The organism is Nocardia seriolae NBRC 15557, from assembly GCF_007990715.1.
Lineage (GTDB): Bacteria > Actinomycetota > Actinomycetes > Mycobacteriales > Mycobacteriaceae > Nocardia > Nocardia seriolae.
Genome location: NZ_BJWY01000052.1, coordinates 1 through 44,969, shown reverse-complemented (window position 1 = coordinate 44,969; position 44,969 = coordinate 1). Strand labels below are relative to the sequence as shown.

The window sequence follows — 44,969 nt, the reverse complement described above, 5'->3', positions numbered from 1 at the left end:
GGACACTAGCGCAATCATTCTGTGATCAGTCGGCGACGGCCGATACCAGCTCGAAATGAGCCGGTACCCCTCGCGCGGAGACCGCCGCAATCGGTGAGAGCGCGAACGAACGGTGATAACTGGGAGATATCCCAGTCCCGTTCTCCCACAATGCACATCACAACCCATGCAGTGCATCGGCGGGCCTCCTCGGGATGCCCGCCGTGGTCAGCGCTGCGCCCGTTCGCTATGCATTTGAAAAAACTGATCGCCCAGCCCAGTAGGGCCGCCGCTGCGCTCGCCCTCGCCGTCACCGCCGTGGTCGCCGCCTCCGGCACCGCCTCCGCCGATGTCATCAGTGGCGTCCCGCCGGAGTTCCAGGCCACCGCCCAGCAGGTCCAGCGGCAGGCCGTCCAGATCGATAACGGTCTGCCCGCCCCGCAGCAGGACCAGGTCCGCCAGTTCGTCGAGGGCCTGCCCGCGCCGTTCAACCAGCTGCTGCCCCCGACGTTCGCCAATGATCTCGACGGTTGGATCAAGAACGCGCTGTACGTGATGAACCAGCACGGCATTCCGGGCAGCTACGACGGCATCTTCCGCAATATCCAGCGCGAGTCCGGCGGTAATCCGCAGGCCATCAACCTGTACGACTCGAACGCCGCCGCGGGCATCCCGTCCAAGGGCCTGCTCCAGGTCATCGACCCGACCTTCCAGGCGTACCACGTCGACGGCACCTCGTGGGACATCTACGACCCGGTCGCGAATATCGCGGCGGCCTGCAATTACGCGGCCCACCGCTACGGTTCGATCGACAATGTCTTCTCGGCTTACTGAGCCGGAATGAATTCGGCCGCCGCGTGATTCACGCGGCGGCCGGACTCTTTCTCAGAACTGGATCTTCAGGTGGTCGGTCACCGGCCGCGCCTGGCAGCCGAGGATGTAGCCGTTGGCGATGTCCTCGGGGTCGAGGATCTCCGCGTTTTCCATCTCGACCTCGCCCTCGAGCACGGTGCACGCGCACGACCCGCATTCGCCCTCGAGGCAGGAGTAGGGCACGTCGATGCCCTTGGACAGCATGATGTCGACCAGCGTCTGGCTGCGCGGCCAGGTCAGTTCGTGGGTCTCGCCGTCCAATTCGACCTCGACGCTGGCAGCGTCCGCGGCCTCCTCATCGGTGATCTCGGTCGGCGCGACGTCGGCGAACGGGTCGCCGGAGAGCGAGTTGAAGACCTCGGCGTGAGTCCGGTTGCGCGCCATGCCGATCTGGCCGAGGGCGTCGTGGACGCGGTCCATGAACGGCTTGGGCCCGCACATGAATGCCTCGTAGCCCGCGTACGGCGAGACCAGGGTGGCCAGCGCGTCGGCTGTGGGCAGGCCCTGCAGGTGCTCGAGCCAGTGGATGACGACCAGCCGCTGCGGGTGCTTGTCGGCGAGCTCGCGCAGTTCGCCCGCGAAGATGACCGAGTCGTGGTCGCGGTTGGCGTACACCACCACGATGCGCCCGTTGCCGCGCGAGAGCGCCGACTTGAGGATGGACATCACCGGGGTGACGCCGCTGCCGGCCGCGAACAGCAGCAGGTCCTCGTCGAGGTTCTTGGGGGTGAAGACGCCCGAGGGCGGCAGCACCTCGAGGGTGTCGCCGGCTTTCACGTTGTCGCACACCCAGTTCGAGGCGTAGCCGTCGGCGGTGCGCTTGACGGTCACCTTGGGCTTGTCGTCGGTGTGCGGCGAGCTGGCCAGCGAGTAGCAGCGGGCGACGGACCCGGTGAGGTCGCTGGGGATGCGCAGGGTCAGGAACTGACCCGGGGAGTACGCGAAGCGCTCGCGCAGGTCCTCGGGCACGTCGAATACCAGCGAGCAGGAGTCGGCCGTCTCGTTGATGACCGCGGAGACCCGCAGCACGGCCGATCGCGAGCTGTGCGGTACGTCGACGGTGGTCATGGTGTCCTCTCGACCGAAACTAGAACGTGTTCTAATTTCACTATACGTGGCTGTCGCGCTGCCGGACAAGCTGAGCCTCCAGGCCCGCGATCAGCACGTCCATCGAGAAGTCGTAGGAGTACTTGCCACGCAGATCGGCGAGGTGCTTGGTGGCGCGCTCCACCGCCTCGGGCAGCACCCGGTCCAGCAGCGCGGTGCGGTCGCGCGGGTTCACCTTGGAGCGGCCGAACAGGTAGGTGTGGATGGTGGCGTACGCGGAGAGCGCATTGCGCTCGTCGAATCCGGCGTCGAAGAGGATTTCCATGACCGCGGCGATCAGATCCAGCTGTTTGCCCAGCATCTGCTCGATGAGCACATCGCCGAGACCGGGATGCTTGCGCAATTTCTCGTCGATCTGGTCGATCAGATCGCGCAACCGCATTTGCCACGTACCGAATTCCGGTGGCGGCTTGCGCACTCCGGTGAGCGCGGCGGTGGCGACCAGATCGAGTAGCTCGCGCTTGTCGGCGACGTAGTAATAGGGCGCCATCGGCGAAACTCCGAGTTCGCGTGAGAGCCGCCGCATGGACAGCTTCTCCACGCCGTCCTGCCGGACCACCCGCAGGGCGGCCTCGACGATCTCGGATTCCGAGAGGGTGTTACCGCCCCCGCCTGTCTGCATGCGCCCGACTCCCATACCGCCTCGACCACTATGGGACGCACTACCGTCCCCGACCTGTTCAACCGCCAATTTTCCTCACGCAGTGTAGAGCGCGCCCAGCAAGAGCAGTCGAGCTACGGTGTGACCCGTACCCGCGGGCGGCCGTTCGGCGGGCAAATTACATACACCCAGCGCGCCGATCATCATTGCTACCGGTTGGCTGACTTAGCATTCGGGAATGCGCCATGATCGCCTTCCCGATGGTTTCGGGGTGCGAATCGATCCCAAGGTGCGCACTTATTCCGGTGGACGGCTCCTGGTCGGCGGCACGCCGACGAGGTTGCTACGGCTCGCGCCGGAAGCTGCGGCCTTGATCGGTGACGGCTACCTCGAGGTGACCGACCCCGCGTCGGCTCGGGTTGCCAGACGTCTTCTGGATTCCGGCGTGGCCAATCCGCGCCCGCGGCTGCTGCCGTCGCTGGAGGACGTCACCGTGATCGTCCCGGTGCACAACAACGCGCCCGAGCTGTCGCGGCTGCTGTCGGCGCTGCGCGGGCACACCGTGATCGTGGTGGACGACGGCTCGGATCGACCGGTGCGGATTCCGGACTCGCGCGGCAGCCGCTGCCGCGTCACCGTGCTGCGCCGCGACCGCCGCCACGGTGTGGCCGCCGCGCGCAATTTCGGATTGCGGGCCGCGGCAACCGAATTCGTGGCCTTCCTGGACCCGGAGGTGGTGCCCCGCACCGGCTGGCTGGAGGTCATGCTCGGGCACTTCAGCGATCCGAAGGTGGCGCTGGTGGCCCCGCGCATCCTGGCCATGGACCCCGATTCCACCCTGCTGGCCCGCTACGAGCACACCCGCGGCTCGGTGCACCGCGGCCGCCGCGAGTCGGCGGTGCACGCGCACGGTCCGGTGCCCTACGTCCCGAGTTCGGCGGTGCTGGTGCGGCGGCTGGCCCTGCTGGCCGAGGGCGGTTTCGACGAGTCCATGCCCGCGGGCGGGGACGTGGACGTGTGCTGGCGGCTGGATCGCGCGGGCTGGCGGCTGCGCTACGAGCCGGCCGCGCGGGTGGCGCACAGCAATCCGGTGTCGCTGCGAAAGTGGTTCGCCCACAAGGTCACCCACGGCACCGGCATCGCGCCGCTGGCCCAGCGGCATCCGGGTCTGGCCGCCCCGCTCTCGCTACCGATCTGGACCGCGGTCTCGGCGCTGTTGCTGGGCACGCTGTCGCGCTGGGGCATCTTCGGCGGCCTGCTGACCATGGCCGCGACCCTGATCCGGCTGCGCCGGGTCTTCGCCGGGCTCGACAATCCGACCCGGGTGGCCGCCATCTATATGACGCGTGGTTTCACCGGCGGCGTGTGGCGGCTGGCGTCGGCCATGTGCCGCCACTATTGGCCGGTGACCCTGCTGGGCATGCTGTGCTCGCGGCGCGTGCGGCATATCGCGATCACCCTGGCCATGGCCGAGGGGTTGGCCGACTGGTTCACCCACCGGGAGCCGGGCAGTCTGGATCCGGTCCGCTATGTGCTGTGCAAACGCCTGGACGATGTGGCCTACGGGGCGGGCCTGTGGTGGGGCGCGGCGCGGGTGCGCAGCGCGGCGGCGCTGAAACCGACTCTGCCGCCGAACTAGTCGAAGAACTCAGCGCGGCGTCAGCCGGACCGGCATGTGCCGGACGCCGGTGTGCTTGTTGCTGCGGGTGTATTCGACCGGGCCGGTGAGCTCGGTGGTCTCGACCCGATCGAGCAGCGCGTCGACGAGGACGCGCATTTCCATGCGGGCCAGGTTGGAGCCCAGGCAGAAGTGCCCGCCGCGGCCGAAGGCCAGATGCGGATTGGGGCGGCGGCCGATATCGAAGCGGTGCGGCTCGGGGAAGACGGCCTCGTCGCGATTGGCGGAGGTCCACCACAGGGTCACCTTGTCCCCGGCCCGAATTCGCTGTTCGCCCAGCTCGGTGTCGCGGGTGGCGGTGCGGCGGTTGTAGGAGGTCGAGGAGGCCCAGCGCAGCATTTCCTCGACTGCCCCGTCCAATCGGGAGCGATCGGCGCGCAGTGATCGCCAGATCTCCGGCCGCTCGATGAGCGCCAGCATCCCGACGGCGATGGAGTTGCGGGTGGTTTCACTGCCCGCCGCGATAAGGAGGCTGAACAACATTGCCTTTTCCATATCGGTGAGCGGCTGTCCGTCGATGGTGGCGTGCGCGGCCAGCGACATCAGATCCTCGGCCGGGTCGGCGGTCTTGGCCGCCAGCAGTCGCGCACCGTAGGCCCGGGTCTCCGCCAATGCCGCCTGGGACCGCGCGGTGGCCTCACCGAGGTCCCGATCGTCGTAGTCCAGCGTCACATTCGCCCAGCCGAACAGCTGGTGGCGATCCTCCTGCGGCACCCCGAGCAACTGCGCGACCGCCTGCAGCGGCAGTTCGGCGGCGAGGTCGATGAGAAAGTCGCAGTCGCCCTTGCCCAGCGCGGCATCGACGATGGTGGCGGCCCGTTGCCGCAGGTCATCCTCGATGAGTTTCAGCGTGCGGGGTGCGACGCTGGGCGTGAGCAGCCGCCGGACCTCCGCGTGGCGCGGGTCGTCCATCATGTTGAGCAGCACCCCGACCGCCCAGTCCACGGGCAGATCCTCGATCAGCGTCCCGCCGCCGCTGCGCTGCCCGCCGCTCTCGGAGGAGTAGGTGTCCGAATCCCCGGCCACGGCAACGATGTCCGCGTACCGGCTGATCACCCAGAACCCTTCTCCGCCCGGGGTGTGCGCGGTGGGCGGATGCCACCACACGGGTTCCTCGGTGCGGAGCCGATCGAAGACCGCGTGCGGAAACCCGTGCGCGAAGCGGTCGAGATCGGTCAGGTCGATGTCCTCCACGGACCCACCCTGGCACAGCGGGTACCGTCTGGGTGGCAGATTCGGTGAACGGTGTAAACGTGAATCACCGTTCGCGGCAAGGGATTCGGGCCGAATACCCGTTACCCTCGGTTACAACTGAACAGGTTCTGTTTAACAAAATGCAGCGTAGCTCACATTTCCGATAGTGACGGTCGGCATGTGACCTGCCGGACAAACGTCCGGCTTCCGCCTTGGGCGCTCAGATGCGCCGGTACTCTTTGGTGCGGAAAGAAAGGCAAATGGTCAGCAATCTCGCAGGTGGAGGGCACCCCCACCACGGCGTCGAACCGGGCAGTCAACTCGGGGCGCTCGAAACGTATGCCGCCCAGGCGCATGGATACCTCAGTGTGGGCGGCGATCAACTGGGGCAACTGCCGGGCCTGCTGCGGCCGATGGTGCTCGAGTCCTGGCTGCGCAGTATTCGCGGCGGCGTGGATCCCATGGACGACGGTGACGGTCGCGGCCTGCGTGGCACGGATCTGGAGCGCTACCGCGACGCGCACGCCATTGCCGCGGTCATGCCGTTGGTGGACAAGCTATTACTGCGCGATGCCACCAGCACGGGCCTGATCGTGGTGGTGGCCGACCAGTTCGGCCGCGTGCTCTCGGTGCACGGCAATGCCGATCGGGTGCAGGCCGCCGCGGAGGCGGGCCTGCGCGAGGGCAACGACCTGAGCGAACGTCGCGTCGGCACCAATGCCGTCGGACTGGTGGTGCGTACCGGCCGCGCGGCCTGGATCCACGGTCCCGAGCACTTCCTGCACCGCATGCACCAGATCACCGGAGCCGCTGCGCCGGTGCACGATCCGGACGGCCGCCTGGTGGGCGTGCTCATGATCGCGGGTGGGGTGCGGGTGGCGCGCCCGGAGATCCTGGCCCTGGTGAAGGCGGCGGCCACGGCCGCGGAGATGGATCTGCTGCTGGCCGCGGTGCGGTCGGGGCAGGACCGGCGCTCGAACGCCGATGCGCCGCAGCCGGAACGGCTCGGGCTCGAGGTGCTCGGCCTGGGGCAGCCGCAGCTGACCGTGGCCGGCGAGCGGGTTCCCCTGTCGCAGCGGCACGCCGAGATCCTGCTACTGCTGGCCGAGCACACCGAGGGCTTGTCGGCCGATCACCTGGCGCTGCTGCTGGACGACGCCGACCTGGACAACGCCACCATCCGCGCCGCCATGTCGCGGCTGCGCTCGGTGGTCGGCTCGAATGTGTTCGGTTCGCGCCCCTATCGTTTGCGCGTCCCGATCGCCACCGATGTGGAAGCGCTGCGCGCCGCACTGGATTCCGGGGACGTGGATGCCGCGGTGCGGCTTTATGCCGGACCGGTATTACCGCGCTCGACCGCGCCGGGCATTATAGACATTCGCGATGAGTTGCGGGTTCGCCTGCGCACCGCCGTCTTACGTTCGGGCGACGCTTCGGTGCTGAGCCGGTGGACCGCCGGTGCCGAAGGGCGCGACGATGCGGCCGCGTGGGCTGCCTACCGCGCCACCGTTGATCGTGAATCTCCGCTGTATGCGCAGATCGAAGCGAAGATCCGGGTGCTGGACCGGCGCCTGGGCGCCGATGTAACGCAGTTGCAACGTTTCGACTCATAGTCTCCACATCCGAAAGTGCGGTCAGTCACACCGCTGCCTTGTCATGTGGTCGTACCCACATTCTTCGCGATCTTCGCGGACGCGTGCCGCCCAACTAGACGCTCGTCCAACTTTTTTTCGGGAAAAAGTTCCTTTTTATTGTGTAAACGCCTAGTGTTCGCATTCATGAACGGCATCCCTGTGATGCAGGTGACAGTTGGAGGAGATCGGCAGCAGGACACCAGCGGATGCGATGACCCGGAGGCGATCGCATCCCGGCCGTCGAGCCAGTAGGCCCGGCCGCTTCGAGCACTAGTTGGATCACGCGCGGTTTCCCGCGCATTCGTCGAATCACCCAGGGCGGTGCGATCTTTCGCGGCCTGGTGCGCCCTCGTACCCCGAGCGCTCCCCAGGTCTATTTCGCGATGCCCGAAACCGTTGGTCGACATAGCAATTCGCCATGACAAGGGAGGCTCTGGTGCAGGGTACGGACTCGAGTGGTCTGCGACCGAATGAAGTTCCGCCGGTGGATATCTCGGTGCCGGTGGATATCTCAGCGCCATTCCCTCTCGGACCCGCCCAGATCGGTGTCTGGTACGCCCAGCTGCTGAACCCCGACGTCCCGCTCAGCATGGCCCAATACGTCGACATCCAAGGCGATTTCGATGTCGATCTGCTATTACGTGTCTCAGCAGATGGCGTGCCGATCTGGCGCACCTCGCAGCTGCGCTTCACCGAGATCGACGGGCAGCCCTTCCAGTACATCGATCCCGCCGGCGGCCACAACACCGAACTGATGGATCTGCGCGGCGAGCCCGATCCCATTGCCGCCGCGCATAACTGGATGCGCGCGCGGGTGGTCACGCCGATGAACCCGCTGACCGACCGGCTCTTCGAGCCGACCCTGATCCGGGTCGCCGAGCAGCGCTGGTTCTGGTTCGTGATCGGCCACCACATCGTCGGCGACGGCTATGCCGCCATGAACACCATGCAGTGGTCGGCGCGCCGCTACACCGCCCTGTCCCGCGGCGAGGAGCCCGAGCAGGTCAAGGTCGGCACCCTGCGTGAACTGGCCGAATCGGAACTGGCCTACCGCGACAGCAGCCGGTTCGCGACCGATCGCGCGCACTGGCTGGAGCGCACCGCGGGCCTGGACGGCGGCAATACCCTCACCGGCCGCACCGCGCCGCCGCGCGCGGACAACACGCGGGTCGGCGGCATGCTGCCCGAGGAACTGCACCGGCGCATCGAAGCCTTTGGCGCACAGCATGATTCGGGTCTGCCCGGCGTGATCATCGCCGCCTTCGCGGCCTACATGGCCCGGCTCACCGGCAAGGACGAGGCGGTGCTGAGCCTGCCGGTGACGGCCCGCACCACCGCGGTCATGCGGCGCTCGACGGGCATGCTGTCCAATATCGTGCCGCTACGGATTCCGGTGCGCGCGAACACCACCTGGGGCGAGCTGCTCACCTCGGCGCGGGTGGAGATCTCCGGCGCGCTACGGCATCAGCGCTACCGGCACGAGGACATTCGCCGCGATCACGCCGAGTTGCAGGGCAGCCCCGCGTCGCGCGCGTTGTTCGGCCCGATGGTGAACGTCATGCTCTTCCACCCCCGCCTGGAGTTCGGGGACGTGCAGGCACGACTGCACGTGCTCTCGACCAGCCCGGTCGAGGATATGAGCCTCAATCTCTTCTACGGTGACAACGAGCGGGTGTTCCTCGATTTCGAGGTGAACCCGAACCTGTACACCGAGGCCGAGACCGCTCGCCACCACGAACGTTTCGTCGACTTCCTGGGCAAGCTGCTGGATCTGGATCCGGCCGCCACGCTCGAGCACGTGGATGTCTGCACCGCGAGCGAACGCGACACGGTGCTGCGGCACTGGAACGACACCCGCCGCCCGATGGATCCGGCGGCCACGCTGGTGTCGATGTTCGAGGCGCAGGCCGCCCGCACGCCGCAGGCCACGGCCCTGCGCTTCGCCGGTACGCCCGATCTCACCTACGCGGCCTTCGCCGAGCGGGTGAATCGCCTTGCCCGCTACCTGATTTCGCGTGGCGTCGGTCCCGAGACCCGGGTGGCCCTGCACCTGCACCTGCGCCGGTCGCCGGAGCTGGTGACCGCCATGTACGCCGTGCAGGCCGCCGGCGCGGCCTACGTGCCGCTGGACCCCGATCATCCGGCCGACCGCATCGCGCACATCCTGCGCACCGCAGTGCCCGCCCTGGTGCTCACGGCTTCCGGGGAGCTTCCCGAGATCGACTCCGCCGTAGTGGATTTGGCGGATATCACCGGCGACGCCCTGGCCGGTTTCGACGCCGCCCCCGTGACCGACGCCGAGCGCCTCACCCCGCTGCACCCCGCGCACCCCGCCTACGTCCTGTTCACCTCGGGCTCCACCGGACTCCCGAAGGGCGTCGTGGTGAGCCACGCGGCCATCATGAACCGCCTGGCCTGGATGCGGCAGAGCTTCGATTTCACCGATTCCGATGTCTTCCTGCAGAAGACGCCCGTCACCTTCGACGTCTCGGTGCCGGAGCTGTTCTTCCCCTTGCAGATCGGCGCGACCCTGGTGCTGGCCCAGCCCGACGGTCACCGCGACCCCGCCTACCTGCGCGCCGCCATCGCCGAATACGGCGTCACCGTAGTGCATTTCGTGCCGTCCATGATGGACGCCTTCGTCGCCGAGCTGGAGAAGGAATCCTCTCCGGTTCGCGGCGCGTCTCGTTCTGGACTGAGCGGAGCGGAGGAGCGAAACGGGGGAGCGGAGGGAGGGAAGAACGAGACCTCCAGCGCCGCGAACCCGCCCGGAGCGGAGCGGAGGGCAATCAAGCTCCGCCAGGTCTTCGCTTCGGGCGAGGCGCTGCTGGGTCCGGTGTCACAGCGCCTGCGCGCGCTGACCGGCGCGCCGCTGCACAACCTGTACGGACCCACCGAAGCCGCGGTGGAGGTCAGCTCGCACGAGGTGACCGACGCCGACACCGCCGCCGTGCCGATCGGCGCGCCGGTGTTCAATACCCGGCTGTACGTGCTCGACGCACGCCTGCGGCCGGTACCCATGGGAATCCCGGGCGAGCTGTATCTGTCGGGGGTACAGCTCGCCCGGGGCTACCTCTCACGGCCGGGCCTGACCGCCGAACGCTTCGTCTCCGACCCCTACGCGGGGGAACCCGGCGCGCTCATGTACCGCACCGGCGATCTCGTGCACTGGAACGAGAACGGTGAGATCGAGTACCTGGGCCGCACCGATTTCCAGGTGAAGGTGCGCGGCCTGCGCATCGAGCTCGGCGAGATCGAGACGGTGCTGGCCGCCGTGGAGGGCGTGACCCGCGCGGTGGTCGTGGTGCGCGACGAGCAGCTGGTCGCCTACGTGATCGAGGCCGCCGAGGTCGACGCGACCCGGCTCAAGGCCGCGGCGGCGCGGGCGCTGCCCGCGTACATGGTGCCGAGTGTCTACATGACGCTGGATGCCCTGCCGCTCAATGCTTCCGGCAAGCTGGATCGGGCCGCGCTGCCCGCGCCGGTGCGGGTAGCGGTGCGGCACGAGGCCCCGGAGACGGTGACCGAGCGGGCCGTGGCCCGGGTCTTCGGCGAGGTGCTGGATGTGGCCGAGGTCGGCCGGCTCGACGACTTCTTCGCCCTGGGCGGCAACAGCCTGATCGCCACCCAGGTGGCCTCGCGCCTGAACGCGGAACTGGGCAGCACCTTGACGGTGCGCGAGATGTTCAGCGCCACCGGCGTGTCCGAGCTGGCCGCGGTGATCGACGCGCGCTTCCTGGACGCGGACGCGGAGTCCCACGGCGCGGTCGCGCTGGTGCGGCGCGAGCGCCCGGAGTCGCTGCCGCTGTCCCCGGCGCAGCAGCGCATCTGGTTCCTGAACCGTTTCGACACCGGCAGCGCCGGATACAACATGCCGTTCGTGGTGCGACTGCGCGGCGCGGCGGACGAGGCCGCCATGCGCGACGCGCTGGCCGACGTGCTGGATCGGCACGAGGTGCTGCGCACCGTATTCCCCTCGACCGCGGCGGGTTTCGCGCGCCAGCAGGTGCTGCCGGTGGCGGCCGCGGCCGAGCCGGTGGCGCACGACACCTGCGATGCCGACGAACTGGACGCGCGGTTGCGCGAGTTCGCGGGCCGCGGTTTCGACCTGGAGCGTGAGATCCCGTTCCGTGCACGACTGTTCACCGTCACCGGTGCCGTCGCCTCGGATTGCGGACTGGGCGGTCCGGTCATGGTGGATGCGGCCGACCTGGACGTGCCCGAGTACGCCATCGCCATCGTGCTGCACCACATCGCCGCCGACGGCCTGTCGCTGCCGATCCTGGCCCGCGACCTGATCCTGGCCTATCTGGCCCGCGTCGAGGGCCAGGCCCCGGCCTGGCAGCCCCTCGCGGTGCAGTACGTCGATTACGCGCTGTGGCAACGCGACCGCCTCGGCGCGGCCGACGCCCCCGACTCGCTGCTGTCGCGGCAGCTGGGCTTCTGGCGGCAGACCCTGGCGGGCGCGCCGGACCTGCTCGCCCTGCCCGCCGACCGCCCGCGCCCCGTGGTCGCCACCGGCCGCGGCGCCAAGCTGGGCGTCGAGCTGCCCGCCGAGTTGCACGCGCGTATTTCGGAAACCGCCCGCGCCGAGGGCATTTCGACCTTCATGCTGATGCACGCTACCCTGGCCGTGCTGCTCTCGCGGCTCTCCGGCGAATCCGACATCGTGATCGGCACCCCCGTCGGCGGCCGCGGCGCGCGCGAACTCGACGACCTGATCGGCATGTTCGTCAACACGCTGCCGCTGCGCACCGAAATCGACGGCGCGCAGAGTTTCCGCGAACTCGCGCACCGGGTTCGCGACACCGATCTCGCCGCCTTCGCGCACGCCGATGTCCCCTTCGAACAGCTCGTCGAGGCCCTGAATCCGCCCCGCTCGCAATCGCGGCATCCGTTGTTCCAAGTGGCGCTGTCCTTCACCGCCGCCGGAGACATCGGCCTCGAACTGCCCGGGTTGCTTGCCACGACGGGTACGCTGGATACCGAGGTGACCAAATTCGACCTGTCGGTCGCGGTCACCGAAAGCTTCGCCGGTGCCGGTCCCGGGGAAGGTCCGGCACCGGCGGGGATCCACGCGGAGTTCGAATTCGCGGTGGATCTCTTCGATCCCGCCTCCATCGAGGCGTTCGCGCACCGTTTCGTGCGCCTGCTCGACGCCGTCACCACCGATCCCGCCGTGCCGGTGGACGCGCTGCCGCTGCTGGATGCGGACGAATACGACGATCTGACAACCCGTTCCGGCGGCGAGTCGCGCGCGACACGCCTGCTGCCGGAGTTACTGGCCGACGCGGTGGCGGCCGGGCCCGAGCGCCCCGCGCTGGTTTCCGGCGAAACCACCCTGAGCTACGGCGAACTCGACGCGCTCACCAACCGCCTGGCGCGCCTGCTCATCGCGCGCGGCATCGGTCCCGAGGATCTGGTGGCCGTCGGCCTGCCGCGGTCGCCGGAGACCGTGGTCGCGGTCTGGGCCGTCGCAAAGACCGGCGCGGGCTGGCTGCCGGTGGATCCGGCGCTGCCCGCCGAGCGCATCTCCTACATGGTCCGTGACTCGGGCGCGGCGCTCGGCCTGACCTCGGTCGCCCTGCGCGACACGCTGCCTGCGGCGCTGCCCTGGCTGGCGCTCGACGAGCCCGGATTCGCCGCTGCCCGGGCCGAATTCGCCGCCGCGCCGATCGACGACGCGGACCGGGTGCGCCCGCTGCACGCCGGGAATGTCGCCTACGCCATCTACACCTCCGGTTCCACCGGCGTGCCCAAGGGCGTCATGGTCTCGCACACCGGCCTGTCCGGCCTGGCGGCCGCGCAGGTGGAGCGCTACAGCGGCGGCCCGCAGGCCCGGGTGCTGCAGGTGACCACCCCGAACTTCGACATCTGGGTCGCGGAGACGCTGCTGGCCTTCGCGCCCGCCGCGACCCTGGTCATCGCCCCGCCCGAGGCGAGCGTGGGCGTGGAGCTCGCGGATGTGATTCGCACGCAGCGGGTCACGCACGTCGTCATGACCCCCTCGGCGTTCGGCACCCTCGATCCCGACCAGGTGCCGGGTCTGCGTCACATCGCCCTCGGCGGCGAGGCGCTGCCGGGCGAACTGATGCGGCGCTGGGCCGAGGCGGGCCGTCCGCTGGTCGACGCCTACGGCCCCACCGAGACCACCGTGGTGGTGAATGCCAGTGCGCCGCTGTCGGCCACCGATCCGGTGACCATCGGCGCGCCGTTCGCCGGGGTGCGGGAATGGGTGCTCGACGCCCGCCTGCGGCCGGTGCCGGTCGGCATGATCGGCGAAATGTACGTGGCGGGTTCGCAGCTGGCGCGCGGCTACCGCGGCCGCGCGGCCCTGACCGCCGATCGTTTCGTGGCCTGCCCGTGGGCTCCCGGTGAACGCATGTACCGCACCGGCGATCTGGTGCGCTGGACCCCCGCGGGCACCATCGACTATCTGGGCCGCAACGACTCCCAGGTCAAGGTGCGCGGCTACCGGATCGAGCTGGGCGAGATCGAGGCCGCCACGGCGGCGCACCCGCTGGTGCGTCAGGCCGCGGTGGTGGTGCACACCGATCCGGTGCGCGGCGATCAGCTCGTCGCGTACGTGGTGCCCGAGGACGCGGGCCTGGACCTGGCCGAGCTGAAGGCCGGGCTGGCGAATCGGCTGTCCGCGTACATGATTCCGGCCGCCTTCATGGTGCTCGACGCCATGCCGATGACCATGAACGGCAAGCTGGATCATCGCGCGCTGCCCGAGCCGGTCTTCGCCGCCCGCGAATTCCGGGCCCCGCGCACCCCGATCGAGCAGCTGGTCGCGTCGACCTTCGCCGAGGTGCTGGGCCTGACCCCGGCCGCGCTGGCGGTCGAGACCGTGCCCGCGCGCCCGGTGGCGCTCACCTCCGAGGTCGTGCTCCCGTCGGTCGGCGCGGATGACGACTTCTTCGAGCTGGGCGGCAACTCGCTGATCGCCACCCAGGTGGTGGCCCGCCTCGGCGCGGCCCTGGACACCCAGGTGCCGGTGCGCCTGGTCTTCGAGGCGTCCAGCGTGGCCGGACTGGCCGCGCGGCTGGCCGAGCTGGCCGGATCCGGTTCCCGCGCACCGCTGGTGGCGGGGGAGCGGCCCGAGGTGCTGCCGCTGTCCTACGCCCAGCAGCGCATGTGGTTCCTCAACCGCTTCGACAACAGCTCCATCGCGGACAACCTGGTCGCGGCCATCCGGCTGGACGGCCCGCTGGACGCGGACGCCCTCGCGGCGGCGGTGACCGATGTGGTCGCGCGCCACGAGACGCTGCGCACGGTGTACCCGGCGACCGACGGCGTGGGCCGCCAGCTGGTGCTGCCGGTCACCGACGCCGGTGTCGCGCTAGCGGTCGAGCAGGTGAGCCCGGATACCTTGCAAGCCAAGATCTTCGAGCTGGCCGTGCTGCCGTTCGCAGTGGACGAGCGGGTGCCCGCGCGCCTGACCCTGCTGCGGGTCGCTCCCGACGCCCACGTGCTGGTGCTGGCCGTGCACCACATCGCCGCCGACGGCTGGTCGATCGCACCGCTGACCCGGGATCTCATGCTGGCCTATGCTTCCCGCCGCGGCGGCGAGGCCCCGGCCTGGACGCCGCTGCCGGTCCAGTACGCCGATTACGCCCTGTGGCAGCGCGAGCTGCTCGGCTCCGAGGATGATCCGGAATCGCTGCTGGCGGACCAGATTCGCTTCTGGCGCGCCGAATTGTCCGGGCAACCGGAGACTTTGGAGCTACCCGCCGACCGGCCCCGTCCGGCCGTGGCGACCCGCCGGGGCGCGGAGTACCGCTTCACCATCTCCGCCGACCGGCACGTGCGGTTGCGGGAGTTCGCGGAGGGCGATCGCGCCACCCTGTTCATGGCGCTGCACGCGGCCTTCGTGACGCTGCTCGCCAAACTGTCGGGCACCGGCGATATCTCGATCGGCTCGGTGGTCGCGGGGCGCGGCGAGCAGGTGCTGGACGACCTGGTCGGTATGTTCGTGAACACCCTGGTGCTGCGCACCGAGGTCGCCGCGCACAAGACCTTCCGGGAGCTGCTGGCCCAGGTCCGCGAGTCCGATCTGCGCGCCTTCGCGCACGCCGACGTGCCGTTCGAGCGCCTGGTCGAGGTGCTCAACCCGACCCGCTCGCAGGCCCGCCACCCGCTGTTCCAGGTGGCCCTGGATCTGCAGAACACCGCCCAGACCACGCTGGAGCTGGACGGCCTGACCGCGTCGCGGATCGAGCTGGATCCCGGCATCGCCAAGTTCGACCTGCAGCTGTCGCTGATCGAGAAGCGCGAGGCGGGCGGACTGGAAGCCGTATTCACCTACGCCACCGACCTTTTCGACGAATCCACCGTGGCCGCCTTTGCCCGGCGGCTGGATCTGGTGCTGGACGCGGTCACCGCCGCCCCCGATCGCCCGGTCGGCGATATCGACCTGCTGCTCGACGACGAGCGCGCCAAGGTGCTCGCCGACTGGAACGACACCGCGCACCACTTCGAACCCGCCACCCTGGTCTCGCTGTTCGACACCCGCGCGCTGACCTGCCCCGATGCCCCGGCCATCGAATTCGAGCACGCCGATACCTCCCAACCGGCTACAACTCTGTCCTACGGCGAGTTCGCCGACCGCGTGCACCGCCTGGCCCGCAAGCTGGCCGAATCCGGCGTCGGCCCGGAATCCCGGGTGGCACTGGCGATCCGCCGCTCCACCGAACTGCTCGTCGGCATGTACGCCATCCTCGCCGCGGGCGGCGCGTACGTGCCGGTGGATCCGGACCAGCCCGAGCAGCGCACCGACTACGTGCTCGACGCCGCGGGCCCGGTCATCATCCTGACCACCGCCCGCGACGGCTTCACCACCGCCCGCGACATCCCGGTGCTGGAGATCGACACCGTCGAGCTGGACGGCTACGCCGGTACCCCGCTCACCGACGCGGATCGCCGTGCGCCACTACGCGAGTCGAACGCCTGCTACGTCATCTTCACCTCGGGCTCGACCGGCCGCCCCAAGGGCGTGGCGGTCTCGCACGCCGCGGTGGTGAACCGCCTGGTGTGGGGTCAGGCCCACTACGGCCTGACCGCCGCCGACGCGGTACTCCAGAAGACCCCCTTCACCTTCGACGTATCGGTGTGGGAGTTCTTCTGGCCCTTGCAGATCGGCGCCCGCCTGGTGGTGGCCGCGCCCGACGGCCACCGCGACCCGAAGTACCTGGCCGAGCTGATCATCCGCGCGGGCATCACCCATGCCCACTTCGTCCCGTCCATGCTGGCGGTTTTCGTGACCGAACCGGCCGCGGCGCACTGCACCGGTCTGCGGCAGGTCTTCTGCTCCGGGGAGGGCCTGCCCGTCGGCACGGCCGCCAAGCTGCGCGAGCTGACCGGCGCGCGGCTGCACAACCTGTACGGCCCCACCGAGGCGGCCGTGGAGGTCACCTACCACGAGGTCACCGACGCCGACACCGCGTTCGTGCCGATGGGCCGCCCGGTGTGGAACACCCGCACCTACGTCCTCGACGCCCGGCTGCACCCGGTCGCGCCGGGTGTCGCGGGCGAGCTCTACCTGGCGGGCGATCAGCTGGCGCGCGGCTACCTGTTCCGTCCGGACCTGTCGGCGGATCGCTTCGTGGCCAACCCGTTCGCGGTCGGCGAGCGCATGTACCGCACCGGCGACCTGGTCACCTGGACCGCCGCGGGCGAGCTGAACTACCTGGGCCGCACCGACTTCCCGGTCAAGCTGCGCGGCCTGCGCATCGAGCTGGGTGAGATCGAGGCCGCGCTGCTGGCGCAGCCGGGCATCGCTCAGGCCGTCGTGGTGGTGCGCAACGACCCGCACGCCGGTGACCAGCTGGCCGGATACCTGCTGCCCGAGCCCGGCGTCGCGCTCGAGCTGGGCGCCGTCAAGGCGGCGCTGGGCGGCCTGCTGCCCGGCTACATGATCCCGGCCGCCTTCGTGGTGCTGGATGCGTTCCCGCTCAATGCTTCCGGCAAGCTGGATCGCGCGGCCCTGCCGGCGCCGGTCTTCGAGACCGCCGTCTACCGCGCGCCCGAGACCGTGGCCGAGGAGGTGGTGGCGAGCGTCTTCGCCGACCTGCTCGGCGTGGAGCGCGTCGGCGCGCACGACGATTTCTTCGCCCGCGGCGGCAGCTCGCTGCTCGCGGCCCGCGCGGTGGCGCGGGTGGCCGCGGCCCTCGACGCCGAGCTGTCGGTGCGCGACCTGTTCGACGCCCCGACCGTTGCCGGACTCGCGGCCCTCGCCGAGGCGAAACCGGCTGCCGGAAAGCAACTCCCGCTGATCGCGGGCCCGCGACCGGAGCGCCTGCCGCTTTCGGACGCCCAGCGCCGCATGTGGTTCCTCAACCGCTACCACGCCGACGAGAACGGCGTGGCCGCCGCCGCGGCCTCGGACAATATCCCCCTCGTGCTGCGCGTGACCGGTCCGCTGGACACCGCGGCCATGAACGACGCACTGCGCGACGTGATCTCACGGCACGAGACCCTGCGCACCGTCTACCCCGACGGCGTGGACGGCCCCGAGCAGCTGGTACTGGCGGAGGCGGACACCCATCTGGTGACCGCCGAGGTCACCGCGGACGAGATCACCGCCCGGGTGGCCTGGCTCATCGGCCACGCCTTCGACCTGACCCGGGAAACCCCGGTGCGCGCGGCGGTTTTCAGCCTCTCCGCGACCGAGCACGTGCTGGTGCTGGTGGTCCACCACATCAGCGCGGACGGCTTCTCGCTGGGCCCGCTGGCCACCGACATCATGACCGCCTACCTGGCCCGGCGTGCGGGCGGCGAGCCCGGCTGGGCGCCGCTGCCGGTGCACTACGCCGACTACACGCTGTGGCAGGCCGCGCGCCTGGGCGACGATGACGACCCGAACTCGCCGGCCCACCGCCAGCTCGGCTACTGGCGGCAGCGCCTGGCCGGCCTGCCCGAGCTGCTGGAACTCCCCGCCGACCGGCCGCGCCCGGCGGTGTCCACGCTGCGCGGTCGCGAACTGAGCGTCACGGTCGCCCCCGAGGTGCACGCCGGACTGCGAGACCTGGCCCGCGCCAACGACACCACCCTGTTCAGCACCGTGCACGCGGCCCTGGCCGCCCTGCTGGCCCGGCTGTCCGGGACCACCGACATCGCCATCGGCACCCCGGTGGCCGGACGTGGTGAGCAGGCTCTCGACGGCCTGGTCGGCATGTTCGTCAACACCCTGGTGCTGCGCACCGCGATCGACACCCGCGCCTCCTTCGACGCGCTGCTGAAGACGGTGCGCGCGGGCGATATCGAAGCCCTCTCGCATCCGGACGTGCCGTTCGAGCGTCTGGTCGAAATGCTCGCCCCGGCCCGTTTGCAGAACCGTCACCCGCTGTACCAGGTCGCGCTGGCCTTCCAGAACTACGACCTGCCCGCGCTGGAACTGCCGGGCCTGCGGGTCGCCCAGGAACCCATCGATATCGCGATGGCCAAGTTCGATCTTCAGTTCACCGCTCGCGAGATCTTCGACGCGCAGGGCCGCCCCGCCGGGCTGACCGTCGACATCACCTACGCCACCGACCTTTTCGACGCCGCGAGCATCCGGCAGCTGGCCGCGCGCTTCGGCCGGGTGTTGGCGGCCGTGGTGGCCGATCCGGCCGTGACCGTGGACGCGCTGCCGCTGCTCTCACCCGCCCAGCACGCCGATCTGACCTCCCGCACCGGCGGCGCGGTCACCACCGGTCGCCGGCTGCCGGACCTGATGGCGGCGGCCGTGGCCGCCCGCCCGGACGCGGTCGCGCTGGTCGACGGGGAACGCGAGCTCACCTACCGCGAGCTGGACGCCATCTCGAATCGCCTGGCGCACCTGCTGATCGAGCGCGGCGTCGGCCCGGAGGACCTGGTCGCCGTCGCCATGCACCGGTCGCTGGACTCGGTGCTCGCGGTCTGGGCCATCACCAAGACGGGTGCGGGCTGGGTGCCCATCGACCCGGCGCACCCGAGTGACCGGATCGCGTTCATGGTCGCGGATTCCGGTGCCGCCCTGGGCATGACGGCGTCCGCCGCCCGCGTCTCGCTGCCCGACACGATTCCCTGGCTGGCCCTCGACGACCTCGAATTCCGGGGCACCGTCGCCGGATTCAGCGATCGCGCGATCACCGACGCGAACCGGGTGCGCCCGCTGTACGCCTCCCACGTCGCCTACGCCATCTACACCTCCGGCTCGACCGGCGTGCCCAAGGGCGTCATGGTCTCCCACCTCGGCCTGCCGGGCCTGGCGGCCGCCCAGACCGCGAGCTACTTCGGCGAGCCGTCGGCGCGGGTGCTGCACGTATCGTCGCCGTCCTTCGACATCTCCGTCGGCGAACTGCTGATGGCCGTCGACTCGGCCGCGACCCTGGTGATCGCCCCGCATTCGGCGGCCGCCGGTCCCGAACTCGCGGAAGTCATTCGCGGGCACGGGGTTACGCACACCCTCATGACACCGTCCGCGCTGGGCACCATCGATCCCGAGGACGTTCCGTCGCTGCGGGTCGCGGCGGTCGGCGGCGAGGCCGTCCCGGCCGAGCTGGTGCGCCGCTGGGCCGGTGCGGGTCGCACCCTGGTGGACGCCTACGGGCCGACCGAGGCCAGTGTGATCGTGAACGCCAGTGTCCCGCTCGATGTCTCGGACCACGTCGTCATCGGCCCGCCGTTCGCCGGTGTCCGGGAATGGATTCTCGACGCCCGGCTGCGTCCGGTGCCGGTGGGCGTCGTCGGCGAGCTGTACGTGGCGAGCGCCCAGCTGGCCCGCGGCTACCGCGGCCGCGCGGCCCTGACCGCCGACCGTTTCGTGGCCTGCCCCTGGGCTCCGGGCGAGCGCATGTACCGCACCGGCGACCTGGTCCGCTGGACCGCCTCGGGCGCGGTGGATTACCTGGGCCGCAACGACTCCCAGGTCAAGGTGCGCGGCTACCGCATCGAGCTGGGCGAGATCGAGGCCGCGCTGGCCGAGCACCCGCTGATCCGCCGGGCCGTGGTGGTGCTGCACCGCGACGCGGCTCGCGGCGATCAGCTGGTGGCCTACCTGGTCGCGTCGGGCGCGGGCCTGGACGTCGCCGCCGTGCGCGCCGCCGTCTCGGGTCGTCTCGCGGCATACATGGTTCCGGCCGCATTCGTGGTCCTCGACGCCCTGCCCATGACCGTCAACGGCAAGCTCGACTACCGCGCCCTGCCCGCCCCGGTCTTCGAGGCCACCGCCTACCGTCGCCCGGCCACCGCGGCCGAGGAGCTGGTGGCGGGCGTGTTCGCCGAACTGCTCGGGGTCGAGCAGGTCGGCGCCGACGACGACTTCTTCGCACTCGGCGGCAGTTCCCTGGTCGCCGCGAAGGCGGTCGCCCGTCTCGGCGCGGTCTTCGACACCACCGTCGGCGTCCGCACGCTCTTCGAGGCTCCGACCGTCTCGGCCCTGGCGGCCGCGCTGGCCGACGCGACCGGCCGCGCCGCGCGTCCCGCCCTGGTCGCGGCCGAGCGCCCCGACCGGCTGCCGCTGTCCCCGGCCCAGCAGCGCATGTGGTTCATCAACCGCTTCGACCAGTCCTCCACGGCCTACAACGTGCCCATCGCGCTGCGCCTGTCCGGCGACCTGGACGCCGCGGCCCTCGGCGCGGCCTTCGCCGACGTGGTGGAACGCCACGAATCGCTGCGCACCGTCTACCCCGAGACCCCGGACGGCGCGGCGCAGGTGATCCTGCCTGCCGCGCAGGCCTTCTCGGAACTGAAGGTGCTGCCGGTCAGCGAGGACGAACTGCCGGTGCGGGTCCGCGAGATCCTCACCACCACCTTCGACGTCACCACCGAGGTGCCGATCCGGGTGGAGCTGCTGCGGCTGGTCAACGCCGACGGCACCCCCACCGGCCAGCACGTGCTCGCCGGTGTGCTGCACCACATTTCGGGCGACGGCTCCTCGGTGGTCCCGCTGGTTCGCGACCTCATGGTGGCCTACGACGCCCGCCGGGCGGGACACGCTCCGGCCTGGCCGCCGCTCGCGGTGCAGTACGCCGACTACGCCCTGTGGCAGCGCGCGCTGCTCGGCTCCGAGGACGACCCGGATTCGGTGGCCACCGCCCAGCTCGCCTTCTGGCGCGAGACCCTGGCCGGGCTGCCCGACCAGCTCGACCTGCCCGCCGACCACCCGCGCCCGGCCCGCCAGAGCCTGCGCGGCAGCTACCTGCGCCTCCCGCTCGACGCCGAACTGCACACGGCCCTCACCGAATTGGGCCGCCGCCACGGCGCGACCCTGTTCATGGTGGTGCACGCGGCCTTCGCGGCCCTGCTGGCGCGACTGTCCGGCACCACCGACATCGCCGTCGGCACCCCCATCGCGGGCCGCGGCGAAGCCGCCCTCGACGACGTGATCGGCATGTTCGTCAACACCCTGGTGCTGCGCACCCGCACCGATGCCGCCGAACCGTTCACCGCGCTGCTGGCCCGGGTCCGCTCCGGCGACATCGCCGCCTTCGGCAATGCCGACGTGCCGTTCGAACGGCTGGTAGAGGTGCTCAACCCGGCCCGCTCCACCGCCCGGCACCCGCTCATGCAGGTCGGCCTGTCCTTCCAGAACCAGGAGCGCGCCGAACTGGAACTGTCCGGCCTGACGGTCGCGGAGTTCGAATTCGACGCCCACGTGGCGCAATTCGATCTGCACCTGTTCGCGGTGGACCACTACGCTCCGACCGGCGCGCCCGCCGGGCTGGAACTGACCCTCGGCTACGCGCACGACCTGTTCACCGAGGACACCGCGCAGCGCTTCACCGCCGCCCTGGCCCGCGTGCTGGAAACCATTGCCGCGCAGCCGGATACCGCCGTCGGTGATATCGATCTGCTGGGCACGGGTCTGCGCCGGCGCATCCTTCACGACTGGAACGCCACCGCGCACCCCGTCGCGCCCGCCACCCTGGCCGATCTGGTCGACGCCCAGGCCGCGACGACCCCGGCGGCCGTCGCCCTGCTCGACGGCGAAACCTCGCTCACCTACGCGGAATTCGACGCCCGGGTCAACCGCCTGGCCCGCCGCCTGATCGCGGCGGGCGTCGGTCCCGAGAGCGGCGTGGTGCTGGCCATGCGCCGCGGCATCGACCTGGTGATCGCCATGTACGCCGTGGTCAAGGCGGGCGGCGCGTATGTGCCGATCGACCCGGACCACCCGGCCGAGCGCATCGCCTACATCGTCGAAACCGCCGCCCCGGCAGTCGTTCTCACCACCGCGGCCGACGATGTCCCGTTCATCGCGCAGGTCCCGGTGCTCGAGGTCGACCGGCTGGATCTCACCGCCCAGTCCGCCGCCCCGATCACCGATGCCGAGCGCATCCGCCCGCTGCGCGAGCAGCACCCGGCGTATGTCATCTTCACCTCGGGTTCGACCGGCCTGCCCAAGGGCGTGGCGGTGCCGCACGCGGCCATCGTCAACCAATTGAGCTGGCTGCGTGCCACCTTCGAGCTGGGCGCGGGCGATCGCGCGCTGCTCAAGACCCCCGCCACCTTCGACCTGTCGGTGTGGGAATTCTGGTCCGCGCTCACCACCGGCGGCAGCCTGGTGGTCTCGGCCGCGGGCGACGAACGCGACCCGGACCGCCTGCGCGCCCTGATCGAAAGCCACGGCGTCACGGTCCTGCACCCGGTGCCATCGCTGCTGGGCATGCTGCTCGCGGGTGGCCCGCTGCCCGCCTCGGTGCGCGCGGTGCTGGCCATCGGCGAGGCCCTGCCCGCCGCCACCGCCGCCGAGTTTTTGGACCGGAATGCCGATGGCGCAAGGCTTTTCAACCTCTACGGCCCCACCGAGGCGGCGGTCTCCATCACCGCCCACGAGGTCCGCGAGCGGCACCGCCAGGCCGTGCCGATCGGCGCGCCCGCCTGGAACAGCCGGGTCTACGTGCTCGACGCCCGCCTCTCGCCGGTCCCGATCGGCGTCCCCGGCGAGCTGTACCTGTCCGGCGCGCAGCTGGCGCGCGGCTATCACGGCCGCCCGGGCCTGACCGCCGACCGCTTTGTGGCCGACCCCTTCCGCTCCGCCTCCCCGCGCTCGGCGGCCGAACGCATGTACCGCACCGGCGATATCGTCCGCTGGCGTGCCGACGGCGCGCTGGAGTACGTCGATCGCGCCGACTTCCAGGTCAAGATCGGCGGCTTCCGCATCGAGCTCGGCGAGGTCGAGACCGCGCTGCGGCGTCAGCCCGGCGTGAGCGCGGCGGTCGCGGTGGCCCGCACCACCGACGCGGGTGCCCAGCTGGTGGCCTACGCCGCGGTACCCGGCACCACCGAGGACGCTCGCGACGAGGTCTCCACCGCGCTGCGCACCGCCCTCGCGGTGGACCTGCCCCGGTACATGGTCCCGGCCGCGCTGGTCGTGCTGGATGCCCTGCCGCTCAACGCCAATGGCAAGGTCGACCGCGCCCGGCTGCCCGAACCGGTCTTCGCCACAGCGGCCTACCGCGAGCCGGTGACCGCGCTCGAACAGGCCGTTGCGGCCGGTTTCGCCGAGGTGATCGGCACCGGGGAGCGGACCCTCATCGGCCTGGACACCGATTTCTTCGCCCTGGGCGGCAATTCGCTCATGGCGACCCGCCTGGTCGCCCGGCTGGGTTCGGATCTCGGTGTGCGGGTGCCGGTTTCGGCGCTCTTCGACGCCCCGACCGTGGGCGCGCTGGCCGCCTGGATCGCCACCGCCGACCGCTCCGAGCTGCTGCCCGCGCTGACCCGGCGCACCGGCACCGGCCCGGCCCCGCTGTCGCTGGCCCAGCAGCGCATGTGGGTGCTCAACCGCCTGCACCCGGAGTCGGGGGCCTACAACGTCCCGGCCGCAGTCCGCCTCACCGGCGATCTCGACCGGTCCGCGCTCACCGCCGCCCTGCGAGATGTGCTGGAGCGCCACGAGATCCTGCGCACCCGCTACCCCGAGCTGGACGGCGAGCCGGTGCAGGTGGTCCTGGACCTGGCCGAGCTCGTCGGTGAGCTCACCCCGATCCCGTTGTCCGAGAACGACATCCGAACCAGGCTGCTCGAGCAGGCCACCCTCGGGTTCGACGTGACCGCCGCCCCGCCGGTGCGGGTCGCACTGTTCGAGCTGTCCCCGGCCGACCACGTGCTGCTGGTGGTGCTGCACCACATCAGCACCGACGGCTACTCGGTGCTGCCGATGACCCGGGACCTGATGCTGGCCTACACCTCTCGCGCCGTCGGCACGGCTCCGGGCTGGGCCCCGCTGGCCGTACAGTACGGCGACTACGCCACCTGGCAGCGCGCGGTGCTCGGCTCCGACGCCGATCCGGAAAGCCTGCTGAACCGTCAGCTGGCCTTCTGGGTGGACGAATTGTCCTCCGCGCCCGACCAGTTGGCGCTGCCCACCGACCGGCAGCACCCCGCCCGCCGCGAAATGCTCGGCGACACCCTGAATTTCGCCATCGACGAGCAGACCGTCACCCGTCTCTCGGCGCTGGCCGGTGCACACGGCGCGACCCTGTTCGGCGTCCTGCACGCCGCCTTCGCGGTGCTGCTGTCGAAACTCTCGGGCCAGCGCGACATCTCGATCGGCGTCCCCGTCGCCGGTCGCGGCGAGCGGGCCCTCGACGACCTGATCGGCATGTTCGTCAACACCGTCGTCCTGCGCACCGAGATCGACGCCAAGCTCGCCTTCACCGACCTGCTGCGGCAGGTCCGCGACCGCGATCTGGCGGCCTTCGCCAATGCCGACGTCCCGTTCGAGCGGGTCGCCGACGCCGTGCTGGCCGCCACCGGCCGGGCCCGCTCGGCCACCGTCAACCCGCTGTTCCAGGTGGCCTTCGCCTTCCAGAACATGCCGGCGGGCGCGGTGACCCTGCCCGGCCTGACCGTCGAGGTGCTCGAACCCGAGCTCACCGAGGCCAAGTTCGACCTCCAGCTCACGGCCATCGAGGTCCGCGACGACGCGGGGCGCGTGGTGGGCCTCGATATGCGATTCGGTTATGCCACCGACATTCTCGGTGCCGACTCGGTGCGCCTGCTGGCCGAGCGCCTGCACCTGGTGCTGAACGCCATGCTCGCCGATCCGGAGGCCCCGGTGCGCGCCATCGACATTCGCACCGATGCCGAACGCAACCGCCGCTCCGGCCCGGCCGAGCCGCGACCGGCCGCGCCCGCCACAGACCTGCCCACCCTGATCGCTGCCGCGGCGGCGGCCGACCCCGAGTCGGTCGCCCTCACCCACGGCGATCGCACCGTCACCTACCGGGATCTCGCCGAGAAGATCACCGTCACCGCCCGCGCCATGGGCGCCGCCGCTAAGCCGGAGGCGCTGGTGAACGTGGCACTCGCCGGACTGGTGCCCGGCATTCTGGCCGCCCTCGGCGCGGCCGGACTCCAACAGGCCCTGAGCACGCTCACCGCGGACGCGCAGGCCCTGATCCTTCGCTCGGAAAGCACGTCGGAAGGAAGCCTCTGATGCACTACGCAGAGTCGATCGCCACCAATCGGACCGGACGGGTCACGGCATTGCGCCGGGCCTACGGCGTTGGCGACCTACCATGTCTGATCGCCGTTGTCGCCGATCTGGACGCCGACCGAACCGCCCTGCGCCACGCGGGGGACAGCGTCACCTACGGCGCGCTGGCCACCGCGATCGAGATGCTGAGCGAGGCCATGGGCGGCGCGCTCGAGCCCGAGGCGCTCATGCAGGTCGTGGTCTCCGGCCAGCTGCCCGGCCTGATGGCCGGGGAGGAGGGCGGGTTGACCGCGGCGCTGGAGGCGCTGGTCGACGATGCCGTCCTGGCCGCCTCCGATGTCCTCGACCCCAAGCTGGCCCCGGTCGAGACCCTGATCACCGAGTTCCGGGAGCAGGTGCGGCGCACCCCCGACGCGGTGGCCATGGAATTCGAGGGCGCGAGCCTCACCTACGCCGAATTCGTCACCCGCGTCACGGTTCTCGCCCGCCACCTGCGCGGCCTGGGCGTCGGCCCCGACGTGCTGGTGTGCCTGGCGGTGCGGCGCTCGTTCGAGCTGCTGGTCGGCATGTACGCCATCCTGGAGGCGGGCGGCGCGTACGTGCCCATCGACCCCGACCACCCGGCCGAGCGCACCTCCTACGTGCTCGAGGTCGCCAAGCCCGCGGTCGTGCTCACCACCACCGGCGACCAGCCCGACTTCGACATCGACGCCCCGGTGCTGCGCATCGACGAATTCGAGCGCAACGCACGGGAATACGGCCTGGACCGCGATCGGGTGCTGTCCCCGGCCGACGACCCGGAGCTGCCGCAGCCCGGCCCGGACAACCTGGCCTACGTCATCTTCACCTCCGGTTCCACCGGCCGCCCCAAGGGCGTGGCCATCCCGCACCGCGCGGTGGTGACCTTCCTGCGCTGGCAGCAGCGGCAGTTCCGGCTCACCGACGAGGACGCCGTACTGTTCAAGACCTCCACCACCTTCGACGCCTCGGTGTGGGAGATCTTCTGGCCCCTGCAGACCGGGGCCCGGCTGGTGGTCACCGCCCCGGACGGCCACCTCGACTCCGCCTACCTGGTCCGCGTCATGCGCGAATCCCGGGTCACCACGGCCTTTTTCGTGACCTCCATGCTGGGCGCGCTGGTGGCCGAGGTGCTGCGCAGCGGCGAGGACATGCCCGATTCCCTGCGCTATCTGCTCACCGGTGGCGAGACCGTCCCCGTCGGCACCGCCGCTGACTTCCGCAGCGTCAGCGGCGCGACCCTGTTCGACGTGTACGGCCCGACCGAGTCCACCGTGCTGGCCACCTCCCACGAGGTCACCGCCGCCGACGTCGACTCGATTCCGATCGGCGTGCCCGGCGACGACGTCGAACTGCTGGTCCTGGACGAGGATCTGCGTCCCGTGCCGGTCGGCGTGGTCGGCGAGCTGTACATCGCCGGACCGCAGCTCTCGCGCGGCTATGTCGCCCGCGCGGGCCTGACCGCCGAGCGGTTCGTGGCCAATCCCGAAGGCCCGTCCGGTGATCGCATGTACCGCACCGGCGACCTGGTGCGCTGGGTGTCCGGCGACGGCGGCCCCGACGAGCTGGAGTACGTGGGCCGCAGCGACTTCCAGGTGAAGATGCGCGGCCTGCGCATCGAACTCGGCGAGGTGGAGTCGGCGCTGCGCCGCGATGCCGCGGTCGCCCAGGCGGTGGTGCTCATGCACACCCGCGCCAATGGCGAGCAGGCGCTGGTCGGCTACGTCATGCCGTCCGGTGACGCCGAGATCGACACCGCCGCAGTGCTTTCCACCGTCCGCACCCACGTGCCCGAGTACATGGTGCCCTCGGTGCTGGTCTCGATGCCCGAGCTGCCGCTCAACGTGAACGGCAAGGTCGATCGAAAAGCGTTGCCCGAACCGGTCTTCGCCGACACCGCCGCCGCCTTCCGCGCCCCGGCCACGCCCGCCGAGGAGGTGGTCGCGGGCATCTTCGCCGACGTCCTCGACCTCGCGGTGGTCGGCGCGGACGACGACTTCTTCACCATCGGCGGCAACTCGCTCATCGCCACCCGCGCCATCGCCCGCATCCGGGAGGCGCTGGGCGTCACCGTGGACGTGCGCGACTTCTTCGAGCGGCCCACGGTGGCCGCGCTGGCGGCGCTCGGCGATACCGCCGGCCCGGCCCGGCCGCCGCTGATCGCCGGGCCGCGCCCGGACCACATCCCGCTCTCACCCGCCCAGCAGCGCATGTGGTTCCTCAACCACTACGCGCGCAGCGAATACGACCCGGCCGCGGACGAATTCGACCCGTCGGCCGTGGACAATGTGCCGTTCGCGCTGCGCCTGCGCGGCGAGCTGGACACCGCGGCGCTGGCGGCCGCCTTCGCCGATGGCATCGAGCGCCACGAGTCGCTGCGCACCTACTATCCGGGCACCGAGCAGGGCCCGGCCCAGGTGGTGCTGCCCGCCGCCGCGGTCGACCTGACCCCGCGCGAGGTGCCCGAGGACCAGCTGGCGGGCACCGTACTCGCCTTGGCCGCACAGGGATTCGACGTCACCGCCGAGGTGCCGCTGCGCGCTCGGCTGCTGCGTTCCGGCCCCGCCGACCACACCCTGGTGGTGGTCGCCCACCACATCGCCGCCGACGGCGCGTCCATCGGACCGCTGGTGCGGGATCTGGTCATGGCCTACCTCGCGCGGCAGTCCGGCCAGCGCCCGCAGTACGAGCCGCTCGCGGTGCAGTACGCCGACTACACGCTGTGGCAGCACGCCTGGATGGGCGACGAATCCGATCCGGAATCGGTGTCGGCCCGCCAGATCGCGTTCTGGGCAAGCGAACTCGACGATCTGCCCGCGCAGCTCGACTTGCCCGCGGACCACCCGCGCCCGGCGGCCTCCAGCTTCCGGGGCGCGTCGTTCGAGACCGAGATCGACGCCGAGCTGCGCGCCGCCGTCGACCGGGTCGCCACCGCCCACCGCGCCACCCCGTTCATGGTGCTGCACGCCGCGCTCGCCGCGGTGCTGGCCCGGCTGTCGGGCACCTCCGACATCGCCATCGGCACGCCCGTCGCCGGACGCGGCGACCAGGCCCTCGACGCCCTGGTCGGCATGTTCGTCAACACCCTGGTGCTGCGCACCCAGGTCCGGGGCGCGGACTCCTTCGGCGAGCTCATCTCCCATGTGCGCGACCGGGATCTGCGCGCCTTCGCCCACCGCGACGTCCCCTTCGAGCGCCTGGTCGAGGTGCTCAATCCGCCCCGCGCCCGCAACCGCCACCCGCTGTTCCAGGTGGCCCTGTTCATGCAGAACCTGGGTGAGCTCAGCGCCTCCCTGCCCGGCCTCAGCGCCGAGGAACTGGACTTCGATCCCGGCATCGCCAAGTTCGACCTGCAGCTGACCGTCATCTCCGACGGCGACCGCTACCGGGTCCAGTTCAACTACGCCACCGACCTTTTCGACGAACACACGGTGCGCGAGTTCGCCGCCAAGTTCGCCCGCCTGCTCACCGCCGCGACCGCCGACGCCGCGGTCCCGGTCGGCGATATCGAACTCCTCGACGCCGGTGAACGCGACTACGTCACCTCGAGCTGGAACGCCACCGGCTCCCGCGTCCCGGACCTGTTCCTGCACCAGGGTTTCGACGCCCAGGCGGCCCGCACCCCGAACGCCCGCGCCCTGGTCTTCGGCGACACCGAACTCACCTACGCCGAGTTCTCCGAGCGCGCCAACCGCATGGCCCGCCACCTGATCGCCGCCGGGGTGGGCCCGGAATCGCTGGTGGTGCTGGCCATGGCGCGCTCGGTGGAGCTGGTGGCGGCCATGTACGCGGTGCTGCGCGCGGGCGGCGCGTACGTGCCGGTGGATCCGGGCCATCCGGCCGAGCGCATCGGCCACATCCTCGCCACCGCGGGCCCGCACTCGGTGCTGACCACCCGGCGGGATGGATTCACCCTGCCCGAATCCATCGACGTCCCACTGCATCACCTCGATGAGATCGACCTGGCGGACTACAGCGGCACGAAGATCGCCGACCGGGAACGCCGCGCCGTCCTGCACCCCGACCATCCGGCCTACGGTCTTTTCACCTCCGGCTCCACCGGCAAGCCCAAGGGCGTCGCGGTCACCCACCGCGCCATCGCCAACCAGCTGGCCTGGATGCAGGCCGAATACGGCGTGCGCAGCCAGGACATCTACCTCCAGAAGACCGCCACCACCTTCGACGTCTCGCTGTGGGGCTACTTCCTGCCGCTGCGCGCGGGCGCGACCCTGGTGGTCGCCGCCCCCGACGGCCACCGCGATCCCCGCTACATCGCCGAAACCATTGCCCGGCAAGGGGTCACGCTCACCGACTTCGTGCCCTCCATGCTCGCGGTCTTCGCCGCGCACGCCGAGGCGGGCGAACTCGATTCGCTGCGTGATGTCTTCGTCATCGGCGAGGCGCTGCCGCCCGAGACCGTCGCCGCCTTCTGGGCGGTCAGCGACGCCGGGGTGCACAATCTCTACGGTCCCACCGAGGCCGCGGTCTCGATCACCTTCCGCGAGGCGCACAGCTCCGACACCCTCACCGTCCCGATCGGCGAGCCGGAGTGGAATTCCCAGGTCTTCGTGCTGGATTCGCGCCTGCACCCGGTCGCCATCGGCGTGCCCGGCGAGCTGTACCTGGCCGGTGCCCAGCTGGCGCGCGGCTACCACGGCCGAGTCGATCTGACCTCGGATCGCTTCGTGGCCAACCCCTTCGGTGGGGTGGGTCCGGGGGCCGCGAGCGGAGCGCGCATGTACCGCACCGGCGACCTGGTGAAGTGGACCGAGGACGGCGAGCTGGTCTACCTCGAACGCCTCGATTTCCAGATCAAGTTCCGCGGCCAGCGCATCGAACTGGCCGAGATCGAGAGCGCGCTGCTGCTGGCCCCCGAGGTCGCACAGGCCGCGGTCGCGCTCATCAAGGCCGACTCCGGCGACTACCTGGCCGGGTACGTCGTCGCGGCTCCCGGCGTCGAACTGGACCCGGAAGCCCTGCGCGACGGCCTGACCCGCGTGCTCCCGCCCTACATGGTCCCCACCGCCCTGATGACGCTGCCCGAACTGCCGCTCAACTCCAGCGGCAAGCTCGACCGCAAGGCCCTGCCCGTGCCGGAGCTGCGCGCCAAGCGCTTCCGCGCACCCGTCGACGCCGCCCAGCGCCTGGTGGCGGCCGTCTTCGCCGAGGTGCTCACCGCCGAGCGGGTGGGCCTGGACGACGACTTCTTCGCCCTCGGCGGCAGTTCCCTCGACGCCGCCCGGGTGACCTCCCGCATCGGCGCGGAACTCGGTGCCCGGGTGCCGGTGCGCCTGCTCTTCGAAGCCTCGACCGTCGAGGGCTTGGCCGCCGCGCTGGTCGCCGCCAATCCCGATGCGGCCCGGCCGATCCTGGCCGCGCGCCCGCGCCCGGATCGCATTCCGCTCTCGCCCGCGCAGCAGCGACTATGGTTCCTCAACCGGATCGAAGCCGAGGACGGCGAACAGAGCGTCTACAACCTGCCGATCGTGCTGCGCCTGCGCGGCGCGCTCGACATCGCGGCGCTCGAACAGGCCGCCCTGGATGTGCTGGCCCGCCACGAATCCCTGCGGACCAGCTACCCGGACTCGGAATCCGGTCCCTACCAAGACATTCTGGATGTCGCCGAGATCGGGTTGAGCCTCAACTCGGTGCCGGTCGCCGCGTCCGAACTGCTGGCAACGATCACGGCCTTCGCCGCTGCGGGGTTTGACGTGGCCCGTGAACTTCCCTCGCGCATCGGTCTTTTCGTGGTCGACGAGGACGCCGCCGAGCCCGAATACGTGCTGGCCGTGGTCGTGCACCACATCGCCGCGGACGCCCTGTCGCTGCAGCCGCTGATCCTGGATCTGATGCGCGCATACACCGCCCGCACCGTCGGCGCGGAGCCCGGCTGGGAACCCCTGGACATCCAGTACGCGGACTACAGCCTCTGGCAGCACGAACTGCTCGGCGACGCGAACGAGTCGGGCACCGTGGCACACCAGCAGCTCGCGTTCTGGCGCGAGACCCTGGCGGGCCTGCCCCCGCAGCTCGCCCTGCCCACCGACCGCCCGCGGCCCGCGGTATCCACCAATGCCGGTGCGTCCGTGCCGTTCTCGGTGGATCCGGCGGTGGCCGCCGGACTGCGTGAACTGGCCCGCGCGCACGGCGTCACCATGTTCATGGTCGTGCACGCCGCCTTCGCCGCCCTGCTGGCCCGCAGCGCGAACACCGCCGACATCGCCGTCGCCTCCCCGATCGGCGGCCGCGGCGAACGCGAGCTCGACGCCCTGATCGGCATGTTCGTCAACACCCTGGTGCTGCGCACCGAGGTCGGCGCCGACCGGCCCTTCACCGATCTGCTCGATCGCGTCCGCACCGCCGACCTGGCCGCCTTCGCCAATGCCGAGGTGCCCTTCGAACGCATCGTCGACGCCCTGGCGGTGGACCGCACCACCGGCGCGCCGCCGCTGGCCCAGGTCATGCTGTCGTTCACCGATGCCGCCCGGATGGGCGAGGCCGGCGCCTTCGAGCTGCCCGGTCTGAGCATCACCCCGGTCGAGATCGACGACCCCACCGTGAAATTCGACCTGCACCTGGTGGTCGGCGAGACCGGCGAGGGGCTCACCGGCAATCTGCGCTACGCCACCGAGATGTTCGACGCCGCCACCGCCACCGCGCTCGCCGAGCGCTTCGGGCGCGTGCTTGCCGCCGTGGCCGCCGACGCCTCGGTACCGGTCGGCGACATCGACCTGTTGGGCGCGGCCGAACGCGAACTGGTCGTGCGGGGTTGGAACGACACCGCCTTCGATGTGGCCGCCGCCCTGGACGGCGTCCCGAAGACGCTGGCCGAGCTGTTCGAGGCCCAGGTGGCCCGCACCCCCGACGCCATCGCGCTCACCTTCGAGGGGACGAGTCTGTCCTACGCCGAGTTCGCCGCCCGCGTGCGGCGGCTCGCCCGCTGGCTGATCAGTGAGGGTGTCGGCCCGGATTCCCTCGTCGCCCTGGGTATGCGCCGCTCCCTGGACCTGGTCGTCGGCATGTACGCCGTGTCCGCGGCAGGTGCCGGATACCTGCCGCTGGATCCCGACCACCCGGCCGACCGCATCGAATACATCCTCGAGACCGCCGACCCGGTGACCGTGCTGACCTCCGGCACCGACCTGCTGCTGGACACCGCGCAGGTGCGCATCGACCTGCTGGACCTGGCCGGTTACGACGACACCCCGCTGTCCGACGCGGACCGCATTGCGCCGCTGCGGGATTCCGGCACCGCCTACGTCATCTTCACCTCGGGTTCGACCGGCCGCCCCAAGGGCGTGGCGGTGGCCCATGCCGCCATCGTCAACCGGCTCGCCTGGATGCGCGCCAGCTACGACCTGACCGCCGCCGACGTGCTGCTCCAGAAGACCCCCGCCACCTTCGACGTGTCGGTGCCGGAGTTCTTCCTGCCCTTGCAGATCGGCGCGCGCCTGGTGATCGCCCGGCCCGATGGCCACAGCGACCCGGTCTACCTCGCCGAACTCATTGCCCGCGAAGGCATCACGGTCGCCCACTTCGTGCCGTCGATGATGGCCGTGTTCGTCGCCGAGGAGGCCGCCGCGCGGTGCACCGGCCTGCGCATGGTCTTCGCCTCCGGCGAGGCGCTCGCCCCCAAGTCCGCGCACAAGCTGCGCGAACTCACCGGCGCGGAACTGCACAACCTCTACGGCCCGACCGAGGCCGCCGTCGAGGTGGCCCACCACCGGGTGATCGACGCCGACATCGACACCGTGCCGATCGGGCGTCCGGTCTTCAATACCCGGCTCTACGTGCTGGATTCACGACTGCGCCCGGTCCCGGTCGGCGTCGCGGGTGAGCTGTATCTGGCCGGTGACCAGCTGGCCACCGGCTACGCGGCCCGCCCGGGCCTGACCGCGGATCGCTTCGTGGCCAACCCCTTCGGTGCTGCCGAGCGCATGTACCGCACCGGTGACCTGGTCAAGTGGAACCGCGACGGTGAGCTGGAATACCTGGGCCGCACCGACTTCCAGGTGAAGCTGCGCGGGCTGCGCATCGAGCTGGGTGAAATCGAGGCCGCGCTCAGCTCACTGGAGTCCGTCGCACAGGCGGTGGTGGTCGTGAAGGAGGAGACCCTGGTCGCCTACCTGATCCCCGCCCCGGGTGCCGCGCCTTCGGACGCCGAGCTGAAAATCGAGCTCGCACAGCGCCTCCCGGCGTACATGGTGCCCGCGATCTTCATGCTGCTGGACGCCTTCCCGGTCAATACCTCCGGCAAGCTCGACCGCTCCGCCCTGCCCGCCCCGACCACGAACACCGTCGCCTTCCGTGCACCCACCGGCCCGGAGGAACGACTCGTCGCCGAGGTGTTCACGGCCCTGCTGGGAGCCGACCGCGCCGGTGCCGACGACGACTTCTTCACCCTCGGCGGCAACTCCCTGGTCGCCACCCAGCTGGTCGCCCGCCTGGCCCAGGCCACGGGCGTACGGATTCCCCTGCGCGCCATCTTCGAGGACGCCACGGTCGCGGGTCTGGCCGCACGCATCCGCGCGGCCGACGCCGAATCCGTCGTCGAACTGCCCCCGATCACCGCGCAGCAGCGCGGCGACCGCATCCCGCTGTCCATCGCGCAGCAGCGCATCTGGTTCCTCAACCGCTTCGACATCCGCGACGGCTACACCATCCCGTTCGCCCTGCGGCTCACGGGCGTACTCAATGTCGAGGCGTTGCGGGCCGCGGTCGCCGATGTGGTGGACCGGCACGAGACCCTGCGCACCATCTACCCCGACCACGACGGCGAGGCCAGCCAGCTCATCCTCCCGGCGGGCACCCGCCTGATCGACCTGGTACCCGAGCCGGTCACCGCCGCCGAGCTGCCGGGACTAGTGGAAGCGGTGGCGCGCACCGCCTTCGATGTCACCGCCGAGGTGCCCTTCCGCATCCGGTTGCTGGAACTCACCGACGAGCCCGGCGTGCACCTGCTGGTGATGGTGATCCACCACATCGCCGCCGACGGCTGGTCCTTCGGCCCGCTCACCCGCGATATCGCCACTGCGTACGTGGCACGGTGCGCGGGGGAGAACCCGAACCTGCGTCCGCTCGACGTGCAGTACGCCGACTTCGCGCTCTGGCAGCGCGCCGCCCTCGGCAGCCCCGACACCGTGTCCATGGGCGGCACCGCCGCCGCGGAATCGGTGCTGGCACGCCAGCTTTCACACTGGACCCGCCGCCTGCACGGCCTGCCCGACGTGCTCGCCCTGCCCGCCGATCGTCCCCGCCCCGCCGTGGCCAGCGGTCGCGGCGCGGGCTTCACCGGCCGCTTCGACGCCGAACTGCACTCGGCCGTCCTGGATTTCGCGGCCTCGAAGCGCGTGACCCCTTTCATGGTGCTGCACACCGCGCTGGCCGTCACCCTGGCCCGCCTGTCGGGCACCGGCGACATCGTCATCGGCACCCCGGTCGCCGGACGTGGCGACCAGGCCATCGACGACCTGGTCGGCATGTTCGTCAACACCCTGGTGCTGCGCACCGAGGTGCGGCCGGACGCGCCGCTGGGCGAGCTGCTCGGCCAGGTCCGCGATACCGACCTGGCCGCCTTCGAGCACGCCGTGGTCCCGTTCGAAATGCTGGTCGAGGCGGTGAATCCGGTGCGCTCCCAGGCGCACGCGCCGCTGTGCCAGGTCACCCTGACCCTGCAGAACCACTCCCGGCCCAGCATCAAGCTGAACCGGCTGGCCATCGAGGCGCTCACCGTCGATGCCACGGTGGCTCAGTTCGACCTGGACTGGACGCTGGCCGAGACCACCTCGGCGGAGGGCACGCCCGACGGCATCGAGGTCTACATCACCTACGCCACCGACCTTTTCGACGCCGCCACCATCGGCGCGTTCCAGGACGCCTACGAGCGTGTGCTGCGTGCCCTGCTCGCCGATCCCCGCACCGGGGCCGGGGACGTCGAGATCATGTCGCGTGCCGAACGCGGCGAACTGCTGGTGGATCGCAACGCCACCACCCGGGCGCTGCCCGCCGAGACCATGGCCGGGCTGCTCGACGCCCGCGCGGCCTCGGATCCCGACGCGGACGCGCTGATCTTCGAGAATGAGAAGGTCGCTTACGCGGATCTGGCGCGGCGCGTGAATCGGCTCGCCCGCCGCCTGATCTCGGCGGGCGCGGGCCCGGACGCCATCGTCGGCGTCACCGCCGAGCGCTGCATCGACATGGTGGTGGCGCTGTGGGCCGTGGTGGCCGCCGGTGCGGCCTACGTCCCGGTCGATCCGGCCCACCCGGCCGACCGCATCGCCCACGTGCTGAGCACCTCCGATGTCGACCTGGTGCTCACCGTCGGCGACGCCCAACTGCCCGAACTCGACGGTGTCCGCGTGCTGGACGTCGCGAAGCTCTCGGAATCCGGTGCACTCGAGGGTCTTTCGGACGCCCCGGTCACCGATGCCGAGCGCCGCACTCCGCTGCGCCCCGACAACCTCGCCTACGTCCTCTACACCTCCGGCTCCACCGGCCTGCCCAAGGGCGTGGCCACCAGCCACCGCGCCATCATGAACCAGCTGCGCTGGCTCGAATCCCGCTACGGCGTCACCCGCGCCGACCGCATCATGCAGCGTGCCCCGCTGGCCTTCGACGTCTCGGTCTGGGAGTGCTTCCTGCCCGCCATGGTCGGTGCGCCCCTGGTGATTCCGCGCCCCGGCGGCCACCAGGACCTGGACTACCTGGCCGGGCTCATGCGCGAATTCGGCGTCACCATCGCCGAACACGTGCCGTCGGTGCTCGCGGCGCTGGTCGCCGAGGGCCACGGCGACGCCCTGCACTCGTTCCGGCACCTGCACACCGGCGGCGAGGCGCTGCCGGTCGAGCTGCTCGGCAGGCTGCGCGAGCTGGTCAGCGGCTCGGTGCACAATGCCTACGGTCCCACCGAGGCCGCGATCAGCACGATCTATCACGAATTCTCCGACGCCGATCCGGATTTCGAGGTCGCCATCGGCCGCCCCAACTGGAACACCCGCGCCTACGTCCTCGACGCCCGCATGCGCCCGGTCCCGACCGGCGTCATCGGCGAGCTCTATCTGGCGGGCGCGCAGCTGGCGCGCGGCTATCAGGGCCGGGGCGCGCTCACCGCCGACCGGTTCGTGGCCGACCCGTTCGGGGTCCCCGGCGCGCGCATGTACCGCACCGGGGACCTGGCCAAATGGAACCGCACCGGCGATCTGGTGTACGTGGGCCGCAATGACTTCCAGGTGAAGCTGCGCGGTCAGCGCATCGAGCTGGGCGAGATCGAGGCGGCGCTGCTGTCCGCGCCCGGCGTGGCGCACGCGGTGGTGCTGCTGGCCCGCGACACCGCCGGGACCGATTGCCTGATCGGCTACGTCTCCGGCACCGGACTCGAGGCCGAGACCCTGCTCGAGCACGCCCGCACCCAGCTGCCCGCCTACATGGTTCCCGCCCACCTGGCGGTGCTCGACGAGATGCCGCTCACCACGGTCGGCAAGCTGGACCGGAACGCGCTGCCCGCACTGGAATTCACCGCCGCCACCGTCGCCGACCGCGAGCCCGCGCCGGGCACCGAGACCGTGCTGGCGGGCCTCATCGGCGATCTGCTCGGCGGCGTCACCATCGGCGCGGACGACGACTTCTTCGCCCGCGGCGGCAATTCACTGCTGGCCATGCGCCTGGTGGCGCGCGCCAATGCCGCCCTGGGTGCGGAGCTGAGCGTGAGGCAGCTGTTCGAAGCGCCGACCGTCGCCGAGCTGGCCGCTCGCGTCACCGCCGCCGGGCAGGCCGTCCCGCTGCGCCGCATGCCGCGACCGGAGCTGATTCCGCTGTCCCCGGTGCAGACTCGGATGTGGCTGCTCAACCGCCTGGATCCGGAGTCGGCGGCCTACAACCTGCCCTCGGCGGTCCGCATCGCGGGCGAGATCGACACCGGCGTGCTGCTGGCGGCCTTCGCCGACGTGGTCGCCCGTCACGAGGTGCTGCGCACCATCTACCCGATGGACGCCGACGGGGTCGGCCACCAGCTGATCCTGCCCGCCGCGGAAGCTCCGCTGCCGCTGGAGATCCGGACCGGCGCGGACGCCGCGGACCCGACCTGGATCGCGAACTTCGCCGCCACCGGATTCGATGTCACCACCACGGTGCCGTTGCGCGCCGCGCTGATTCGCGAATCCGACCACAGCCACGTGCTCCTGCTGGTCATGCACCACATCGCGAGCGACGGCCAGTCCACGACCCCGCTGCTGCGCGACACCATCACCGCCTACCTGTCCCGGGCGGCCGGAAATGCGCCGCAGTGGACCGAACTGCCGGTGCAGTACGCCGATTTCGCGCTCTGGCAGCGGGCCACCCTCGAACTCACCGGGGCGCGCGAGCTGGAGTACTGGACCGAGACGCTGCGCGATCTGCCCGAGGAACTCGCGTTGCCGACCGATCGACCGCGCCCGGATGTGGCCTCGGGCCGGGGCGCGTACGTGCACACCCGCCTGGACGGCGAACTGGCCTCCGCGATTCGCCGAATCGCTGAGGCGCACAATGTGACTCCGTTCATGGTGTGGCATGCCGCGCTGTCGGTGCTGCTGGCCCGGCTGTCCCGCTCGACCGATATCGCCATCGGCACCCCGGTCGAGGGCCGCGGCAATGCCGCCCTCGACGACCTGGTCGGCATGTTCGTCAACACCCTGGTGCTGCGCACCCAGCCGGAACTCGACCGCGGCTTCGACGCCCTGCTGGCTCGCACCCGTGCGGCCGATCTGGCCGCCTTCGATCACGCCACCGTGCCGTTCGACCAGGTGGTGGACGCCCTCGGGGTGCCCCGCACCCAGGCCCGCAACCCGCTGTGCACCGTGGTCCTGACCTACATGAAACTGGGCTCGCAGACCTATGCCGCGCCCGGTCTGATGCTGGAGCCGGTCGACTTCGAGGCGCCCGTCGCCCGATTCGATCTCCAGTTCACCGTGTCCGACGAGCCGGATGCCGACGGGCACCTGGCGCTCGAACTGAACTACGCCACCGATCTTTTCGACGCGGAGACCGCGGCATCGTTCGCCGAGCGGCTGATTCGCATCGTGACCGCGGTGACCGCGGATCCGGCGACCGTCATCGGCGATATCGATCTGATGGACGCGGACGAGCGCCGCGAGGTCTCGCAGCGGTGGGTCGCCGCGGGCGACGATGTCGGCGGTGACCCCGACGCCACCCTGTCGAGCCTGCTCGACCGGGCCGTGGCCGCGCATCCGGAACGGGTCGCGGTGCGCTTCGGCGACGAGGAGCTGACCTACGCGCAGCTGGATCGGCGCGCGAATACGGTGGCGCGCAGCTTGATCGAGGCCGGGGCCGGTCCGGAGTCGCTGGTGGCGGTCATGCTGCCGCGCTCGGCGGAACTGGTGGTGGCGCTGCTGGCCGTGATCAAGACCGGTGCGGGCTACGTGCCGATCGATCCGAGCTATCCGGCCGATCGCATCGCGTACGTGTTGTCGGACGCGAAGCCGGCCGGTGTGCTCACCGACTCGACCGTCGAGGTCGTGCTGCCGGACCAGCTGAATGTCGTGCTGCTGGACGGCATTTCGGCCGAGCTCTCCGACGCCCCGATCACCGATTCGGATCGGCGCGCACCGCTGCGTCCGGATCACATCGCCTACGTCATCTACACCTCCGGCTCCACCGGCCGCCCCAAGGGCGTGGCCGTGGCGCATCGGAATGTCGTGCGGCTCATGGCCAATACCGATCACGAGTTCGGCTTCGGCCCCGACGACGTGTGGACGCTGTTCCACTCCTACGCCTTCGACTTCACGGTGTGGGAGCTGTGGGGCCCGCTGCTCAATGGCGGCAGGCTCGTCGTGGTCGACTACTACGTCTCGCGGTCCCCGGAACAGTTCCTGGAACTGCTGCGCCGGGAACGGGTCACGGTGCTCAACCAGACCCCGTCGGCGTTCTACCAACTCGCCGAGGCGGAGCGAGTCGCGGCGACCGGCGGCGCGGACCAGGCGCTCGCGCTGCGGTACGTGATCTTCGGCGGTGAGGCCCTCGAATTGCGCCGGCTGTCGAATTGGGTCGCCCGGCACGGGGACAGCGCGCCGCGGCTGGTGAACATGTACGGCATCACCGAGACCACGGTCCACGTCTCCGTCCGTTTCCTGGACGCCGACACGATCGCAGCTGCCACCGGTTCGCTGGTGGGCCGCGCCATCTCGGGTCTGCGCGTGTACGTCCTCGACGACCGCCTGAGCCCGGTGCCCGTCGGCGTGGCGGGCGAAATGTACATCGCCGGACCGCAATTGGCGCGCGGCTATCTCGGTCGCCCGGATCTGTCCGCGGCCCGCTTCGTGGCCAGCCCGTTCGGAATCGCGGGCGAGCGGCTGTACCGCTCGGGTGACGTGGCCCGCTGGAACCGCTTCGGCGAGCTCGAATACCTGGGCCGCGCCGACGACCAGGTGAAGGTCCGCGGTTTCCGTATCGAGCTCGGTGAGATCGAGTCCGCGGTGCTGGCGCAGGCCGGCGTCGCGCAGGCGGCGGTCATCGTGCGCGAGGACCAGCCGGGCGATCAGCGGATCGTGGCCTACGTGGTGCCCGAGGACGGCATCGCGCCCGCCGTGGACGCCGTCCGCGACGGAGCGGCCGAGCTGCTGCCGTCCTACATGGTCCCGTCCGCCATCGTGGTGCTGGACCGAATCCCGCTGACCGTCAACGGCAAGCTGGACCGTCGCGCCCTCCCGGCCCCGGCCGTGCAGGCGCGCGCCTTCCGCGCGCCGGAGACGCCGATCCAGGAAACCGTCGCGGGCGTCTTCGCCGAGATCCTCGGACTCGAGCGGGTCGGCCTGGACGACGACTTCTTCGACCTGGGCGGTAACTCGCTCCTCGCCACCCGCGTGGTGACCCGCATCGGCTCGGCCCTGGACACCACCGTCCCGATGCGGGCCCTGTTCGAGGCGGGGACGGTCGAGGCCCTCGCGACTCGCATCGCCACGCATGCCGACGGCGGAGCGCGCGTGAAACTGGTGGCGCATCACCGGACCCCCGGCGAGCTGCTGCCGCTCTCGGCCGCACAGCAGCGCATGTGGTTCCTCAACCGGCTGGATCCGGAGTCCACCGCCTACAACATCCCGCTCCCGATCCGCCTCACCGGACCGCTGGACGTGCCCGCCCTCCAGGCCGCCATCGCCGATGTGGTGGTCCGGCACGAGGTGCTGCGCACCGTCTACCCGGACACCGAATCGGGCCCGGCGCAGGTGGTGATCCCGGCCGCCTCGGTCGCGGAACTGCCGGTGCTGAAGGCGATTCCGGTGACCGAAGAGTCGGTCACGGCGGCGGTCGCCGAGGTGATCGGCGCGGGCTTCGACGTCACCGCCACCGTGCCGCTGCGCGCGGCGCTGTTCGAGCTGGCTCCCGAGGACTACGTCTTCGTCGTGGTCATGCACCACATCGCCGGTGACGGCAGTTCGCTGGCCCCGCTGGCCCGCGACGTCATGCTCGCCTACTCGGCGCGCAAGGCGGGTGCGGCTCCGGCCTGGCCGCCGCTGCCCGTGCAGTACGCGGACTACGCCATCTGGCAGCGCGAACTGCTCGGCGCGACCGGCGATCCGGCGGCGCTGGCCACCCGCCAGCTCGGCTTCTGGACCGAGACCCTGGCCGGGTTGCCCCCGCTGCTGGCCCTGCCCGCCGACCGGCCGCGGCCGCAGCTGCTGGATGCCACCGGGCGGCGCGTCGACTTCACCGTGGACGCCGAAACCCATACGGCCCTGGCCGAATTGGGCCGCGACAATGGCGCGACCCTGTTCATGACCGTGCACGCGGCCTTCGCCGCGCTGCTGTCGCGGTTGACGGGTGCGGCCGATATCGCGGTCGGCACCCCGATCGCCGGACGCGACGACGCGATGCTGGACGACCTGGTCGGCGTGTTCGTCAATACGCTGGTCCTGCGCACCGGCATCGACCCCGGCGAGGTCTTCACCGACCTGCTGCGCCGGGTCCGGTCCGCCGACCTCGCGGCCTTCGACAATGCCGAGCTGCCCTTCGAACAGCTGGTCGCGGCGCTCGACCCGGAGCGCTCCACCGACCGCAATCCGCTGGTCCAGGTCGGGTTCTCGTTCAACAACCAGCAGCCCGCCGCCTTCGAGCTGGACGGGCTGCGGGTCGCGGCCATCGAATTCGACACCGATGTCACCCAATTCGACCTGCACCTGGTCGTGATGGACAGCTACGACGCCGACGGCAAGCCCGCCGGCCTCACCGCCACCATGACCTACGCCACCGCGCTGTTCGACACCGCCACGGTGGACGGCTTCGTGCGACGCTTCCGGCGGGTGCTCGACGCCGTCGCGGCCGACGGATCGGTGCGGACCGGTGAGATCGAGCTGCTCGACGCGGGCGAGCGGACGCTCATCCTCGACGAATGGAACGACACCGCGGCCGTTTTCGACGTGTTGCCGGAGCCGACGCTGGTCTCGCTGTTCGAGGCCGCCGTGGCCGGACACGCCGACAGCGTCGCGCTGGTGGTGGACGGTCCGCAGGCGGAGGTGCTGACCTACGCCCAGCTCGACGCCCGCGTGAACCGGTTGGCGCGCTTGCTGATCGAGCGGGGTGTCGGGGCGCGGGACACGGTGGCGCTGGCGCTGCCGCGATCCGCCGAGCTGGTGGTGGCGATCTACGCCGTGCTGAAGACCGGGGCGGCCTACGTGCCGATCGATCCGGCGCAGCCGGGGGAGCGGATCACCCACATCCTCGATACCGCGCAACCGGCCATGGTGCTGACCGCCCAGGATTTGGACGAATTCGATCTCGACGCCTATTCGGCCGAACCGATCACCGATCGGGAACGGCATGGCGGGTTGGTCGGCGGGAACACCGCGTATGTCATCTTCACCTCCGGCTCCACCGGCCGCCCGAAGGGCGTTGCGGTGTCGCACAGGGCGATTGTCAACCGCCTGGTGTGGATGCAGTCCGAGTACCGGCTCACCACCGCGGACGCGGTGCTGCAGAAGACGCCCGCCACCTTCGACGTCTCGGTGTGGGAGTTCTTCTGGCCCTTGCAGGTCGGTGCGCGCCTGGTGGTGGCGGCTCCCGAGGGGCACCGCGATCCGGCCTATCTCGCGTCGTTTATTTTTGCCCAAAATGTGACTACGGTTCATTTCGTACCGTCCATGCTGGCGGCCTTCGTGGCCGAGCCCGCGGCGGCGCAATGCCGGAGTCTGCGGCAGGTTTTCGCTTCCGGCGAGGCCCTGCCCGCCCGCGCCGCACAGCGCCTGCGGGAGCTCACCGGAGCGCGGCTGCACAATCTCTACGGACCCACCGAAGCCGCCGTGGACGTGACCTATCACGAGGTCGCCGATACCGACACCGAGACGGTGCCGATCGGGCGTCCGGTGTTCAATACCCAGGTCTACGTGCTCGATTCGCGGCTGCGGCCGGTTCCGGCGGGCGTCGCGGGCGAGCTGTACCTGGCCGGTGATCAGCTGGCGCAGGGTTACGTGGCGCGGCCCGATCTGACCGCGGATCGCTTCGTGGCCAATCCGTTCGGGACGTCGGCGCGGATGTACCGCACGGGTGACCTGGTCAAGTGGAATCGGGACGGTGAGCTGGAATACCTGGGCCGCACCGACTTCCAGGTCAAGCTGCGCGGTCTGCGCATCGAGCTCGGCGAGGTCGAAACCGCGCTGACCGATCTGGACGGCATTGCTCAGTCGGTCGTGGTCGTGTGGCCGGGTGCGGGCGAACACCTGGTCGCCTACCTGGTGCCCGGCGATTCCACGCAGCCGGACACCGAGGCGATCCGTCGCGCGCTGGCGCAGCGCCTGCCCGCGTACATGGTGCCGTCGGCCTTCGTCGTGCTGGACGAGCTGCCGCTCAACGCCTCCGGCAAGCTGGATCGCCGCGCACTGCCCGCGCCGACCTTCGCGGCACGTGAATTCCGGGCTCCCGCAACGGAGCTGGAGACCACGATCTGCGCCGCGTACGCGGAGGTCCTCGGGCTCGAGCTGGTCGGGTTGGACGACAACTTCTTCGAACTCGGCGGCACCTCGCTGCTGGCCACCCGGCTGGTCTCGCGGCTCGGCGAACTGCTGGGCGAACCGGTTCCGCTGCTGTTGCTGTTCACCGCCTTCACGCCCGGCGAACTCGCCCGGGAGCTGAGCTCGGCCACCCGTGGCGATGCGGACGCGGCGCTGGACGTGCTGCTGCCGTTGCGGCGGGAGGGCAGCGCCGAACCGCTGTTCTGCATCCATCCGGTCGGCGGTGTCTCGTGGTCGTTCGCGGGGCTCGGCGCGTACCTGGACCAGGATCGGCCGATCTACGGTCTCCAGTCACCGGCACTGAAAGCCGATGGCGTGCTGCCGGATTCGATCGAGGACTGGGCCGAGGTGTACGTGTCGGCCATCCGGTCGGTGCAGCCGTCGGGGCCGTACCACCTGCTCGGCTGGTCGCTCGGCGGTGTGCTGGCGCACGCCGTCGCGGTGCGCCTGCAGCGGGAGGGTGAGCAGGTCGCGCTGCTGGGCATGCTGGACAGCTTCCTGGGTGAAACCGCCGGGGCGGCCGAGGATCCGGGTGCCGAAATCGCCGACCTGCTGGGTGGGCTTCTCGGTGACGGCGCGGGTCCGGAGTCCTTCGACACCGGCTTGGTCACGCGGGTGCTGGAGTCGAGCGCGCGCTCGCTGGAGCTGGCACAGGCGTACCGGGCGGACGTATTCCACGGGGACGTCGTGTATTTCACCGCCGCGCTGGAGGAACGGCCCGTCCCGGGTGTCGCGGGCTGGGCGCGCGCCGTCGACGGCCGGGTGCTCGATCACCCGGTACCGGCCCCGCACTGGCACATGACCTCGTCTGAGTCGCTCGCGCATATCGCGCGAATTCTGAATGCACTGTGGCATTGAAATTCGGGTGAGAAAGGCTGAATCCCCATGAGTAATCCCTTCGATGACGAGAACGCTCAGTTCTACGTACTGGTCAACGAGGAGGCCCAGCATTCGCTGTGGCCGGTGTTCGCCGCCATTCCGGGCGGTTGGAACGCCGTGCACGGTCCGGCCCGCCGGCAGAGCTGCCTGGAATACGTCGAGGCGCACTGGACGGATATGCGTCCGGCCTCACTGGTCCAGGCCATGGCGGTCGAGTCCGAATAGTCCTGCGGCGCACCAGCTGTTCCGCAATCCAGACCCCGGAGCCACTGTGGCCCCGACAGAAAGGGAAATAACACAATGACCACCACTCCTCCCGATACCAGCGGCGGCACCACGGTCGACATCGGCGCCATCATCACCCAGGTGCTGAAGTTCCTCGGCAGTGGTTCCACGACGAGCTACAACCCCAAGAGCCCCAAGCTCAAGAGCGATAACGCGAAGTAATTCGCACTGCACGACAGAAGAAAACTCCGAAAGGAATCCCAATGCCTCTTTACACCGGAAGTGGTTTCACCGACCTCCTCCTGGCGATCGCCCACCTGGTGACCTCTGGTTCCTCGACCTCGATCACCCAGCCCCCGGCCACCACGACGGCCTAGTGTCG

10 protein-coding genes are annotated in these 44,969 nt (G+C 70.6%); 7 read left to right on the top strand and 3 right to left on the bottom strand.

What is annotated here, in order from left to right:
- The first annotated feature begins 234 nt into the window (after positions 1 to 234).
- Complete coding sequence (locus NS2_RS17475) at positions 235 to 813, top strand: transglycosylase SLT domain-containing protein (RefSeq protein WP_033089004.1); 579 nt, start codon at positions 235 to 237, stop codon at positions 811 to 813.
- Between the two features lie 51 nt (positions 814 to 864).
- Here NS2_RS17475 and NS2_RS17470 read toward each other — a convergent pair whose 3' ends face one another.
- Entirely contained in the window at positions 865 to 1,920 is a 1,056-nt protein-coding gene (locus tag NS2_RS17470) for a ferredoxin--NADP reductase (RefSeq protein WP_033089001.1), read from the bottom strand.
- 40 nt (positions 1,921 to 1,960) lie between these two features.
- Positions 1,961 to 2,581, bottom strand: a complete 621-nt coding sequence (gene mftR2 / locus NS2_RS17465; RefSeq protein ID WP_052086660.1) for a mycofactocin system transcriptional regulator MftR2 — start codon at positions 2,579 to 2,581, stop codon at positions 1,961 to 1,963.
- A 217-nt stretch (positions 2,582 to 2,798) separates the two neighbouring features.
- On the opposite strand from mftR2, the gene mftF reads away from it, so the two are divergent.
- Complete coding sequence (gene mftF / locus NS2_RS17460; RefSeq protein ID WP_036552044.1) at positions 2,799 to 4,199, top strand: mycofactocin biosynthesis glycosyltransferase MftF; 1,401 nt, start codon at positions 2,799 to 2,801, stop codon at positions 4,197 to 4,199.
- 9 nt (positions 4,200 to 4,208) lie between these two features.
- On the opposite strand, the gene NS2_RS17455 is transcribed toward mftF, so the two are convergent.
- Positions 4,209 to 5,450 carry a cytochrome P450 gene (locus NS2_RS17455; protein WP_155240042.1) on the bottom strand — a complete coding sequence of 414 codons (1,242 nt, stop codon included), beginning with the start codon at positions 5,448 to 5,450 and terminating at the stop codon, positions 4,209 to 4,211.
- A gap of 242 nt (positions 5,451 to 5,692) precedes the next feature.
- Here NS2_RS17455 and NS2_RS17450 point away from each other — a divergent pair, with 242 nt between their 5' ends.
- From NS2_RS17450 to NS2_RS36095, 5 genes are all read left to right on the top strand, one after another.
- Positions 5,693 to 7,045, top strand: a complete 1,353-nt coding sequence (locus NS2_RS17450; RefSeq protein ID WP_033088998.1) for a GAF domain-containing protein — start codon at positions 5,693 to 5,695, stop codon at positions 7,043 to 7,045.
- Between the two features lie 505 nt (positions 7,046 to 7,550).
- Complete coding sequence (locus NS2_RS17445) at positions 7,551 to 25,475, top strand: non-ribosomal peptide synthase/polyketide synthase (protein ID WP_186817603.1); 17,925 nt, start codon at positions 7,551 to 7,553, stop codon at positions 25,473 to 25,475.
- Positions 25,475 to 44,341, top strand: a complete 18,867-nt coding sequence (locus NS2_RS17440; protein WP_147207214.1) for a non-ribosomal peptide synthase/polyketide synthase — start codon at positions 25,475 to 25,477, stop codon at positions 44,339 to 44,341. The genes NS2_RS17445 and NS2_RS17440 overlap by 1 nt, the downstream gene beginning before the upstream one ends.
- 27 nt (positions 44,342 to 44,368) lie before the next feature.
- Complete coding sequence (locus tag NS2_RS17435) at positions 44,369 to 44,587, top strand: MbtH family protein (protein WP_033091654.1); 219 nt, start codon at positions 44,369 to 44,371, stop codon at positions 44,585 to 44,587.
- Between the two features lie 75 nt (positions 44,588 to 44,662).
- The gene (locus NS2_RS36095) at positions 44,663 to 44,809 is read left to right on the top strand and encodes a hypothetical protein (protein ID WP_155240041.1); all 147 of its coding nucleotides are present in this window, start codon (positions 44,663 to 44,665) and stop codon (positions 44,807 to 44,809) included.
- The last annotated feature ends 160 nt before the right edge of the window (positions 44,810 to 44,969 follow it).

What these genes read in the sequence shown, in the direction of transcription:
- NS2_RS17450 (WP_033088998.1), top strand. Translation starts at nt 5,693, where the DNA reads ATGGTCAGCAATCTCGCAGGTGGAGGGCACCCCCACCACGGCGTCGAA.
- NS2_RS17470 (WP_033089001.1), bottom strand. Translation starts at nt 1,920, where the DNA reads ATGACCACCGTCGACGTACCGCACAGCTCGCGATCGGCCGTGCTGCGG.
- NS2_RS17440 (WP_147207214.1), top strand. Translation starts at nt 25,475, where the DNA reads ATGCACTACGCAGAGTCGATCGCCACCAATCGGACCGGACGGGTCACG.
- NS2_RS36095 (WP_155240041.1), top strand. Translation starts at nt 44,663, where the DNA reads ATGACCACCACTCCTCCCGATACCAGCGGCGGCACCACGGTCGACATC.
- mftR2 (WP_052086660.1), bottom strand. Translation starts at nt 2,581, where the DNA reads ATGCAGACAGGCGGGGGCGGTAACACCCTCTCGGAATCCGAGATCGTC.
- mftF (WP_036552044.1), top strand. Translation starts at nt 2,799, where the DNA reads ATGCGCCATGATCGCCTTCCCGATGGTTTCGGGGTGCGAATCGATCCC.
- NS2_RS17435 (WP_033091654.1), top strand. Translation starts at nt 44,369, where the DNA reads ATGAGTAATCCCTTCGATGACGAGAACGCTCAGTTCTACGTACTGGTC.